Below are 57671 nucleotides of genomic sequence, written 5' to 3' on the forward strand. Positions count from 1 at the left end.
TCTGCTTTGCGGTCTGGTAATAAAGCAATCGGTTGATGACAATCTAAATCCACTAAAATCGTGCCGTAGCGTTGTCCCTTACGAAAGGCAAAATCATCGACCCCCAGAACTTTTGGCACTGCAAATTGAGGCAGAGGAAGCCTTTTGATCAGGTTCAAAAGTGTACTCCCACTCACGGTAGTTCCTAGATGATGCGCTAAACGAGATCCTGCTGCACCGCCTAAGGAGAGTCCGATCTCTTGTAGTCTCTCTACCAATCGCAGGGTCTTTCTAGCCCAAGGAGCTACCAATTGTGCTAACCGTTCTGTGAAAATACGACGATGGCAATTGGAATTGAGACAAAAGAATTTGCGAACGTGTAAATGCAAGGTCATGCTGTATTGAGCCAGGCTGAGATCTTGCAGGCTGCGTTCATAGCCGCTATGAACACGGTGGCTAGAAACGCCACAAAGCGGACATTGGGCAGTTCTTTGAGTTGATGAGACGGTTACGAATAGATGGTGATTAACAGTATCGAGGTTCCAGTTGTCCAAGTGAATTTGTTGGGTATCTGGCAGAAAATGTCGAAGGAATTCCACGTCCTTTGAAATCCTCAAGGGGAGATATCTTGATCATGCCCTAAGATCACCAAAAGCTGGGATGAGCCCTAGGAGCTTGACATTTAATAACATGTAGAGAACCTAAACTCGATGACACCAAAACCAGGACAAAACTTCTGGAAATAACGCTAAACTTACTCGAAATTGAAGAATTGGAATTTAATATTCATCTGTCTTACAAAGATGTTTATCAGCTTTTTCAGAATGAATATGAACGTTGTCGCAGCCTGGTTGAAATTAACGAACGCTATCTGGCTAAGCAACAGCACCGCTCCAAACCAAACACTAAGATCGTCAAGTTCACTTCGGCTGCATCGAAATCAACCAAAACAGCGAGTAAAGGCTTCGCAACCTCATAGCCCGGACTATGTAACCTAGACCGTGTCTTGCTTGACTTAAATTGAGAGCGTTTTCGATAAGTAGAAAGCCCCAATTATTTGTAGGATGTGTTAGCGATCGCGTAACGCATCAAAGCCTTGCGATGCGGTGCGTTACGGCTTACGTCTAACAGCACCCTACAGCACCATTTATTTATGTCCACCTACTCACCATCTTAGAAGGTGAACATCCTCATCTATTTTGAGATTCCCGTTATTACAACCTACTAATAATTTCATAAATTCTGGAACCCAGCATTTTGTAGATGTATCTTCAAGCTGTTTGTTTTGGTTCCCCAGAAGTTTATGAATCCAATGATGCTGAAAAAGCTGTGGCTTTGCGGCTTTTGTCTATCCTTGTTAGCCGCTAGCTGTACAAACACTGACTCCAGCAGTAGAGCGGTTAACCAGGACGGTAGAACAGGTATATCGGGAGAAGTTACCACACCCAGCGAGAACAGCGAGAACGAACTTTATAACCAGATTGAGCAAATATCCAATACTGCTCAAGGACGGGTTGGAGTTACAGCCACGGTGCTAGAAACTGGAGAGACGGTTACGCTCAACGGCGACCAGCAATTCCCGATGCAAAGCGTTTACAAGTTTCCCATTGGGATGGCTGTACTGGCTCAAGTCGATCAAGGCAAGCTAGACCTGGAGCAGAGAGTTCAGGTTCAACCTGACGATTTTATCTCAGACTTTCAGCACAGCCCCATTCGAGACGCAAATCCGCAAGGGGTAGAGCTGAGTGTGGCGGAATTGCTGAAGTACATGGTGTCTGAAAGTGATGGTACAGCTTGCGACGTGCTGTTACGTTTGGTTGGCGGGCCGGAAGTTGTAACTGAATATTTGCGCGATTTGGGCATCAATGACATTGTTGTAGCTGATACAGAAAAGGAGCTAGGGCAAGACAGCGCATTGCAGTATCGCAACTACGCAACACCTGATGCAGCAGTCGCTTTGTTGCACGCACTGCACGAAGGTCAAGGACTTTCAGACTCTAGTCAAGCATTGCTGTTGCAACTGATGACAGAGACCCCAACAGGCTTACAGCGGATTAAAGGACTGTTGCCTGAAGGAACGGTTGTAGCTCACAAGACAGGTTCATCCGGTACCGTAGACGGTATAACCGCAGCAACCAATGATGTCGGACTGGTGACGCTGCCCGATGGTAGACATTTGGCAGTAGCAGCTTTTGTCTCAGATTCTAGAGCTGATGATGCAACTCGCGAAGAAGTTATCGCCAAGGTGACCCGCGCAGCTTGGGATGAATGGAGTCAGTAAGTTTCCCTCGTTTCCTGGTGATTAGCGAGAGTGCGACTGACCCCAATCCCTAGTCCCTGATTCCCTTATCCAGCATTGGGGAGTGCTTCAAATTCACCATTGGGGGAGACTTCAAAGTCTTCAGCTAGCCAGCCTCCTTCTCCATCGTTGACCATCTCGATCGATAGCTCAACCGGGAAGAATTCGTTGGGGACGGAGGTTCGCATGGTGCCTTGCAGGTGATAAGTGATGCGATCGCCTTCTGGTGACTCGTCTACTCCTGCCAAGCTCAGCGTATTCACCCAAGGAGAAGACATATCAAAGGGCAGTAAGGCAGATTTGTTTGCTTGCCCCTGCTCACTCAACCAGCGATCTACAGAAGCCTCAAGGTTGCCACTAACACCGAGGTCGCGGGTAAATAAGCAGGCAACGATGTGAGCCAGCGTATTTTCAGGCGAATTTGGTTCGCTCAGATTCAACAGTCGCATCCAGTCACGCAGGTTGACCGAAGACTCGACCGGATCTGCCTCATACATGACAAAAGATAAGAGATCTGGTGCAGGGGCAGGGCTACTGCCAAAATCAGCCTGATTCACAAATGCTTCGAGCGGTGACGAAGCCAAAAGACCGCTAAGCGAAGGGTCAGAGGTGACAACCAGCACAGACGCATCTGCAAAACTTTTGAAAGCTAAATAAGCTAGACAGCCAGCAATTACAAATAAAACTTGACGCATAATTTCTTTTCCTCGACACCCCTATCGTGCTTAACACCCTTAGTTCTTAATTTAGAGCTTTCTCGGTTCAGTATTAAGTGCTTTTGTGACACAATTTAGAAAATTTTGAAAGTCTACAGCATTGCTTAAGAGACGATGATTTAATCGGTTAGGTGCCTGACTCCTAGCCGAGAGACAGGCAAGCAATAAAGCGTCAAAAATAGGAAACTATAGAAAACTAGTAGTTATTAGCGCTTTTTACGATTTTTAGGTTGGAATCCTAACGATGACTTTTGGGGCTGAGCGCTGCTTGCCTTGGAAGTAGGGTTCGTTTCTGAGTTGAGGACAACGTACCTGCGGTTTTGTTCGCGCAGCTTGGCATCCTCATCGTTATAAAAGAAAGACAGCAGCACAAACCGTCGACCGCTAGTTACGGGCGTTGCTTCATGCAGTAAGGAACAAGAAAAAATAATCGCTTCCCCTACGCCAGGTTGGTAAAGCTGATTTCCATATTCTGGAAAGCTCAAACAGCCTCCCTCATAGTCGCCTGTGTTGAGGTTAAGCGACATGGCAAATCGACGATGGGCAGTTCCTTTCGTAGTGTTGTCGCGGTGGCGATTAAAAAATCCTTGGTTGGTCGATTCGTAGCAGGCGACCAGATACCGTTCAAATCGACTGATGCTAAATTGGAAGGCTTTTTCAATTTCGGGTTTGATTCGCCGCAGAATCAGATGATTGACCTGTTCTAGTAGAGGTGGGTCTTCTACTAGAAAATCGCGTCGCTGTTTGAACTCATAATCCATTACCTCGACCGTTTTACCATCAACCTGACGCATGAAGCCAGAGTCTCTGCTGCCTTTGGTTTCATAAAGATGAATCAGATGCTGGCAAAAGTCACGGTCAAACACATTAGGAATGAGCAAAACCGGAGCCTGTCTGCTGGCAAACCGAGGTGCCTCCACAGGTAGTGCCTGAACAAAGTCAAGCACTTGTGCGACGTGATGAGTCGGGTCTTGAATGGGAAAAGCCTGGAGAACGCGAAGATTTTCGTCTAAGACAAAGGTAGTCGGAGCGTAGTGGAGGCTATTGCCCCCTTCCTCATTGCCCACTCCGCAGACTCCATATTGCAGGCTCACTTTCTGCTCAAAATCCCAAAGCAGCTTAAAGTAGGTAGGATTTTGGACCAGATGAGCCAGGGAAGCATCGTCCGGATCAATGAAAACTCCAAAAAATGGAGTCTCAGACTGTTCAAACTGCTGCTGTAATTTACAAAATTTTTCTAATACAGCTGCTGATACTTTTAGCTTTGAGCTACCTAGAAAGCAAAGAATGACACGATGTCCACCAACCGTATCAAAGATATAGTTTGGATTTGAGGTTGAAGGAAGGACAAACCAGGGAGCCGGATCACCCGTTGTAAGTAGTGACATATTTGAAACCAGCGGTGAATGAATGCTGCTTTGCATATCATTAAATGCAAATGCCTCATTTATATGGTTAACCACTCAAACAACAGCGTCAATGGAATTAGGCTGACTCAGTACGAATTGTTGCGATCGCATCCCTCAACCAATCTAAATAGGTCTGTTCTCGTCGGGTCACTAAATCTAATACCAACTGATGCATTTTGGGGTCGCGAGACGCAGCTGGATCATCCACGGATGGAATTTGAATAGCTTCACACTCAGCTAGCTTTTCGCGCCGTGCTTCATATTCTTGCTCCAATAGCTCCACAATCGCCTGATTGGGTAGCTGAGCCGCAAAGTAAAGTTGAGCAAGCAGCGGTTCTCGCAAAATCGGTAGAGGCTGATGGGTCTGAAGCCATTGGGTTAACTCCTCTTTCCCAAGCTGTGTAATGCGATAGACTTTGCGATTGGGGCGATCGTGCTGGATCTCAACTGTGCAGCTAATCCAGCCGTGCGCCTCTAGCTTATCTAGAGTGCGATAAATCTGCGCCTGGTCAGCCGGCCACAAATGGGCAATGCAATCATCAAAGCACTCAGTTTTGAGGTCATAGCCCGTCCGCTCTTGCTGTTGGAGCAAACCGAGAATGACATGGGCAAGAGACATAAGCAATTCACTAAACGAAAGGGGAAGATGAGTAGCACCCTCGAAGCCGATATGTTTTCATATTAGTATATGACTAGTCATATAGATAATCTGGGTGTTCTGCAAGAAGTTAGCCTCCACTACAGCATGACAGACAGCTTTGTTCTATGAAACCAAGTCAGCCATATCAACCATTCCTCCTGCGGACTTTGCATGGACTCACTGGGCTTTTTCTCATTTGTGCAGTTCTCACCGCTTTTTGGACTTACAACACCTATGACGGGCGTTGGGGAAAAATCCCACTTCCCGACTATCGGGAAATTGAAGGAATACATGGAACTTTTGGACTGTGGACTTTATTGATTTTTCCTGCCTTTGTGGTTTATGCATTTCATCGAGGACAAAGGCGACTGGTTCAACCTGATTCTTTTCCTCAACTGTCTAAAGTGGGTAAACCCATTTGGTGGTATACACTCAATCGGTTCACTAACACCTTTACACTAATTGCACTCACCTTTGCTCTGTTTAGCGGCAAGATGATGAGTGAGAAATGGTTGCCACGAGGAGAACTCAACCACGCCTGGTATTACGCACACTTAATTTCTTGGGTGATTGTGGTGGTGGCGATCGCCCTTCACCTTCTGATGAATGCAAAAGTGGGTGGGGTGCCTCTATTGCTGTCCATGCTGAACTGGCGATTTCGTGAGCAGGATAGTCCTAAACTGTGGTCTACCCATCTCTCTAGCTGGTGGTCAAACTTGCGACAAAGTTCAGGGACAGCCTGGTTTCAAGCAGTTCAAGCGATGCCCGTTCTAGAATTAGCAACTTTGGTTAGCATTACGGCTGCTTGGATAATTCCGCTTTTTAAGTAAGTCGCTATAAGGTGTACTCCCTGCCGAATGTTTTACGTCAAAGAGGGCAATATTCTTCAAGAATCACGTTGCAGATGTCTGTAGGCTAGAGTCCATCGTTGGTCTAACGGTTTGCAGCTTATGGAAGCATCTGTCACATTTGATCGAGCAGGATTGGTGGCTGGCATTCGACAAACCATTCCGATCGCCATTGGCATCTTTGCCTACGGTTTAGTGTTTGGCGCGTTATCCTGTCAGGCAGGCATGAGTCTAGGTGAAGCTTTATTCATGAGTAGCTTCGTTTTTGCTGGAGCATCTCAATTTATTGCCGTTGAGCTTTGGCAAACTCCATTGCCTGCTATCACTATCATTTTCACCACTTTGGTGATTAACCTGCGACACATCTTGATGGGCGCAGCGCTAAGTCCCTGGTTCTCACGCCTTGGCCCCTGGCAAGCCTATGGAGCACTGTTTTTCTTATCTGATGAGAGCTGGGCATTGACGATGGGTGAGTTTTCCAAGGGACATCTCAACGGTGCGTTTCTGATCGGCAGCGGAATTGTTGCTTTCATTGCCTGGACAGGTTCAACGCTGTTAGGGCAAACCGTCGGTGCAGCGTTGGATGATCCTGCCCAATGGGGATTAGATTTTGCGTTCACGGCTGTATTTATTGCACTGTTGGTGACACTGTGGCGGGGCAAGTCTGACTTTTTGCCCTGGGTGGTTGCTGCGATCGTCGCGATCGCCAGTTCTCATTGGCTTCCGGGCAACTGGTACATCCTCAGTGGCGGAATCATCGGCAGTTTCGTAGGAGCTTTACGCCATGCAGATTACTCCTGAAGCGTTTTGGGTGATTTTGGGAATGGCAGTCGTCACCTATGCCACCAGAGCAGGCGGACTGTGGATTGTGCAGCGTTTTACCCTATCCGAAAAAGTGAAAATCTGGTCAGAATACATTCCTGGAACGGTACTGGTTTCTATCGTTGCGCCCAATATTGTCGGAGGTGGACTGCCAGAAGTGGTGGCAGCGATCGCCACCATTCTCGTTGCCTGGAAAACCCGCGTTTCGCTCCTGGCAATGGCAACTGGAGTGATCTGTGTATGGGGAATGCGATCGCTACTGAGTTAGAGACTCGCAGAGGGAGGTGTTGAAGTAGAGCTTGTCCCCTCCCTCTTGAAAAATCTCCAATCTTTGATCTGACCAAACGCTAATCTCCTCCTCCAGCGGTGCCAGGTGCATCAGCAGGCGATCGAGGAATAGCTGACTTTGTGCGCGTAGCAGATAAACACTTGCGCGGGGCTAGACATGGTGATGGGTGAGGAATAACTACCTTTGTTTTACACTACTGCCTCCGTATTGTCCGTAAGTACAAGTTTTTTGGGCGAGCGCAACCTAAACACTCTCAAAGTAGCAATTGGGGTAGCAATTGGGGAATGAAGACGAATCAAAAGTCGCTCCCTCCCTTGATGAAGCAAAACGTAACACTTAACACAGATTCTGCGTACAAATTTTGTATACAATCTTAGTAGACAAAAAACGTATGCAAATTGAGGTAGTCTCAACTCCTAAAAATCTTGAGCTGAATTTAACTTTTTTCCCAAATTTAGCTTGAAGCCCTAATTCAACAACTGTTTAACTCTGGTCTGTAAATGCAGGAGTTAAAGGTTTACTGTATTCACGGAATTGTACAACTAATGGTTTTATCTCAGTGCATCCTTGAATCAAAGCCGATTTCAATGAAATGCCCTCACTGTGGGTCAGAGCAATCTCAAAAAGATGGACATCGACGGGGTAAACAAAACTATCGATGCAAAAATTGTAGTCGCCAATTTATCGAGACTTATGTGCATCGGGGCTACTCTGACGACACGAGGCAAATTTGTACTCGCATGTATCACTCTGGGTTAACTCTGCGTGAAATTGAGGGACTAACGGGAATTAGCCACAGCACAATCTATAACTGGGCAAAACAGGAAGGACTTTTACCCATCGTGCCCAAAGAAAATCTCACTTCTGACGATTCAGATTCAGGATAGTGAAGGTACTCTCAATTTCAGCTTGTCCACGAGAGACGCTTGTTGATCGAGAGAGGCTTGGGCATTCAGTGCCGCTTCAATGCCATCCAGATGTCGTTTAGCCGCAGCAACGGCAGCTTCCTCATCACCGGACTCGATTAGATCAAGAATTTCACCATGTTCATCCTTCATGCAGACTGGCATCTTTTTCACTTCATAGAAGTAAGCCAGTGCGGTCTGAGGAATTAACTCTTTGAGGAAACGACTAAGGAATTGATTACTACATAAGTAGCCAGTTGCGTGTGAAACTGCATCGACAAGCGGGTTAGCAAAGGATAATCTTCTGCGTCGCAGGCTTTTCGCTCGGCTGTAATGAGTTTTCGTAAAGATGCGATCTGCTCTGGCGTGATGGTTTTAACGACTTCACGAATAATGGCTGCTTCTACTAATCGCCACGCTTCATAAATTTGCTGTGCTTCTTTCAACGTGAGATGGGCTACGAATGCTCCCCGATTGGGTTCTAGTTTGACCAGGCGATCGCCCGCCAATCTTTGTAACACCTGTCGAATAATGGTGCGGCTCACGCCATAATGTTCTGCCAACATCGCTTCTCCTAATTTGGTTTTGGGAAGCAACTGTCGTTCACAAATAGTGTTATAAAGCTCAGTGTAAATAAACTCTTCGGTTGGCTTCTCAATTGCTTTTGACTGGGATGTTTGAGCCGCTTTGGAGGTACGAACCATAGTCAGAAATCTTTGGCTATGAAAGCATTTGTGAGAATACTGGGTGATTGCAGGACAATTTACCAGTAGAGTTTAATCGGTCAGGGAAGAGCAATATTTCTCATGCAATGTTTTCTGGATAATGCCCCGAGATTTATGTATACAGGTATTGTATACAAGCTTAGTGCGTTTGTGTAGCGATCGCCCTTTCCCTAGAGGGTGTTGCTGATTTGATGTATGAATTTCGTAGGGTCATGGCATTGCCATGACCCTACAGAGGGGCTTGAAATCCGTAAATCATACCCGCATTCATCAACGCTCCTAAAGTAATGGGATTAAATAATGTTGGCTCTTATCGAGGCAGTTCAACATGCAATCTTACAATTTTACAAATCCTTACATTTATTTTGCCAGTCAGCACAATTCATTTTGTGTAATGTTGGGATGAATATATTTCAGGTCAGGTGTAAGAATTTTTCCTCTACGTCTCAGATAATAATCTACTGCTCCACCCAGTTAAAATCGTCTCTTTGATCAACAAGTATGCGATCGCTCCCATACTGCTAACCCTAATACCCTAGAGGTATCTAAACAAAACTGTTTTCAGTAATACAAATTTGCTTGAGATGAAACGATTAACTGAACTAAATTGTTTTTTCTTGGTAGCTGCTAACTGTTGCTCTTGGTGAATTTTCTGGAGAAAAGATAGGAACTGTTTGTTTTCCTAGCACTTAAAGTTTTGCCCCGGCATTCTCACAATTAAAGCATGAACGGGTTAATCCTCCAGCAGGTTAATGCGGCAGCTTCTTGTGTCTATCTTATTGTTTTGTAGGAGAAGGCTATGACAATCGACGCGCAAAAGACCCTGGTTAATGGAGCCACCGCAGTACAGGCGACTGATATTCAACACGCTTTAGCTAATGCGGCTGCAGGAGTGTCACTTCGACAGGTGACCAAAAAATACGGTCCTGTAACGGCAGTTGAAAACGTCACGCTAGACATTCCAGCAGGCTCTTACTGTTGTTTGCTAGGTCCAAGCGGCTGTGGCAAAACAACGGTATTGCGGATGATTGCTGGGCATGAGGAGATCACCAGTGGAGATGTTTTAATTGGCGATCGCCGAGTCAACAACATTCCTGCCGCCAAGCGCAATACATCCATGATGTTTCAAAGCTATGCGCTGTTTCCCCATATGACGGTTTGGCAAAACATTGAGTTTGGCTTGGAAATGCAAAACATTTCAGCCCAGGAGCGCAAAGCTCGTGTCGGCGAAATGCTGGAGTTGGTGGGGCTAAGTCATTTGGGCGATCGCAAATCTAGCCAACTGAGCGGCGGGCAACAACAGCGAATTGCTTTGGCGCGATCGCTAGTCACTCGTCCACAAGTGTTGATGCTAGACGAACCCCTGAGCGCACTGGATGAAAACCTGCGAGTCCAAATGCGAACCGAACTGCGCCGGATTCAAAAGCAATTTGGCATGACCTTTGTGCAAGTCACACACCATACCGAAGAAGCTTTCTCCCTCTCAGATAGGGTTGTGGTCATGAGTCAGGGACGGTTAGATCAAGTGGCAACTCCAGCAGAAATGTTTAGATTGCCTGCCTCTCAGTTTGTCGCAAAATTTATGGGCGACAACAACATCTTTCAGGGCAAAGTCCTTCACTGTGCTCCCGATCCAGGTACCGGTATGGATGTGATTGAGCTAGGCGTAGAAGGCATTGGCTCACTTTATTCTCGTGGATATGCGGTTCCAGTGGGTTCAATGGCAGCTTGCTCGGTTCGTCCTGACCTGATGCAAATCGAACCTTACCCTAATGCAGCCAGTGAAAAACCAACTCCTCGTGCAAATCACATTACCGCTCGAATTGTCTCCATTGAGATGACAGGCTACGTTACACGGGTTGTTCTGATGGAAGAAAAGACAGGCAAAGAACTGCTCTACAAATCTCCTACCACAGCCTGGGAAACGGGTTTCTACGCTGAAGGACAACTGGTGACATTGCGTTGGTCAGAAGGAAATTGTGTATTTCTTCCCCACTAATTTGTAGCGTTGCTGAATGCGAGTATGATTCGCGGATTTCAATCCCCTTTGTAAGGGCATGGCAATGCCATGCCCCTACGGAATTCACATATCAAATCAGCAACGCCTAATTTGTCATGAACTGTCATTTGTTTGTCATATCGGTCAATTACTAATCACCCATTATCAATCACTCACTCCATGTCTAAGATTAATCGACGCACCTTCATTCAAGGAGGGTTAGCGACGGGAGCCGCATTAGCAGCTGCACGCTGTTCGTCTCCTCAAGCTCAAGCTCCCAGCGGCACACCTAACAACCCAGCGCAAGGCCCGACCATCAATACCAATCAGATCAAAGATGTCACCTTACGTTTGATTGGTACAGGAGCCGCACAAATCAATGATATCCGGGTCAAAGCCGAAGAAGACTTAGGATTTAAGATTCAAATGCGGGCGCTGAGTACGGCAGAAAATGTACAAATTGCCGTGACTCAACCAAAACAGTACGACATTTATGATGGTGAGTATTTTAGTTTGCCGCTGGTGGTGCCGTCTGGAAACCTTCAGCCGATTGAGGTGAGCCGCATTCAAGAATTTGATGCAATTACCCCAATTTTTACCACCGGAGAACTGTATTCTGGTGCGAGAGTAAACACCTCTCAAGGCACGGCTCCCCGTAAGGTGATGTATGTCACCGGACAAGATTCTACAGAATTTGCTTCAGAGCCTACCAACTGGGCAACGATGATTCCCTTTCAGTACAACGCTGACACGCTGGGCTATCGTCCTGATCTAGTGGGTCGAAAGATTGAGTCCTGGGCAGAGCTGTTTAACCCAGAATTTAGAGGGAAAACATCACTGTTGGATATTCCCTCCATTGGCATTATGGATGCGGCAATGGTGCTTGAGGCCCAAGGACTGATGACCTTTGAAGATAAAGGCGACATGACTCCAGAAGAATTGAATCAAGTCACCAAACTCTTGATTGAGCAAAAGCGAGCAGGGCAATTCCGTGCTTTCTGGAAGAGTTTTGATGAGTCGGTTAACTTCATGACCTCCGGTGAAGTCGTGCTGCAATCGATGTGGTCGCCTGCGGTCACGGCTGTGAAAGCGAGAGGATTTGAATGCATCTATGCTCCTTTGAAGGAGGGCTATCGCGGTTGGGGGGGTGGTTTAGGATTATCCAAAAATCTCTCTGGCATTGCCTTAGATGCAGCTTACGACTACCTCAACTGGATGCTAGATGGCTGGGTAGGCGGATTCTTGAGTCGACAGGGGTATTACAGTGCCGCGCCTGAGAAAGCTCGCAACTTTATGCAACCTGAAGAATGGGATTTTTGGTATGAAGGAAAACCAGCGGCGATCGACATGATTGATCCCTTCGGTAAAAAGATTGAATCAGCGGGTGCCGTGCGTGATGGCGGTTCCTTCACCGAACGAATGGGCAACGTCGTCTGCTGGAACTCATTTATGCAGCAACAGGAATATCTCGTCTACAAGTGGACAGAATTCATCGTCGCCTAATCCTCATCGCCTACTCCTCATCCCTCATCCCTCATCCCTTCATCCTTCCCATGACTCAATCAAAAGCCTTACGCCCCTACCTCCTGGCGGCACCCCAAACCCTGGTCTTTTTGTTTGGATTGGTGCTACCCATTGCCGTTATTTTGATCGTGAGTTTCTGGAACTTTAACGGCATTGCCACTACTCCCGGTTTCACACTGAGGCATTACATCGGAATTTTTACCTCTCCAGCGTATTTATCGACCTACGTTAACACTCTCAAGTTTGCGTTTCTGGTGTGGCTGGTCTGCGTTTTAATTAGTTATCCGGTTGCCTATTACCTGGCATTTCGGATCAAGAGTACAAAGTGGCAAACGATCTTGTTTCTGATTTGTACAGTTCCGTTTCTCACTTCCAACATCATTCGCATGATCTCCTGGATTCCTTTTCTAGGAAGAGAAGGCTTGATCAACAAAGCACTCATGGGTTTACAGATTGTCGATCGCCCTGTTGAGATGTTCCTTTTCTCTGAGTTTGCGGTGATTTTGGCGATGGTGCATCTCTATTGTTTGTTTATGATCGCTCCCATTTTCAACAGCATGATGAAGATCGATCGCGCTCTGATTTCAGCCGCAGAAGATTTAGGTGCCTCTGCTTTTAATATCCAAAAGCGAATTATTTTACCTTTATCAGCTCCCGGAATTGCGATCGGTACCATCTTTGTGGTGACGCTAGTGATGGGAGAGTTTGCCACGATGCGGCTCATGAGTGGCGGCAAATCTTCCTCAGTGGGTTACTTGATTAAAAACCAAATTGATAGCTTGCAGTATCCTGCTGCTGCCGCCAATGCGATCGTGCTATTAACGCTGACCCTGCTCATCGTGTTTGCAATTTTGCGAGTTGTAGATATTCGTAAGCAGCTTTAAGTAGCCACTTTATCCCTCATCCTTCACCCCTCATCCTTCCTATGGCACAAGCAACTCAATCCCTCTCTTCAAGCTCAGAAAAGAAGAAGCGATCGCTCTCTGATTACTTACTTCCAGGCTTCTTTGGACTGTTTGTTTTGTTTCTCTACGGACCCATGTTTGCAGTATTTCTGCTATCGTTTCAGGGTCCAGAGGGACAGCTTTTCTTCCCTATGCGTGGATTTAGCTTTCACTGGATTATGGCGGTGTTTGGTCCGCAGCGAGTGGGTGATTTTGTCACCGCTTTTCAGCGATCGCTTCTGCTGGGGTTATCCATCATGGTAATCACAGTTGTGTTTAGCGTCATGGCAGGACTAGCCTTTCGCTACCGATTTAGAGGATCAAATCTGATTTTTTATCTCACCATATCGAGTCTGATCGTTCCCAGCATTTTGGTTTCCCTCGGTTTAGGAATTGTATTCAACTTATTGAATCTGCCGATTCAATGGTATTCCTCGGCACTGGTCGGACATCTGACCTGGACATTGCCTTTCGCCTTCCTAATCATGTTGGGTATCTTTGGACGCTTTAACCCTGCCTATGAAGAAGCTGCACGAGACTTGGGAGCAAGCGATCGCACAACCTTTTGGCGAGTTGTTTTTCCGTTGATTGCCTCCAGTGTGATTGGCGTTGGATTACTTGGCTTTACCCTTTCCTACGACGAATTTACCCGCACCTCTCTCATCTCTGGAGAAACTAACACGCTGCCTCTAGAGATCTTTGGAATGACCACCAACGTTACATCCCCAGCCCTGTACGCGCTAGGTACTCTAACAACAATTTTCTCCTTTGTCTTGATTGGGGTCGCTCTGTTTGCCATGCAGAAGCTTGAACAGAAGCAAAAGCAAGCAAAGTAGCCTTTATGATAGAGATGACAAGGGAAGGCTAGCTCAAGCTATAGATGCACCTAGTAGTTTTTGTGTTGAGTCAGCTAGCACTTGATACAGATCAAGCAAAAGGATAGATAGGGTTTCGTCCGTTTGCTTGACGACAGCAGTATGGCTGACTACTTTGAGCAACGGGGATGTGGTAGAAGTCCATTCGAGCGGCTGTAGTGCCTCAATAGAAATTTCAATCACATCGGGTGGAGCAGAGACTGGAATGCCACACAGTTCTTGATCTATCCCTCGAACTAACATCAGAAATGGCAAAGGCTGGGCATCAGGAGTTTCGAGCTGAAGCTGCTGAGATAAATTCACTGCTCTAATCGTGTGGCGACCGCATTGAATCAACCCGATTTTTTCGAGTGATTTGCTTGTATCAAGGGGATAGTTGATTACCCGCAGCACTTGATCAATGGGCAGCGCTAGATCATAGTTGGCGATCGCAAAAACAATCAGCTTCTCTAATTTTGAATCGTCATGCATAGTTCTGCTCAGTAATGAACTCAGTCCGCGGCCACTTCTATCTCTTTTGGTTCAAACAGGTCTGCCACCATTCCTAGCAGCTTGTGCTCGATGTAGGGTTTTGTGATGTAAGCCGTTGCACCCAGTTCCATTGCCAACAGACGATGCTTTTCGCCACTGCGCGAGGTTAAAACAATCACGGGAATTTTTGCCATCGCCGGAAACTGCTGTCGCTGTTTAAGAAATTCAAAGCCATTCATTCGAGGCATTTCCAGATCGCAAAACATTAACCGAACATTATTGGGTTGTTGCAGTTGCTCGATCGCTTCTTGTCCATCTTTGGCTTGTAACACCTGATAGCCTGCTTTTTGTAGCGTTAAGGTTAGTGTTTGCCGCACTGTGATCGAGTCTTCTGCAATCAAAATTGTTTTATCATCCTCCCACTCCTTAGAGTTAGAGGTGGGAATGAGAGTAGCCGTTGTTTGCAGTGGAGGTTGCTCCATGATTGGAGAACTCATGGGAGCAACACTTGAAGAACGAGGGGCTAGCGGTTGATTGAGAACTTGCCGTAATAATGCCCCTCCATCCACGACCAAAGTGAGTCGTCCATCGGCTAAAACACTTGCCCCCTGGACATAATTGGGCGAGTCCAGTCTGGTTCCTAACGGACGAATCACCAGTTCTTGCTCTCCAATCAGCTGATCGACTTCCAAGCCGATCAGTTCTCTCTGATGGCGAACCAGGAGGACGTGTTTGTCTGAGGGTGAAGTGACAGATGCGGTTTGAGGTGATGAAGACGTAATGGATGAACGGTAGTTTAGCAGTTTTGCAATGGAATGAATCCGGATTAGTTGTGAAGTGCCTGCTTTCTGCCAGTGCAAGATTTTGCGACCTTGCCGCTCTTGAATCTGTTCAGATGTGGGAATTAGAATCTGCTCGATCGCGTCGGTGGTGAGTGCGTAAGTTCCAGTACCCGCCTGACAAATCAACAGTTTGGCGATCGCCAAACTCAGCGGAATCTGAAGTGTAAAAGTAGTTCCCTGATTGATCGCCGATTGTACGCTGACTGCCCCCTGCAATCCCAGAATTTGCTCTCGCACAACATCTAGACCCACTCCTCGTCCTGAAGTGGTGTTGACCTGGGTAACCGTGGAAAAGCCTGGTTCAAACAGGAAATCGATTAGCTGAGACTGAGTAAGAGTACTTGCCTGGTTGGATGAAACCAATTGACGCTCAACCAGTCGCTGCCGAATTCGCTCATAGTCCAATCCTTTGCCATCATCTCGCACTGCAATAATCAAATATTTGCCCTGGTGATAGGCGCTAATTCCAATTTGCCCGACATCTGGCTTGCCCTGTTGGCGGCGAATTACAACTGGCTCAATGGCATGATCAAACGCATTGCGAATTAGGTGCAGCAACGGCTCGTAGAGTTTCTCGGCGATCGCCTTGTCAACCAATACTTCCGTTCCGTGCAGTTCCAGGTGAGCTTGCTTGTCGCTTGAGGTTTTTAACTTTTGCAAAACACGTGGAATACGGTTGAATACCTCACTCAAGGGCAGCATTCTAGCTTGCATCAATGCATCACGAGTTCCGGCTAACAGTCGCTGCTGTTTCTCGAAAATTTGATTAGACTCTTGAGAGAACAGGTCAATCGCTTCAGCCGCTTCAGCAATTTGCATCGTGTCATCTAGCAAAGATTGAACCAGCAAATGAGAATCACTATAGCGAGACAGTTCTAAAGTATCGAAGCGATCGCCAAACGTTGAAGGCAAAGCCTGAAGGGGAGACATTGTGCGCTTGGCTGCTACCAGTTTTCGCTCAACAGATAACGATTGCGAAGGTTGTCGATCGACCTGATCTTGAAGCTGGCTCAGCACTTGCTGGTGCTGGTTTAGCCGCTTTAATAGTAGTTTTACTTCCGCTTGCAGGCGTTCATTTTGGAGCGACTGACGATTTTGTTGAGTCAGCAATTCCCCAATTGAATAATTTAACTGGTCGAGATGTTCTACATTGACCCGCACCTGATTAGATCGAAAATGTTTTTTGGAAGCGATTGAGTCGGCTACTTTAGACGTAGTTTGAGATCTAGTTTGAGATTGGGATTGCAGGGAAGGCGAATCTTCTTCTTGCAGGGGCCATAACTGAAATGGTTCCCTAGTGGTGGTTATCGAAGAGCCGGGAGCGAGTGATTGGGAGAGTGTAGAAGGTGAATCGGCGATTGCCCCCTCTGGCTGGACGATGAGTTCATCCAGGACAAAGGGTGCCCAGACGGTTTCCATCAATAAAGCGGCAGATTGTTCATGCTGCGTTTCTGCTGGGGCAACCTTTTGATCTTCCGCTTTTAGATTTACCTTTTTTGAGGGTATTTCTTTGGGGCTTACCTCTTTTGGATCTGCTTCCTCTAATGGTTGCTCAGCAGAACTTTGCATTAGAGTCGCAGTTGCAGGAACCTCTGCTGAGTCTCCGATTTGCTCAGAAAACTGGTTGTCGGGGTGCAGTCCAGCTTGAATCAGGAATGAATCTCGAATCCATTGAAATACCTTACACAATCCTCGATGTTTTTGATGGTGAGTTTTTAGGGAAGGAGTAGAGTGCTCAATATCATTGGTGGCTGTAGTTTCTGTTGTGTCGGCGATCGCTTCAACAGTGAATTGCTCGGAAGCATGAATAACCTCATGGGTTGTATCGCGATCGCCACTCGTGTCTTCCAATTGAGAATCTGACGAAGCAATTGAAACAACAGGCTCCTCTAACGTGTCCGTTGTATCCGTGATGGAATCAGGCGAAGTCTGGGTCGCTGTAGAATGGTTGGTTTCTATTTCATGGTAGTTAATAGGGGCAATATTAATGTCATTTGTAATGTCTCCTGTTGTAATGTCTTCTATAAAGTTATTTGTAATGTCATCTGTAATAGTTTCTGTAGCGGCTTCAATCGTTGCCTCAGTATCCGCTTCAAACTCGGTTTCAGTATCCGAAAGAATGAATGCCGAGTCTTCTAAAAAGCCGATTGGGTAGATTGAGGCTTCTAGGGGAAGCTCCAGTTCAACTGGGATAAATTCATCCTTGAAACCTGCTTCTAATTCAAAAGAGCGGATTGTAGGATCTTCCAAGTCTTCCAGATTTTCTAAAACTACATCTGTTAAGGCTGCATCAGATGTAGTTTCTAAATTGAGTTCATCGCTCTGCTCCTGCTGCTGAAGTTCCCGTGCGCAAGCGTTGTCAAATTCGGTTAACCAGTCCGGTTGCGACGTCTCCGTCACGTTAGCTGGAACGGGCTCTACAAGCTGTTGCAGGGCAAGGGAGGGGTGTCCTCCTTGAGTGCGATCGCCTGCTAGCACGGCCGCGCATCCTGCCTGAAAATCAGCTAAAGCTAATTGAGCGATGGTGATAGCCTGATCAGGATGTTGGTCTAGGGCTGCAAGTGTAATTGCGGCGATCGCTCCAAATCCGTGCAAGCCCAAGGATTCAGCCAAACCAAAAAACACTTCGGCATGAATTTGGAGAGTCGCCGCAACTTTATGAGGAGCCTGGGCAACTGTTTGATCCAGGTCATTTAACCGTTGGGTAACGCCCACTTCAAACATGGACTGTGTGATATCAAACCCTAGCTCCTCTGAGGTAGGCAGGTAATCCTCTTGGTTAAAACAGTCTCCTAACCGGGCCTCAAGCTGAGCAAAAATGGCAGCCGAGCGGTCAAGAATTTCGGCAGTATTGATCGAGCTACCTGTAATTTCAGCCCTTAGCGGTCGTGCCAGACAGTCGTATCCTTCAAACAACAAAGCCGCTACATCTGGATCGATGATGACTTCAGGTCTGCAAAGCACCTTAAAGATATCTTCTAAAGAGTGGGCAATGTTGGCGATCGTTTCTAGCCCCACACTTGCTGCTGCCCCTTTGAGCGTGTGGGTCGTTCGCATCAAAGCATTAATTTGATTGATGCTGCAACCGTCTTGCAAATCCAGCAAACCTTGTTCCAGAGCTTGCAACAGTTCTGGTGCCTCTTGCAAAAAGTAGGGATAGGTTTCCTCGCGAATGTCCGGATCTAAGGGCATGGTTGGTGGGTGTGAATGCTACGGAGTAAACATGAGGTAGGGGCAAACATTCGTTCGCCCCTAACAGAAAAATGAGTGGAACTTACTTGACTTTGAACTGATTGGCTTGAACTTGCAGGTCTTGAGACATCGCCAACAGTTCCTTAAATGATTGCGAGATTTCGACAGAATCTTTTGAGGTTTTCTGAGCAATCTCTGCGACCTCAGCAACGGTCAGCTTCATCGATTTAAACTGCTGCGTTTGTTCTTGTGTTGCGCCAGTGATGCTAGCCACAAGCTGACTGATTTGGTCGGTGGCTGCAACGATCGCATTCAGGTTTTGACGGGCCTCGCTGACCACGGTGGTTCCTGATGCAACTTGTTGAATGCCTGTCTCCATTGCGGTGGATACTTCGGCTGTATTTGCCTGAATTTCCTGCACCAGTTGCTCGATTTCGGTTGCCGCGTTGGCAGACTGACGGGCCAGCGATCGCACCTCATCAGCGACCACCACAAAGCCGCGTCCATATTCCCCCGCCCTCGTCGCTTCAATCGAAGCATTCAGTGCCAGCAGTTGAGTTTGAGTGGTGAAATTGCTAATCAGACTCACCACTTTAGAAATCTTCTGTGAAGATTCGCTCAGTCGCTTCAGTCGCTTATTCGTTTCTGCCACCGTCTCACGAATGTTTTGCATCTCATCTACGGTGCGATCCATTGCAGCATCACCCGCGAGAACAATTTGATTAGCCTGCTGTACAGCAACCTCTACCTGTTGGGCGCTTGCCTCCACTGCTTCTGTGGAACTGGCCACAAGCTGTACCCGCTCTAAAGTTTGACTCAGCGTTTGAAACTGGTGTTTTGCCTGGTTAGTCAGACTGGCGATCGAGGACTCACTGATCTGAGAAGTTTGGGCAACTTGTTGAGAGGCAATCTGCATTTGAGTCACAATCTGTCGCAGACTGCCCAGCGTGTTGTTGTAAGCATCGGCGATCGTGCCCACTTCATCCTCGGTCATGGGAGCGCGAACCGTCAGATCGCCATCCAACGCCGGACGAACTGCCGACAACAGTTGCATTACTTCTTGCTGAAGCTGCTCCTTTGCCATTTTTTCTCGCTGGGCGGCAGTGGCAAGCTGTTCTGTCTTTTGCTGCAATTGTTCCAGGTACTCCCCTTGCTGAATGGCGACGTTGAGCTGAGCCGCAATTCGTTTTGCAAAGTCGATTTCAGAGTCTTGCCATTCTCGTGGGCCGCTGCACTGGTGAATGCAGAATAGACCCCATAGTTCTTCTCCTTTGAGCAAAGGCACCACTAAATTTGCCCTGACCTGAAATTGAGAAAGGACTTCAATGTAACAGTCTGCTAGTCCTGCCTCGTAAATATCTGAAACTTTGCTTACCCAACCCTGCTTATACTTCCGTCCGAAGTTTTCGGTAAAACAATGATCGGTAACTTTAACAGAGAGTGCAGCGGTGTAAGCAGAACGAACGTCTTCTGCAACGGTTTTGCCATCCCGGCCGCCTGGGTCAAATTTGAAAATAGCGACTCGATCAGCGTTTAAGAAATTGCGGATTTCTCTAGCGGTTGTTTTAAAGGCTTGCTGAGTGTCGAGTGATTGCCGAATACGATCCACAATTTTGGTGACTAGCTGCTCTTGTTCGGCAACCTTTGCTAATTGCTCAGACTTTTGCTGTACTTGCTCCAGGTATTCCCCTTGCTGAATCGCCACGTTTAGCTGAGCTGCAATTCGCTTGGCAAATTCAATTTCAGAGTCTTGCCACTCTCGCGGACCGCTGCACTGGTGAATGGAGAACAATCCCCATAGTTCCTCTCCTTTGAGTAACGGCACGACTAGATTTGCTCTGACCTGAAATTGGGAAAGAACTTCAATGTAACAGTCTGCTAGACCTGCTTGATAGATATCTGGAATGGTGCTCACCCAGCCCTGTTTATACTTTCGGCCAAAGTTTTCGCTAAAACAATGATCGGTGACTTTAACAGAAAGTGCAGCCGTGTAGGCAGAATTAACATCTTCTGCAACAGTCCTGCCATCTCGACCATCTGGGTCAAACTTGAAGATGGCAACCCGATCAGCCTTTAAGAAATTGCGGATTTCTCGGGTGGTTGTTTTAAAGGCTTGCTGCATGTCAAGCGATCGCCGGATGCGGTTAACAACTTCTGTAATCAACCGCTCCTGCTCTGCAACCTTGCTTAATTGCTCTGATCGCTGCTGTAACTGCTCCAAATATTCTCCCTGTTGGAGTGCCAGCCCAATCTGTACACCTACTTGAGATAAGAGATTTACGTCCAGTTCATTCCAATGCCGAGAGTGGCTGTTTTGATAGGCTCCGATCAGCCCCCACAACTTTTTACCCTGGAAGATGGGAGCGATCGCATAAGCTTTTACCTCAAATTGCTCCAGCACCTCAATGTGGCATTCTGCATGTCCTGCTTGATAAATGTCATCTACCGCAAAGGTTTCATTGTTGCGATATCGTCCCCCCTGGGTTTCCTGAAGGTAACTATCCTCCCAAATGGTATTCATTTCTGGAGTCACCAATCTTACCCAGCCTTCAGCAACCGATTCCGCCACAAACTCACCGCCCCAATCTGGGTAAAAGCGATAAACAGCAATGCGATCGCTCTTTAACTGTTTGCGAAGCTCTCTCACCACAAAGTCTAAAAGACTGTCAGGCGAGTATTTTTCTTGAACTAGAGCCAGTCCAATTCTGGAAATGAGTTTGTTGTGGGCTACTCCTTGCTCTACCGATTCTGTAAGCTGTTGAGATTGGATTTGGAGCTGGTCTGTTTTTTCTTGCAGTCGCGCTAGATATTTCAATTGCGTCAACATCATGCTCAGCCGCTCACCTAAGACTAACAACAGTGCAGCTTCCTGCTCCTGCCATTGCCGAGGTGCAGTGTTTTGATAGATGGCGAGCAGTCCCCAAAGTTCGTTGCCTTCATAGATAGGAGCAATAAGATAGGCTTTAGCCTGATATTTTTCCAGCGTGTCTAGGTAGCAAGCGGAGAAACCAGCCTTGGAGATATCGTTGACTTGCTTCACATCCATCCGTTTTACATAGCTGCCGCCCTGAGTATCTTTGAGGATTTTGATATTGTCATTGGGCTGGGGGGGAGAACCCATCCGCTTTGTAGTGCAGCGATCGTGGTTGATGATATCGGCTGATCTGAGACTAGGATCTATTTCCTGTTCTTGAATCACCGAAATCCAGCCGGCCGCAACTGACTCAGCCACAAACTCACCGCTCCAGTCAGAATGAAATCGGTAAACGACTGCTCGATCGGCTCGGTAAAACAGTCTTAACTCCTGGCACAAGTTTGCAAGTGCTGTGTTGGTATCTGAGGAGGGCTGCGTTCTCTCTAGAATTTGGGCGAAAGCATCCTCTACCTTAACTTGTCGCCGTTGCTGTGCGTGTAGCGCTAAAGGCTGAAGGTGTAATTGAAGTTCAGTCCTGACTTGATGCAACACCAGCTTTTCGGTTTCACTCCAGGGGCGCAGAATCGCACATCGTTGGGCGACCAGCAGACCCCATACGCCGCCCCGTAGCAAAACAGGAAGGCTGAGGCTGCTCGCGACCTGAAACCGATCTAACAGTTGGCGCTGATGAGGCGTGAGATATTTTGCGCCGTTTTCGATCGCAATCATCTGCTGCTGCTGATAAAGGGTTGAGTGAGCTGCTCCAAAGGCGATCGCTGGCAACGCTTCATTAATAGTGGGAGTAAATCCTGAGACAATGGCTTCCGCCAAAACAGCACCATTGTTCTCATTGTGAAACTGGTAAACCAAAACCCGATCTAGCTGGAAGTATCGTTGAACTTCTGTCACCACGGTCATTAACAGAAGATCAATGGTTGCTGTTTGGCTCATCTGATTGGACAGGTTGAGCAGCCATTGAAGTACATCTTCTTCAGTCGTGTTAGTCATGGTGCCATTCACAACAGAGTTAGAAGTAGAACCAGATGCTGAGTTGGGGGGTAGCCCATTTGAAGGGTGAGCATCTAGAAATTGTTGAAATTGATCAAGTTTTTGCACGACTGGTTCTCCTTGCTGACTGGTGCGGATGATCTAAGATTGAGCTGCTAGCTTTTAACGAATAACTCATTGAGTTATTCAAAGTGATGCTGAGCGATCGCCAAAACATCTAAAACAGGAGTGCCACTATTTGGCAAAACCCCTAACACAAATGGCATTAACCCCGGCGAAAGCAAGCCTAATGTGGGTGCCTGGAGGTTTTCTAAGGAATGGAACTCAACCTCTTCAACCTGCATCACTAGCAGTCCTAATGCCTGTTCATCACTTTCAGTTACAACTACAAAGGGTGTTGCCGTCCCTTGTTTTCGCCAGGATAGGGAAGAAAGCCCCACCAAATGACTCACGTCAATTAGCCAAAGCATTTCTCCTCGCCAGTTACAAATGCCTAAGACACAATCAGGCATTTCAGGAATGGGCAAAATATCCTCTCCATTTACCCTGATTACTTCTGTTGTGTGTTTCAGCGGTAATAAGGCGCTATCTTGTAAACTCAAATGTACGCGGAGTAACCGCTCCCGGTTGTCCGGTGGCGGCAATTCGGGCGATAGAAAATCAAGACTCGCCGCTGCCAGCATTGAACTCACTGGCAGCTTTGGATCAAGTGAAGTTGCCATAAAATTTTGTTCTACGTCACACTGTCATTAACCGCTTTACGGTATGGATTAATTCATCTTGCTCAACAGGTTTAGGCATATAGGCATCTGCCCCAAGCAGCAAGCCCCAAAGTTTATCGACTTCAGTTCCTTTGGTTGAACAAATTACAACTGGAATTCCTTGCGTGTTGGCATTGGTTTTTAACTCACGACAGAATTCAAACCCGCTTTGTCCTGGCAAAATTACATCAATTAACACCAGATCAGGCTTATACAACTGAAGCTTAAGCCGAGCATCTTCACTAGACGCAACGCTGATTACCTCTAACCCTGCTTGTTTAAGAAATCGAGTGAGCACCTCGGTTTCTGTGCGACTATCTTCAACTAAAAGAACTGTACTCATGTGCCGTGTTTACAAAATAGAACTTATAAGTGGTATCTGCTTTTACCCTTGAATTGGCTTGCTTCTCCGGATACTTTCCTGCTTCCGGCTATTGGGCTGTAAAACTCTTCTTGCCATTGACCCAGCAGAGTCTTTTTAGGGAAGTTAGAGTTGCTTTACAGGGCTTCCCAATTTTTTTTGCCAATCAATCAGGTTTCTGTTTAACGTTTGAGGCTGAGGAGAAGGATGATCAGCCTGAACCGTTGGTAGATGCTCCAGCAAAGTTGTGAGTACTTTTTCAGATTCAATTGGTTTAGCAATAAAGCCAGTTGCATCCACCAGTTTGGCGCGTACTCGATCAACAATTCCATCTCGGCTAGTCACCATGATGATTGGGGTATTTTTAAGTGCCGAGACACGGCGAATCTGGGCACACACCTCATATCCATTGGTGACTGGCATAAGTAAGTCTAAAAAAATGAGATCAGGTTTCTGCTCAATCAGCGTTGGCAATGCCTGTAATGGGTCTTGAATATTGATGAATCGGTAGCCTGCTTTGAGCAAAATCTGTCCCATTGTGATTCGGTCAAAGCGGCTGTCATCAATGTAAACCACTAGAGGTTTTGCTGGCTCTTGCTGATTAGCTGTCGATGTAGAGGGAGCAGCACTAGAGTTAGGTAAGGCTGAAGTGTTAAAGTCCTCAACTTCAATTAGCCCCATGATGCCCCGGTTAACGTAGGGCATGATGGAACGGGTTAAAGATACCAAGGGCTGTTTTAGTCGAATTGCCAAATCTCGTAGAGTGCGATCGCCATCCACTAACGCAGTCACATTCTGATATGCCGCAGGTGAAGTATGTTGGCGTAACTCCTCTTTACTCCAAATAACAGGAGCTAGATTTGGAGAATATTGGTCGAAACCCGCCTGCTGCCACAGTTTCCAGTCGTGTGAAGCTTTGAGCCAAACCTGCTGAGCCGAAATGGGAATTTGCAGCAAATCTTGAAATTTAGGAGGAACCCGACGATAACTTAACTGGATCGGCAAGCGCTCAACCTGTTGCTGATCTTGCTGAAAAATATCAAACAAAATCTCAGTGACACAGCCCTCAATCGCACTCTCTAACTGCTTCTGTGGAATTTTTCCCTGCTTCAACAAATTTTGGATGGAGAAATAACTCCATTGCGGTTGGTCTAGCTTGCGCTCATAGGTAGCCTGCTTGAATTGGGGACAAGCTTGAGCCATTTGGCGATACCAGCATCGAACTGAATGCATCTCGCTAGCGGCTCCAACCAACTTTCCCGCATAAAAGAACAAACTCCACAGTGAGTTTGAGGCTTCTTTAATATCTAAATCTAGTCGTCCTGTAAACTGTTGCAGTTCACAGGATTGAATATGTTTAATCAATTCGCTGAGGTTTTCTATCTCACAAGTCTTTACAGGAGGTTCCAATGAGCTAATAGATGTTGGAGTAAGCATGGGAATGAGATATCCGATCCGATTGGTGTGCTGCGCGTCTTTAGGCAGATTTTGAAGAGGTTTAACTTTAAAACTGGTAGTCGAAGCAAATCCCTTCACTTCTATTGAGTTGAAGTGTCAGAGGCTGGTTTAAGAAATGATCCTGATCTCTCAATCTGAGAATGTAAGCTTTTGCTTTTAGCGCAATTCCTCAAGATCCCACTTGAGGGCTAAAAGCAGCATTTTGAGTTCAGGCAAGACTGTGTCTACCCTAGCCTGTGTCAAAAGAGAGTAAGGGAGGAGAGTCGTTTGGAGCGTCAAATTAGATGTTGTCAGGCTAACACTGGGTTCCCTTCTTACACGCAAATAAACTTCTACTGGTATTGGTAAAAACTATGCCAACTAGGACACCGCTTGAGACTAAAAAACGGTGCAGCTAAAACTGCGGTAGATAAATCTGTAGGTAGAACGAACTGAAATGAACCTGGTAGATGAAAATCAGTTCGGAAGGACAGCTCTGAACAATCTATAGAAACAGTCCATGCAACAACCTACTCTAATATGCAACACAACCTTGACTTTCTGCAACACAACTCTGACTTTCTGCAACACAGCTTTAATTTTCTGCACCCCTTAGAGCTTGTGCGTCGTTTGCTAGTACGTGTTTTTACTGTAGCTAGCACCTCAGAGCCTCGACGAGTTAGTGACCTTAGGTATTTTCACTGTAATGATCCATGATTGTCTTGCAGATGCAGTCCTGTCAAGCGCATAACTTGAAGTTCACAGAAGCTTATTGGTCAGTCTATATAGTCGTAAATCCAGCTTTTAGGACAGCTTTTAGGGCAGCTTGAAAAATCAGGCAAATCTCTCTAAATTAGCCACTAATCTGTGAAAATATCTTCCTGTAAGTTTCCTAGATCGTGATCCCACTCGATATTGGGCATTTGGTCAAACGCTTGACGAAGCGACGTTTCCCAAAGCTTGCGAATTTTGGCTAAGTACGGATCTCCAATTCGGAGCCGCAGCTGATGCTTAACATTAAAGCTGTTAGCAGCATAGCTAATGAGATTAATCGGTGGCCCAACCGAGATATTGGATTTCATGGTTGAGTCGATTGATAAAAGCGCACATTTTGTGGCGGCTTCTAGGGGCGTTTCAAAGGTTAAGGTGCGATCGAGAATCGGCTTTCCATACTTAGTTTCACCGATTTGCAGAAAAGGTGTTTCTCGAGCCGCCTGAACAAAATTGCCCTGGCTATAGATTAAATAGAGTGCTGGCTCTTCCCCTGGAAGTTGTCCGCCCAGGAGGCAGCTACAGTGATAGTCAATCTTGTCGCGCTCTAGCCACGAGCGGTCTTGCTCTTGCACTTGACGAATTTTAGCGCCTACGTAACGAGCCGTGTCAAATAGGGTAGGCAAACTGTGCAGGGTGTCCCCTTCCCCTAGTTTAAGGTCACGCCGCAGGGCATGGAGAACAGCCTGAGTCATCGACAGATTGCCAGACGTGCAGAGCAAAATCACCCGCTGGTCAGGTAAGGAAAAGTCAAATAGCTTTTGATAGGTAGAGATGTAGTCTACGCCCGCATTAGTGCGAGAGTCAGCAGCAATCACGAGTCCATGTTGAGTAATAATGCCCAGGCAATAGGTCATAGCCGTAGTTTGTTGTCCTCTGTAGTTGCTCGCTATGCTGATGCTCTATTCTGCTGGCTCTAGCGGGGGTAGAAACTTTTGAATCAAGCCAATAGTGACAGCAGGAATTTCGAGTTGGGGAGTTAGCCCAACATCAGTCAGCTGATGAAATTGAACCACAGTAGGATTCATTTCAGCTAGACGGCGACCAATTTCTGGACCCGTAAATTGAGATTTTTCACCCCAAAGGATTACGGTTGGCACGGTGAGCCGGGTCATGTATTCCGATAGGTCAAAGCACAGGTCGCCCCGCACAAAAGAAAGGGCGGCATATTCAGCATTGGGCTGGGTTGCTGACTCCAAGTATGCCTCGACAATTTCGTCAGAAATTCGCTCTGGGCGGGCAAATTGACGCTGTTCTAGAAAGCTGCGAATGCCAAAGCTGGTAGCGACTCCAGCAGTGTAAAACAGGCGATCGACTACAGGAATATTCACTAATTGAGTGAAGAAGCTGCGAGTGTAGTTTTCACCGAAGTCAGATAGCCCTGCGGCGGTAGTGAGGATGAGGGATTTGAACAATTCGGGACGGGCGATCGCCGCTCGGATCACAAAAGCAGCCGTCAAAGACGACGCAATCACCGTTGTCGGTCCACTGCACGTCTTTTCCATGAATTCAATCAGCGTGTTTACATAGTCCTCAACTTTATAGTCGCGGGCGGGATGGTCAGACTGCCCCCAGCCGATCAGGTCAGGTGCCAGGATGCGATATTGGGCGGCAAAGGCAGGATAAACCTTAGACCACTCATAGGAAGAAGAGCCGCCACCAAAGCCGTGAAAGAAGACGAGTGTAGGGACATCGGCATGGGGCACTTCTTGAGTCACCCAGGGCTGACCCTCAGCCGTGTAGTAGACCATCTTCCCCAATGAGGTCATGACAGAGTGTTGATAAAAGCCCGGTGGAATAAACATACGTACACCTCATTCACACGGATCAACCGATCAGGCTAGCGTGAGTTAGATAAAAGCACATCTACCATTTTGCAGCTTACCTTACCCCTTTCAAATTTGTGAGAATACAGGTTAAGAGGTGCTTCTTCTGGCTCTCTACTTCAGTCAATCTTAGAAATACTATGAGAGTCCTCGAAGCTCAACGTCTGCGAAAAACTTATCGATCTCAGGGCAAGGTGCTAGAAGCAGTTCAGGATGTTTCCCTGGAATTGTCGGTGGGTGAGGTTCTGGCATTTTTAGGGCCAAATGGAGCCGGAAAAACAACCACGATCAAGATGATTGCTGGGCTGATTTTGCCCGATCAGGGGTGGGTCAGCATTGCTGGACGCAATCCTCATCGCGACTCACGTGCCTTGCGATCGCTTGGTGCTGTTTTGGAGGGCAACCGCAACCTCTACTGGCGACTCACGCCCCAGGAAAATTTGGAATATTTTGGCGTGCTGCGCGGTCTAACTCGTCGTACTGCTCGGCAGCGTGGGCAAGAATTATTGGAACGATTTGGGCTAGCCGACAAAAGAAGTACGACCGTGCAAACGCTCTCACGCGGGATGCAGCAAAAACTGGCGATCGCCGTTTCCCTGATTCACGATCCGCAACTGTTGTTGTTGGATGAGCCCACTTTAGGACTGGATGTAGAAGCTACCCAAACCGTAAAACAGTTGATTCGTGAAATTGCTGCTGAGGGGCGAGCCATCTTACTCACCACGCATCAACTCGACATTGCAGAAGAACTTTCAGATCGGGTCGCAATTATCCAACAGGGCAAAATTGCAATTGAAGAACCTACTTCAGAACTGATTCGCCAGTTTTCAGGAACCGCTTATACCATTGAGTTAGAGCATCCTTTAGACTCAGAAAAAGTGAGTAAAGTGAAAGAGTTGGGTGGCACCTTTCAAGGACAGTTGATTTATGTGCGTGAGTCAGACGAGCTATATCAAATCCTTGATGTGCTGAAGCCTCTACCACTGGTCAGAGTCTACCGAGATCAAGCGAACTTGACGGATATTTTTCTAAAACTGGTGCGGGAGAAAACCCTTGGTTGAGCTATTTTTGGCAGAACTCAGGCGCAGTTGGATTCAACTGATTCGCTATTCTACAGAGGCAATTGGCGGCATCATTATCACAACCTCCATTTTTTATGGGCTCTTTCTCAGTGCCCAATATATTGCAGGACCAGGGCTTCAGTTTGGCGATCGCCTGGACGCCGTTGTAATTGGCTATGTCCTGTGGACACTAGTATTGTTTATCATGAGTGACATTGCTGGAGGTTTGCAAAATGAGGCGCAAACTGGAACTTTGGAGCAGCTTTTTCTCTCACCTTTTAATGCATCAAAGGTTTTTTTGGTGAGAGCGATCGCCAGTCTCACCATTCAAATCACACTTAATATCAGCATTTTACTCATCATCATTGCGATCACGGGCAGTCAGCTTTCCTTTCCGCCCAGTCTGCTATTACCCTTCATCACCGTGCTGCTAGGAGCCTACGGGCTAGCGTTTGCAATGGGGTCCCTAGCCCTATTGTTGAAGCGAGTCCAACAATTACTCGGTATTTTTCAATTTGCTTTGCTATTTTTACTATCCGTTCCTACTGAAACCTGGGTTGGGTCAGGCAGAATATTTGCGCTGCTGCTGCCGATGACACCCGGAGCAGGACTACTGCGAGATCTGATGGCGCGGGAATTGGGACTGAACTGGGGACAGTGGGCTATCGCCCTCGCTAATGGAGTCGTCTATTTTTCTCTGGGACTATTCCTCTTTCGTCAAGCCGAACGCGAGACCAAACGCAGAGGCAGACTGGGTGGATATTGAGACTTTGGCTGAGGCTTTTGTTCACAGTGCCAAAAAATTGCTTCGTCCGCAATCCAAATGGATGAAGTCTACTTGTATTGACCCCAACTCAGCGATCGCTCTCACTCACGCCAGGCTTCGCAGAACTTTTTCCATAACTTAAGCGGCTTATCCCAATTCAAAGACATAGTGAGTGTGAGGGTTTCCCTATCCATAGCCATACTCATGCTCACGATCAGGTACATGATTTAGTTGTTGCTTAGCGCGATCGCTTTAGGTAATGTGGCTGTTGGACTGGTGTTGGTGCTGGCGTTTAGTACAGGTTTAGCGATCGTGCTGACTGGATTGGAGTGATTGCTCGTTTACGCTAAGCGACTGTTAAAACAAGTTCTCGGTCAACTGCGATTGCTGAAAATATTACCCGTCGTAAGTGCGTTAAGCATTGTGCTAACTAGCGTTAGCATTTCCACACAAGCATTTATGCAAGTGATAGATTTTGAGTTTTGAGTTGTAAGTGAGTTCTCCAATTGTATCGAAGTAATCCTATGCTGAAGTTTTTGAGTTTGACAGGTGTTTTGACGGTTACTTTCTTATGGTTGGCGATCGCCTCTCTTACCTAGATTGCTGCTGGCGACACTCTTATTTTTCCATCGATCTCTCCGCTGTTGAGCGAATCTAACTTGGACGATACTTTCTTTTGCTACATATGAACCGAAGATGGCAGAATAATGAATTTAACCCGAATCTGTGCTACCCATCCCAACAGTCGCAGCATTAACTTAGAGAACAGCTTGGACGTGAACGGATGCTACGTTTTTGATGAGAATGTCCGTCCCTGTTTACCTATTCAATAAGTATTTAATAAGTAACCGTTTCTACGGCCTAACCGTGTTTGGGGTAACCTTTCATCTTAATGGAATCATAGACCTATCTTGGGCTTCAGGTAGAGGATATTTATCCCCGCCACGTTGAAACTGAATCTATACAAGATAGGAGAAAGCGTGTGCCATCTAGCAACAGTAAGCCTTTCAGAACGATGTTTCAAGATGTTGGGGGCGAACCCCGTCAGCACAGCTACTATCCAATTGAACTGGCAACACCCCAAGGAGTTGTTCATTGCCAATATTACCGAATAGAAGCAACTAAACAAGCTGCGATTTGGGTTGGTGGAATTGGTGGAAATTGGGATACCCCAGCACAAGGGCTTTATCCTCGGCTTTGTCAAGACTTAATGAGTGATGGCATTGCTGCACTACGCCTTCAGTTTCGCAACTCCACGCACCTGCAAGAGTCCGTTCTAGACGTGTTAGCGGGCATCAGTTATCTAGAGAATGAAGGAATTGAGGCGATCGCCTTAATTGGTCATTCTTTTGGCGGTGCGGTTGTGATTCAGGCAGCAGCTCAAGCAGAGGTGGTTCGCACGGTGGTGACTCTAGCAACACAATCCTACGGCACAGATTCTGTTTCAGCAATAGCAAGCCACTGCTCGCTATTGCTGCTGCATGGTACACACGATTCCGTTTTGTCGTCACTCTGCTCACGCTACGTCTACAACAGGGCACTTGAGCCTAAACGGCTGGTGCTTTACCCCAACGCAGGTCATGGATTAGATGAGGTTGCTGGAGAAGTGCACCAAACCATTCGGGCTTGGCTAAGCGAACAGATGGATCAAGATAGAATTTTTTGATCGTGGCTAAAGCGTTACGGTATAAGCATCGCGAATGCCTGGAACTTTGACGATTTCTGCCAAAATGCCTTCGGGCAGCGGGTCATCAATGCTTAGCACCATGACTGCATCACCTCTGACAATCTTGCGTCCAACCTGCATACTGGCAATGTTGACATTGAAGCTGCCTAGCAGAGAACCGATTTTACCGATGATTCCTGGCATGTCACGGTGCAGCGTAAACAGCATATAGCGGTTAGGCGGAACGTTGATCGGAAATTCGTCAATGCTGGTGATCCGAATTTCGCTATCGCCCAACAGCGCTCCCGTCACTGAATGTTCGCCGAGAGAGCCTTTAGCCATCAGGTGCAGCGATCCCGTATAGTCTTTGACCGCAGCATCCCGAGTTTCGATCACCCGAATTCCCCGTTCTTTTGCCTCAATGCTGGCGTTGACGTAGTTGACTCGCTCTTGCAGGGCGTGAGAGAGCAGTCCTTTCAGCGCAGCGACTACAACAGGTTGACTTTCACTGTTGGCTAACTCGCCTTGCAGCCTGACGTTGAATGACTCGACCCGTCCTCCTGTCAGTTGGCTAACCAGGTTGCCCAAGGTTTCCGCCAGTTGCAGGTAAGGACGCAGTTTTTCCAACAAGTCGGGTCGTAGACCAGGGATGTTAACCGCAGAACGAGCGGGCAATCCTAACAGCACATCACGGATTTGCTCGGCGACATCAATGGCGACGTTGACCTGAGCTTCTTCGGTGGATGCACCCAAGTGCGGAGTCAGGATGACCTCTTTACCCAGCGATCGCAAAGGAGAATCACCCAGCGGCTCTGTCTCGTACACATCCAGCGCAGCCCCAGCAATTTTGCCCTGCTCGATCGCCTCTGCTAATGCCTGCTCGTCAATAATGCCGCCTCTGGCACAGTTGATAATTCGAGCGGTAGGCTTCATTTTTGCCAGAGACTCACTGTTAATCAAGTGATAGGTTTCTGGCGTTTTGGGCAAGTGCAGCGTGATGTAGTCCGATTCCTGGAACAGCAAGTCTAGCTCAACTAACTGGCAGCCAATTTGGTCGGCGCGTTCGGTAGAGAGAAACGGATCGAAGGCCAGCAGGCGCATTCCCATCGAACGGGCGATCGCCGCCACATGAGAGCCAATTTTGCCTAGCCCTACGATCCCCAATGTTTTCTTATAAACTTCTACCCCTGTGAAGCTTTTGCGATCCCACTTGCCGCTTTTAACGGACTGGTTAGCATCGGGAATATGCCGCGACATCGACAGCATCATTGCCACCGCATGTTCGGCTGCGGCAACCGTGTTTCCTTCGGGCGAGTTGACGACAACAATACCGCGACGGGTCGCCGCAGGCACGTCAACATTGTCAACCCCAACGCCCGCACGTCCGATAATTTTGAGCTGCGTCCCAGCCTCAATCACCTCTTGCGTCACACGGGTGCCAGAGCGGATCATGAGTGCGTCATAGTCTGGAATGATCTGAACCAGCTCTTCTACTGGTAGACCTGTTTTGACATCGACCTGGGCAACTTGAGAGAGAATATCGATTCCAACTTGGTCAATTGGATCTGAGACGAGAACCTTTGGCATGATCGGCAGGCGAGTTCAACAAGAGTGTCTGAGCAATGAGCTGGAAAATTGGTATGGGGAAGTCAACACCGTTGCTTGCACCCTAGCCATCAATTCAGATTTTCCACAGAAGGTCATTCTACTGCAAAGGTGGGACGGCCCTCTCAAGCAACTAAAAAATTTTGGCTTTCCCAAAAATTTCAGGAAGGTAACTTGTTATAACGTTTCTCTCAAAAGAGGCTATAGGTGGAGGGGCATCCTGCTCTGTGGGATGCCCCTCCACCTATAGCCCTAATTTTAGGAATTGGTGTTAGTTGTGATGAAGATCTCACCAAGAAGGGCGTTGAAGTCACTTCTATTTCTCTAAATAGGCACGATAACGAATAATATCCTGATCAGAGAATTCGTCATGGCACGCTCCCTTAGCTACAAAGCTGTCTCCGTTATTCAGGCGATCGCTATCACCGCGGCGATTGCAGTGATTTCAGGGCAGATTCAGCTTGACTTTGCAGGCATTAACGAAGTTTTGTCCAATTCATCCTTCCGTATCCAAATTCCCCTTCTAAATAAAGGTTAGAACTTAGCCAAAATCAAACCCAATGTTGACTGGGTTTGGAAAGATGAGGCTTGAAGGTGCGATGGATTTCTGTAAGGAGTTGTCAACCCCAGGACTTTTCTAGAGGGAGGTGACAAATTTTACTCTCTAGAAAAGATAAAAAAGTTCAACTGAGGGAGATATTATTCAGCTTCCACCGGGCACTCTAGGCAAAAAAGTTACAGGGGCAGCTCAGTTAGCGTCAGAAGAAAGGATGAGCTTGAGGGACTGCATTCCTCCAATTCATTTCTTTCCTTCTTGTTTACATTGCTGCATGAGCCGTAGCTGAAATAGAGGGCACAGACTTGAACCTACCCACGCAGCCAGACGAAGAAGCAACCCGTCAACGAGCAAATTTTAAGCAATGGCTGAAGGGCGATCGCCGAGTTTGGCTAACTGCTACAAGTGTTGCAGGATGTGTCGTTTTACTGCGAATGTTTGGGCTATTGCAGTCAGCAGAACTTTCAGCCCTTGATCAGCTTTCGTGTTTGCGTCCCGCAGAAGCGATTGACAATCGAATCGTAATTGTCGGCATTGATGAGCAAGATTTGCGGCAAATTCAGGAATGGCCGCTGCCCGACCAAAGAATGGCAGAACTGCTGCAAAAGCTAGCCTCCTATCAGCCTCGTGCAATTGGGCTGGACATCTACCGAGACTTTTCGGTTGGGGCAGGTCAGGCTGAGCTAGAGCAGGTCTTTGAAACAACCCCTAACCTGGTCGGAATTGAAAAAATTGAGGACGAAAACAGTTTTGCAGTTGCTCCACCTGCCGCGCTAAGCAACAGAAATCAAATCGGTTTTAACAACGTTGTCGTAGATGACGATGGCAGAATCCGTCGCTCTTTGTTGTATTGGACGGTAGATGGACAAAGTCATACCAGTTTTGCGCTAAAGCTCGCCCTAATCTATTTGCAGTCAGAAAACGTTGAGCCAAAACCAGCCAATGTCAATCCTAAGTATCTCCAGTTAGGGCAGGCAGTCTTTCATCCGTTTCAGCCCAGTGATGGTGGCTATATACGAATGAGAAATAGCGGCGGGTATCAGGTGTTGGTCAACTTTTACAATGCTCCGTCTGGGTTCGAGATGATCTCCCTGAGCGACGTGATGACCGGAAATGTGCCGCCCGATTTGCTGCGCGATCGCATTGTTTTAATTGGCTCTACGGCAGTCAGCCTTAAAGATTTTTTCTATACCTCTAACAGTAGCGGCTTAGGGAAAGAAATTCGCCAGATGTCAGGGGTTGAGCTTCATGCCAATTTTATTCATCAAATTTTAGGGGCAGCGCTAGAGGGGCGATCGCTCCTTAGAGTTTGGCCTGATCCACTGGAACTTGGCTGGATCTTGATCTGGTCTTGGGTCGGGGCTAGCGTAGTCTGGGAGCTTCGATCTCCGCGCAAGTCTGCACTTAGCGTTCTAGTTGCCAGCGCCAGCCTAACCGGAATTTGCTACCTTGCCTTACTTCAAGGATGGTGGATTCCGCTGGTTCCTGCTGCAATGGCTTTGGTCGGTTCTGCGGTTGCCGTTACGGGTTACATTGCTCACCTCCAGGAAGAGTTGAAAAAGTCAAAAGAATTTCTGCAATCCGTCATTAACACCATTCCCGATCCGATATTTGTGAAGGACAATCACCATCGCTGGATCGTACTCAACGAGGCTTACTGTCGCTTAATTGGGCAACCGCTGCAAGCACTTTTAGAACGATCAGACAGCGACTTTTTCTCAGAGAAACAAGCGATCGCGTTTCGGCAGCAAGACGAACTGACTTTCGCAACGGGAACCGATCAAGAAAGTGAAGAAGAATTCACCGATGCTCACGGAATCACTCACCTGATTGCAACCAAGCGATCGCTCCACCGAGATGCAGCAGGCAACCAGTTTCTGGTCGGCATCATTCGCGACATCACTCAGCGCAAAAAAGTAGAAGAAGAATTGAGACGTACCGCTGCCGAATTGGTGCGCTCTAACGCTGAGCTAATGCAAGCTGAAACCCACCTGCGGCAAATGGCCTATCACGATCCGCTGACCGGGTTACCTAATCGAAAACTGCTGCAAGACCGTTTGCAAGAGGCTTTAGTTTGGGCTAGTGACCACGGACAGCTAGCCGCATTGCTGTTTCTTGATCTGGATGGGTTTAAAGCCATCAATGACACGCTTGGGCATCAGGTCGGTGACCTGCTGCTCAAGGCAGTCGCCCAACGGTTAACAGGATGCCTCAGAGGCAGCGACCTGGTAGCGCGTTTGGGTGGGGATGAATTTGTTGTGTTGCTTCCAGCAATTCCTGGTGTTCAAGATGTTGCCAGAGTGGCTGAAAAGATTTTGGAGACGCTCGCGAAAAAGTTTGTCCTGGAAGAACAGCCCATTCTGATCACGACCAGCCTTGGCATCAGCATCTATCCCCTCGATGGAACGGACATGGATGATTTGATGGTCAAAGCAGACCGAGCCATGTACAGTGCTAAAGAGCTAGGCAAAAATCGCTATGAGTTCTTTGCACCGGAACCCCCTTCTTGAATCAGTAGGTTGGGTGAAGCAAAGCGGAACCCAACCTACACCTAACAAGCGCAGCGCTACCAGAAAGTTTCGTTAGTTGAATTTGAATTTGAACTCGAATTTGAGGTCGAATCGCTTGTCCCAGAGACGGGCGCATCCTCTGAGTAGTAATTCGAGCCAGAATTTTCTGAGTAATAATTTGAGCTAGGCGAATCGGATTCCTCTGTATGGCGATCGGAGCTAATCGAAGAATCTTGTGGCAGTTGCTCTTGTTTCACAGAATTCGGGAGAGCCGTTGAATTTGCCCCTGACTCTGGCAAAGAGTCGGTCAAAGTCTTAATGCGATTAAGCTGACCCAAGGCCCAACGGGCTGTTTCCCTCACCTCGTCGTCGCCATCTTCAGCCGCATGGCGCAGCAGATGACTAACTTGCGCGACCTGATCGTAGATCCGGGTCAAATCTCGAATCGCGTTTTTGCGAACGTCAGGGCTATTGTCTTGCAGCGAGATCAGCAGGGCACGGTTAACGGGTTTGAGCGATCGCACGCCAATTTCTGAGATAGCCGCCAAGATCAAGTTTCGTTGGCTGGAATCCGCATCAATCATCATATCCACTAGCGGCTGAAGCGATTGCGAATCTCCCCGCTGTCCCAATTCCCAAATTGCTTTGCGTCGCTTACTGGGGTCAGGGCTGTGCAAATCTCTGACTAGCTCCTGAACGATGTCTATCTTGGAGAGTCGAGAAGTCCCCTCCATATCTGAAGCATCTTCCATGTGCCCAGAAACTACCTCAGAACGAACCAAATCACGCTTGCTGCTGCCATTTGGGAAATAGGGGCGGGTGGGGGTTTCCAGCGTTGGCGACTGGTCAGCTAATCCACCTTTTAATGAGGAACTAGGACGCTTTGCATCAAGCTTTTCCATCCGTAGGAAGTAAAACAGTCCACCTGCAACCCCCAGGACTACCAAAAAGCTCAAGATCCACCAGGTTAGACCACTGCTGGATGCATTGGTTGCCTCAGCAGATTCAGTTTCGGCGGTTGATTCTGTAGCTCCTGAAGCATCGGTTGAAGTATTTGTTGCTTCTATTGCCTCTGTTGCTTGGGCTGCTATCAGTTTTTCCCAAGTTTCAGTGTTAACTCGACCATCTGCCGTTAGACCTGCTGCTTGCTGAAATTTGGAGACTGCCTCAGCGGTGCTGTCTCCATACTTTCCATCAACTGCTGCGGTGTAGTGACCTAGCTCCTGCAAAATGGTTTGCAGTTGAGTCACAGCTTGCCCCTGGCTACCAGGCAAGAGATTCGGTAATTCTGGCGTAGTAGATGGAGAAGGCGAAGACTCGGACTGGGCTAGCTCCATCATGAAAGCGTTAGTGCCAGACCGTTGACCCGGAGCAAAAGCATCCGTGGAGTTTGTGATTTCTTGAAGCGTTACAGCTGCATCGACTCGCAATCCCAGAGGTAAGACGGGGATTACACCAAGGCCCGTAAGGCAGGTAACTAACAATAAACTTAAACGATAGGACATGGTAGTTCGAGTTTGGGATCGAAGATCTAGTCCGGGTATTCGAGCAGATGTCAACTCAAGCTAACTCAATCCTGATGGTTATTCCACGAAACGATTCCCGATTGTTTAAGAGTGAAAATCTAGCTGAGCTACAAGGTTGCAGCTTTTGCCAGGGTAAATGCTAAAGACATGAGTTTGGAATAAATGTTACTCATAAAACGAAACATCAGAGTTAGATTTTGGCGACCAACACAGAAAAAACACAGGAATATTAAGTCAGGACATAATATTCATATTCAGCTTGTCAAAATTGAACACCATAGATAAGCAGCTATAACTAACAAGGCTTGATGCTAGCCCAATTCTTAGCTTGTGCTCAATTATAGAAATCAATCATCTTAAACGCCGCAAATAGGGCGATCGCTCTATCAATTCTAGACATTGCTAGTTTTCAATACAAGATTGACAGCCGGACTGAGTTTCTTTTTGTCTGTCTATATGCCCTATCAAAGCTGTTCTGATTCTGATTCACGCATCCCTATGTTTACCGATGATACCTCAGTAATATCACTGTTCGGTAAAGGTAGCGAATCTGCAAAGGTCGATTTGCCCTCCTTGCTGCCTGCGGCTTGGGGTGTGAGCGATCGCTGCCGTTGCATCAAGCCCTGAAGCTTTTCAGCTAAATTTTCTCGCTGATTAATCAAATAGATGCTCACCAGGGTAAAGCTGACCCCAATCCACTGAATAGGGCTAAGCACCTCCGCCAGAAATAGATTGCCAAACAGCAGCGCAAAGACAGGCGTGAGAAAGGTCAATGAACTGAGGCTGGTCAAGTTGCCGCTAGAAGCAAAGTAGAAAAACAAGCCGTAGGCGATCGCACTGCCAAAAATTGTTGAATAGCTCAAAGCCATCCAGTCAGGAAGTTGAAGCTGTACCCACTGCTGCGCCTCTCCCGTTGCGGAGAGCACAAACAAGGGCATTCCCCCCAAGATCATGTGCCAGCCCGTTGCCACAACCGGATCGACATAGCGGCAAACAAACCGCACCATTACCGTACCTGCCGCCATCGATAGTGCTGCCAGCAGCATCAGCCATTCGCCACTCTGAAAAAGCCGCTGCACTGCCTCTACCCCGATTTGCCCGCTGACAGATACCTCACCGTGTAAAAAAGCCAAAATCCAGGCATCCGGTAAGCCCAGCAGACTAATTCCAAATACACCAAACGCCAACCCCAGCCAACCCCACAGTCCCACCTGTTCCGCAAACAGAAACCGTGCCATCACCGCGACTGCAAGTGGCTGTGAGTCAATCATGACTGAACCCAAACCAGCCCCGGTTCTAGCTAACCCTTCTGCCAGAAAACCCTGAAATAAGGTCGCATCTACAAGCCCAAATAAGCCGATCCAGAGCCAGGCAAGCCAACCTTTGGGTTGGGACCTGCCCATGAGTGCAGCAACAATCAGAATTAACACGCCTGCGGGCACTAGCCGAATGCCTGCCAAAAACAGCGGAGTTGTGTGAGGCATCACCCCTTTCATCGCCACCATTGCAGTGCCCCAAAGGAAGAAGGGGGCAATCAGCAGAAGTGATGCAAAGGGTAGTCGGGACTCAGTTAGTTTTAGATGCATGATTCTGGCTCAGGCTTTTACATATATTAACTGAATATGTACTTATATATACTTATATTAAGAATTGCTGTGGCGGTGATGCTGGATCGCTCCACCAAATTTCTCTAGATAAGGCACACTATAATTTAGCCTTGCTTAATAAACTTAACTGTCTAATCGCTTCACTACATTATGATCTGGCCCTTTAAGCCGAGTTCTCGGAAACAAATTGCCCGCATTGAAATTACCGGAGCGATCGCTGGATCAACCCGCAAACGAGTTTTAGAAGCTCTCAAAACAGTTGAAGAAAGAAAATTTCCGGTGCTGCTGCTGAGAATTGACAGCCCCGGTGGAACAGTTGGCGATTCTCAGGAAATTTACAGCGCTCTCAGAAAGCTGCGAGAAAAGGTCAAGATCGTTGCTAGCTTTGGCAACATATCAGCTTCGGGAGGGGTTTACATCGGCATGGGAGCTGACCACATTGTTGCCAATCCTGGGACGATTACCGGCAGCATTGGTGTGATCCTGCGGGGTAACAACTTGGAACGCCTGCTTGATAAAATTGGCGTTTCCTTTAAGGTGATCAAGTCTGGACCCTACAAAGACATCCTCGCTTTTGATCGAGAGTTGACTGAGCCGGAGCAGCACATTTTGCAGGAATTGATCGATGTCAGCTACCAGCAATTTGTACAAACAGTTGCCGAAGCTAGAAATCTTGCTGTAGATACGGTTAAGAGCTTTGCAGATGGACGTATCTTTACCGGACAGCAGGCACTAGCGTTAGGCGTAGTCGATCGCTTGGGGACCGAAGAAGATGCTCGCCGCTGGGCCGCAGAGTTGGCTGGACTTGACCCCGACAAAACACAGTGCTATACCCTGGAGGAGCGAAAAAGCCTGCTAAATCGGGTCCTGTCGGGTAGTGTTCAGTTGCATACGGGACTGTCAACCGGAGTTGACTGGGTAGAGTTTGAATTAGCTACAAGCGGTTTACCCCTGTGGCTATACCGTCCCTAGGGGCATTGATTCTAGGTCGTTTGGCAAATAGGCGCTGGAAGTGACCTAAACTGAATTAAACTCAATTTCTTCCCTCAGAGTTAATCCTGCATTGATTCAGGCTATAGGCTAGACTTCTCAAACGTCCGCTTGGGGGCGCAAACTAAATATAGCTTCTAGTCATTTAATGGGAGGGCTTTAACGTGGGCTGGAAAGTTCGGGCAATTCGAGGGGCAACGACAGTCTCAGAAAATTCGGTTGAGGCAATTCGCGATGCGGTGAGGGAACTGCTAGATGAATTGGAAAGCCTAAACCCAATTGACCCGGACGATATTGTCAGCGCTACGTTTTCGGTGACTCGTGATTTGGATGCGATTTTTCCAGCGGCGATCGCCCGTGAACGGGTTCACTGGCAAAATGTACCGCTGCTGGATGTCCAGCAAATGCATGTCGAGGGCAGTCTAGAGCGCTGTATTCGTCTGCTGATCCACGTCAACATGCTAGACCCGTTAGCTGAGATTCATCATCCCTATTTGCGCCAGGCAAAAAGCCTTAGACCTGATTGGAGCATCGATTCTCAGAAAACGGTTCGGCTAGGTCGAGGCGCTTATTGAGTCAATCGCGGCGGTTACCTGTTGAGCCACGAATGGAAGGATGGCTTCATTTTTGCTATGCGCTTCGCCTTCAGTGAAAACGACCAGCAAAAAGGGCGATCGCTCCGGCAATTCTACATAGGCGGCATCGTGGCGAACTTTGCTGGTCAGCCCTGCCTTAGACCATACCCTGGCAGTCTGAGGCAGTCCTGCACCCAAAAAGCCCGTCACCTGATTTTCAGGATCGGCAGCCAGGGCTTCCGGGTCAAGACGACGCTGCATCAGCGCCATCATCGTTTGCGATCGCCCCGATGACACTGCCACACCGCCTATAATGCTGTGCAGCAATCGCGCTACGGCGTTTGTTGTCAGCATATTGCGGTTTTCCATTAGCTCTCCCAGAAATGCTCGTTCACGCCCGTAAGCGCCGTCACACCAGGTTTTTTGATTAATATTGACTGTTTCCAATTCAGTCCAGTTGAGTGACTGAAAATAACGGTTGATCAGGTTGCGCTGATTTTTCCAGGTTTCAAACGGAGCGGCAGGGAGTTCTGGTCCGCTGGTTGTGCCTGTCAATATATCTACTACCAGGCTAGTTGCGTCGTTGCTTGAATCTACGATCATGTCGCGAATCGCCCGGTCTAATTCGCCAGATGGGGCTATCATGCCGCGCTCCAGCCATTCATAGACGGCGACCAGGTAAAACAGCTTTACGACGCTGGCTGGATAAATTCGCTCGACCCCACGATAGGCAAAGCCGCGTACCGAGTGCTGCCAAAATTCGGCGGGGCTAAGTGCTCCTCCGGTATTTACAGGAACCGGATCATCGTAGACGATCCAGGTCAGGGCAATTTGGTTTTGGGCTAAGCCCGGAAATTCTGCCCAGGTCGCAGCGAGAATGCGATCGCCCCACTGTTCTAACGATTCATCTCGACGAAAAAATGTCATACCCAGTTGAGAAATAGTTTTGAATTTTGAGTTTTAGATATGGTTTCTTTCTCAGAATTGCAGTCGGCTCTGATTGCGGGACGACCAGTTGAATATCAGTGTCAAACAAACCTCAACTTGTATAATTCGCCTGAACTCAAAGACCTGGCAACTCAAGCCGTAGCGGGTCGTCAGTTGCGTATTGTATCACTCTCAGATCAAGCTGCTTTAGAGCTTCAAGACAGTCCAGGAGCAGCTCAAAACAGTACAGGTGCGCTTAAAGTTTGCCTCTGTGAAGATGACTATCCAGGCTGGCTGCCCTTAGAAGACCTGGATTTGCTAAGCGTGGTAGAAGAAAATTATCGAGCGATCGCCCTCTCCCCATCCGAAATTCAAGCCCGTTTACCCAGGGTGATTACTTTTGCCCGTAAAGCGATGACCCAACCTAACCATTATCTCTGGGGCGGCACGGTTGGGCCAAACTATGACTGTTCTGGATTAGTTCAAACGGCTTTTGCTGCGGTTGGCATCTGGCTACCCAGAGATGCCTATCAGCAGGAGGCATTTGTTCAACCGATTGCGGTAGAAGAGTTGCAGCCAGGAGATTTAGTTTTCTTTGGCAGTCGCGATCGCTGTACTCACGTTGGACTTTATCTGGGCGAAGAAGGCTACATTCACAGTTCTGGCAAGGCGATCGGGCGCAATGGTATTGGTATCGATCCGCTGTCTGCTGAGGGGGGAGCGATCGCCGAAGCTTACTATCATCAGCTACGAGGTGCAGGTCGCGTGATCGCCAGCTATAAAAGTCCTGACACCTAAAACTCTAATTGCACAAGTCTTTAAAGGCATCCCCCATTCCTCCCTAAATAGGTGGTACCAAATTTGTCTGTAGGATAGCGGCATCTATAGGGGCGAAGCATTCGGTGACAATCTCTGCCACTGAAGCACAATTCTTCTGCCGAATGCTTCGCTCGTACACCCAATAGTTCTTCTTTACGAAACGGATTCTGCATAAAGTACTCCGCACCCCCTAATCCCTAACCTCCCTCTTTCTCCTTCCCCTCATGCAAAAACTAAAACCTTACCTCCGCTGGTTCATCCTGGGTGGGACGCTATTTTTCATTGCTAAAACCTTGAGGGATCATTGGCAGGAAGTTGCATCCATTCGGGTAGGAGCAGAAGCTTGGGGATATTTGGCGATCGCCCTCACTATCACGCTACTAGCACATGTTTGGACGGGTTGGGTATGGGGATGGATTTTAGCAGGGTTAAATCATCCAGTGTCTGGCTTTTGGAGCAGCCGAGTTTACCTGCAAACGAACGTTGCCAAATATTTACCGGGGAACGTCTGGCACTTTTATGGACGCGCCTGGGCTGCTAAAGCCGCAGGCATTCCTTTAGAGATTGCTAGCTTGAGCGTTTTGCTAGAACCGCTGCTGATGGCGGCAGCGGCACTGATTGTTGCGCTGGTCAGTAGTTCGGCAGCCTATAAAGGTTTGCAATTGCTTGGTTTAGGCGTGGTGCTGGTTGCGGTGCATCCCCGTAGCTTGAATCCGGCAACTCGGTTAGTCGGTCGGTTGAAAAAGCCCAAAACAGGGGTTGATGCTGATAGCACTGAAAATCCTGCTCCGGTTATTCCTCCGATTCAGCATTATCCTTTCTTGCCACTCCTGGGAGAGTTAATATTTCTGGGGCTTCGAGGCGCAGGCTTTTGTTTCACGGTGATGGCGCTGACTGCGATCACTTGGAAGCAAGTTCCGTTGTTGCTAGGTGCTTTTAGCGTTGCATGGCTGCTAGGATTGATAATTCCTGGCGCACCCGGTGGCATTGGCGTTTTTGAGGCAACGGCGATCGCCCTTCTGGATAACCACTTTCCACCTGCAATGGTCGTCAGTGCAGTCGCAGTCTACCGCTTAGTGAGCCTTTTAGCAGAACTAGCAGGTGCGGGAATAGCCTGGCTCTACAGCCGTAGAATATAGCTTAGCCATACGGCGACACTTCTAGAGAGCGATTGCAAGCGATCAAGTGTGAGTATTCAGTTTGAGTGTGAGTGAGTGTCCATGAAAACAGTGCTGCATCCCGACTACCATAGCGACCGATCTGCGTCAGCGCTACAGCTTGACCTGTCTATCATCGTGCCGATTTACAACGAGGTAGAGTGTGTTCCCCATCTGCTGGATCAGGTCTCGCAAATTCTCAAAGACCATCATTTTTCCTATGAGATTATCTGTGTAGACGATGGCTCTACCGACGGCACGACGGAGTTGCTTTACCAGCAGGCAAAGTTGCGAAAAGATTTACGCGTGGTGGTTTTGCGGCGAAATTATGGACAAACCGCAGCTATGGCGGCTGGCTTTAATTACGCTAGGGGTGCCGTGTTAATTACGCTGGATGGAGATTTGCAGAATGATCCAGCAGACATTCCGCAACTGGTGGCGAAATTAGAGGAAGGCTATGACTTGGTTAGCGGTTGGCGCAAAAACAGGCAGGATGCAGCCTTAACTCGCTTGCTGCCCTCCAAAATAGCAAATTGGTTGATTGGGCAAGTGACTGGCGTAAAGCTGCATGACTATGGCTGCTCGCTCAAAGCCTACCGCTCAGAATTGGTCGCTGATTTGAACCTGTATGGGGAACTGCATCGCTTTTTGCCCGCGCTGGCTTTTATCGAAGGAGCCAGGATCACAGAAATGCCTGTGCGCCATCATGCTCGTCGCTTTGGACAGAGTAAATATGGCTTGGGGAGAACGTTTCGCGTGTTGATGGATCTGTTTACGATCTTCTTCATGAAAAAATTCCTCACCCGCCCAATGCATGTGTTTGGCTGGTTTGGTTTAGTTTCGATGGCGTTGGGAATTCTGTTGGGCGTGTACCTCAGTTTTCTCAAGCTGGGGCTAGATCAAAGCATTGGCGATCGCCCCCTCCTAATTTTGGCGGTTGTGCTGTTCCTCACTGGAGTTCAGCTATTTAGCTTTGGGCTGTTGGCGGAGTTGTCTATGCGAACCTACCATGAGTCTCAGGGTCGCCCGATTTATCGAGTCAGAGAAGTCATTGAACCCGTTGGCAACTCCAAAAGTACTGTGTAGAAAAAAGTACTGTACAGAAAAGTGATCAAAAAGCGATCGGATTTTTAGTAAGTCTTAAAAATCCAGAGTAATTTGCAAAGAATTGGACTTTTGCGGCCGAAATTTGCATATATGCCTCAAGACTGGTGGCATATGCCGTCATGATTTCCTAAATTGGCGGATAGAGTCTGTTCCATTCTCTGGCGTTTGCCCCAGGCTATACCAGTGCTTATTGTTCGCTACTGAGTGTCTGAATAGTATCAAATTTGTACATAAAGGCTCAAAAACTGGCTTTTTACGTCCAAATTACCAGGTGGTTCACCGATGGGTTTACCTGAGTATTTTTTGATCTTGACTACTCTGTTTCAAAGGCACTTGTGTAAGTCGAAGACGGCAACCCACCTGAGATTGGACTGCATTGACATTTAATTTCTAAGAACCATTGAGGAGTGAGTGTAAACATCATGCTATTTAGACATGTTTCTGTCTCGCTGAGTCTTGCTGCTTTAGCCCTTGTATCCAATGCACTGGTTGCGCAGGCTAATACTGTAGATTCTGCATCGGTTGATGTTGTGAGTGAGCAGCCTGCAAGCGAAGTAGAGGCAGTAGAAACTCAACCTGGGTTGGCGATCGCCCCCGTTCAACCTGAGCAGACTGTGACTGCTGACAGCGAAAGTCTGACTGCACCAGATGTAACTGCACTAGATGTAACTGCACTAGATGTAACGACTGAAGCGCAAGTTCAACTGGCAGACATTCAAGAACTGCCAGTAATCACGGCGACTCCTGAAACGGAGCAAGCTAATTCCACTGCAGCTCCGGCTGAATCTGTAACTGTAGCCGAAGAGTATGTAGAAGACAGTACAGCTTCAACTTCTGCGGCAGCTTTAACCGAACAGCCTGAGATGGTTGACGGTCAGACCGTTGAAGAACAAGAAACTAGCGTTGAACCTGCTGCTGAGCAGGTTGCTCAGACGGTTACACCCGGTCGCTCAACTCGGTCTGGTCCTAGCTACCTTGGTGTTGGTGGTAACATCGGGCTCGGTGATGGAGACACAGCTCTCGGTGAAGGTAGTTTTGCCGTCTTCAGCAAAATTGGTTTAACCAGCTTTTTGTCTGTACGTCCGGCTGTCCTGTTCTCTGATGATCCAACCATTTTGGTTCCCGTCACGTTTGACTTTATCCCTGGCGTAACCGACGTAACAGAGGATGTATCAGGAGAACTAGGTCTTCGAGTTTCTCCTTATGTTGGAGGTGGCGTTGCAATCTCTACTGGAGATGATGGTAGCGTTGACTTCCTGCTTTCAGGCGGGGTAGATGTGCCTATCACATCCCGGATTACTGCAACGGCTGCTGTGAATGCAACTGTGTTTGACAATCCGGCTGTAGGCTTGATGCTAGGTGTTGGCTACAACTTTGGCGCGTTCTAAAGATCGGTAGGCACTTAATTCAGTAACAGAAACGGAGGGAGGGCTTAGCCCTCCCTCCGTTTCTGTTAAAAAGGTAGCTAAATTGAAGTTGCATCAGGTATTCAAAACTAAGTTGTCACGATGAACTACTGTTTCTGCGCCTGAATAGCCCAAAATTTCTGGAATTTTATCGGAGTGAACTCCTCTAATTTTTTGTAGCTCACTGCTGCTGTAATTAACGATGCCTCTAGCGACCTCCTGTCCGCTGCGATCGCACAATTGCACAGCATCCTGGCTTTGAAACTCTCCCTCGACTTCAGCAATCCCGGCTGCCAAGAGTGATTTGCCTGCCTGAGAAATGGCAGTGACCGCACCCGGATCAAGATACAGCTTTCCGGCAGGCACCAGTCCGTGAGCAATCCAGCGCTTTCGAGCGTTGAATGGCTGTGGCTGTGGCTGAAACTGGGTTCCCAAGGCTTCTCCTTGAAGGATTTTCTCGATGTTATGGGGCGATCGCCCTTCTGTAATCACCGTGCGAACTCCAGCATTTGCGGCAATTCGGGCGGCTGCAATTTTTGTCACCATGCCGCCTGTGCCCCACGCAGAGCCGCGATCGCCCACTTCCACATTGAGTGCTTCCAGTTGGTCAAATTTGTCTATCAGACTAATTGGTTTAGCGTCAGGATTGGAGCGAGGATCAGCAGAATAGAGGCGATCGACATCCGTGAGCAGAAACAGCCAATCTGCCTCCACTAAACTCGCCACCATCGCTGAAAGCGTATCGTTGTCGCCAAACTTTAGCTCATCGACGGCTAGCGTATCGTTCTCATTGACAATTGGTACCACTCCCAACTTCAGCAATTGGCGGAACGTGCGATAGGCGTTGACATAGCGGCTGCGCTGCACCAGGTCGCTGCGAGTTAACAACACCTGGGCGATCGGCTGCTGGAGCGAGGTAAATAAATCGTCATAGACCCGCATCAGTCTTCCCTGTCCGACAGCGGCGACGGCTTGCTTCATTGCTATGGTGCGGGGGCGTTCGCTCATGCCGAGTCGAGCACAGCCAATGCCAACGGCACCCGATGATACCAAAATCACCTGATGCCCCTGGCGACGCAGTTGGCTGAGCATTTCTACTAAAGCCGCAATCGTGGAGAGTGCGAGATAGCCGCTATCCGCTTGAGTCAAGCTAGAAGTACCGATTTTGATGACTAAAGTCTGGGCTGCCTTCATGAGAGTGGAGTAAAACTTTTGTAACGAACACTCAACGATCTGCTATTCATTTTTCACTAACCTCTGACACTTTGGGAATTTAGCCCTCTGCTCCGGTCCTAGTCCCTTAGTACAGCGTTAAGTCTCCCAATGTGCAAAGCGCCAGCCCTACAAAAGCCGGACTGGCGCTCTACAGAGTATTCATAGGGATTTATGGGCTAGGGTCTTTATATTTGCTGACCCCATTTAATCTATTAGTAGAATGCCAGAAAAATTGGATTGTCCTGGCTGCTTTAAGGTTTTCTTTATATTTACATTCTTTAGAATTCATCAGGTTTTGTAAAGTTATGTTGCTGGGTCAGGGAAGCTCCTAAGATTTGCGAAAGCCAAACCTCCACAGTTCGCACTGGGTGTCGCCGGGCAACTTTAGCGGGATTGACCATCGGCTCGACCAAAACTGTAAACATGCCTAGCCGATTTCCTGCTAGAACATCGGTGAAGAGGCGATCGCCCACCATTGCCACATGCTCGACTGGAATATCCATTGCCTCGACGGCTTGCCTCAGCTTGCGACGAGAAGGCTTACGTGCGCCCAAAATGTAGGGCAGGTTAAGCGACTGAGCAATGCGGCTAATCCGGTTTTGACTCAGGTTATTGCTGACCAGCCACAGCGCTACCGATGGGCGAATTTCCTCGACCCACTGCCGTAGTTCTTCTGAAACTTCGGCAGCACTCATGGGTACCAGGGTTTCGTCTACGTCTAACACCAACCCCTTCAGGTTGTAATGCTGTAACAGCTTAGGAGACAAACTCAAAATTGAGTCTCCCAAAATTAGATCAGGTTGTAACAGTTTGCCCCAGGACATAAAAGGATTGAAGTTCAGATAACGTTTGCCCTCTTGGTTGAAGATGCCCTAAGCGATACCAGGGCTACTCCGTCTCAATCTTAGATGGGTTTGGATACACTTGGTTGTTGATCCCTACAGTTGACCCCCACAGATTCCTGCGGTAGCTAGTTTTCACTGCCTTGTTGCTGAGCTGCTATATCGTCTTGAATGGCAGCTTGGGCAGCTTCATGTTCTGCCAGAGTACGGCTAAAGACGTGAGTCCCATCATAGCGGGCGACAAAAAAGAGATATTCCGTATCGGCTGGGTTTAGAGAAGCTTCCAGACTAGACACACCTGGACTGGCGATCGGCGTAGGGGGCAACCCTGTGTTGACATAGGTGTTGTAAGGAGATGGCGTGTTGACCTCGTCCAAGGTTAAAGGTTGCTCTGGTGTTTGGCGAATGCCAAGGGCATATTCAACCGTGGGGTCAGCTCCTAGGGGAATGTTCTCCCGCAAGCGACGGGCAAACACGCTAGCAATCTGAGGACGCTCTTCGCTGATTACTGCTTCTCGTTCGACGATGCTAGCGAGTGTCACCCACTCCAGTAAGGAAAATTGCGTTTGTCCCTGCTGATAAACCGGTAGGGCAACCTGCTCAAAACGATCTAGCATCTGGTTAATTACAGATTCAGGTGTTACCTCATCCTCAACCTGGTAGGTGTCGGGATAAAGGAACCCTTCTAGAAGGGGAAGCCGCTGGGGTAGCCAGGGATATTGGTCACGCGGAACTTGCCGAGTCGCAGCTAGAAACTCCTGAGCAGTGAAAAAGCCTTGCTCTTCAAAGTATTCCGCCATTTCCTTAGTCGACCATCCTTCAGGAATGGTAAAGCTGAGATGGACGACTTCTCCCCGCCAGATTTTGTTGGCGATCGCCTCCATCGGTTCACTGGGTGATAGTGCGTAAGTGCCAGCCAAAAAGCCACCCTCACGATTTTGCAACGTTTGCCAGCGAGTCCACAAATTCCAGGCTGTTGTAGAACGAATCAAGCCTGCAGCTTCAAGGTCTTGCCCAATCTGTTGAGCTGACGTGCCTTCTGGAATCTGAAACTGAACTGTTTTGGCTTCAGTTGTGGCAGGCTGCTCGGCTGTAGCAGGCTGTTCAGTTGTAGCAGGCTGTTCAGCTGTAGCAGGCTGTTCGGTTGCAGCATCTGCGGGCGCGTTTGCCCAACTCCACCAAACCCAACCTTGCCATCCACACAGACCGAGCGTCGCAGGAAAAACAATCAGGTAAAAGAACCACTTGGAGATGCGCTGGGTGACTGTCATGAGATCTTGTGGTTTGAGAATGGGTAGATCAATCGTTCATCGTAAAGCCTAGTGAAGAATGACGTGAGTGAGGGAGGGTGAAGTTGCCATGAGCCATCACCCCAAAAGAGCGCTTACCCCAATTTGGGAAATAGGATATAGAAAATAGCGGGAGTGGCGATCGCCACTCATTTCTGCGCTTAAAGGAAAAACTTACTCCAAATCGTCAAATAGCTGATCTTCTAACTGCGATCGCATCAGTTGAAATTCTTCTGGTGAAAGCAGTTCGGGATTGCCTTCCGAATTCATCCGAGCGAAAAATAAAAGCGGATCGAGCGGCGTGCAAACAGCGTATTCTTGCTCTTCGTAGTAAAAGTTTGTCAAAAGCTGAAACTGCTCAGAGTCCAGATTGGCTTCATCTTCACCAATATCTAAGGTAATGATGTCATCTTCGGTTGCTGCTGGCAGATCTCCGCTGGCGGTCAAAGTCAGCGCCGTGCGGTTGAGAGTGAGGTCTTGCTCCGCCAAAACTGCCCGTGCAGTTGGGAAGATGTCATCAATTTCCTCGTCTTCGATGTCGATCAGAGTTTCTTCATCCTCATCTTCTTCATCTGCTTCCCAAGCAAAAATCTCAATGGGGTTGTCAACGGGCATAAGCAGTACGTACTCTTTACCCTCAACTTCCAAAGAGCGTTCGACATAGCAAACCAGCGATCGCCCCTGTTCATCGGTCAAGCTGACGGTTGGTGCGTCGATGTCTGCCTCGTCTGCATCCATTCCCGGATTCTCTCTGCTCATATCTGAATCGGTCATGCTATTCCTCTGATCACAACTTGCGTCTTGCTGTATGCTGCTCCCTGAATTTCAGGATGAGAGCGATCGGCAAGGAGTATTACTACAGCCCCGCCACAAAAAACTTTACAGCATGACTAGATCCGTTTTACTCCCTGAACAATTCTAATTGGGCTGATTTGACTCGCCCTCTCCCAGAAGTTATCTCCACTCATGCGTTTCAGCAAGAAGGTTAAAACAAGTTTGTCGTGATTTTGGGTAATTTGCTGGGTGACTAGGCTCTAGCGTAGGAAGGCTAGTTTGGCAGCTCCAGTTTCCCTTTAGAGGGCGTTTTGGAGGGCGTTTTTAACTGTTGCCATACGACACCCCGACGCTCATACTCTAGTTCTTGCTCTACCTCATAAGCGATTTGAGGGCTAAGATATCGTTCCAATAACCACAGCGACAGATCTATGCCAGAAGTGACGCCTCCTGCTGTGACGATGTCGCCATCATCTACAACACGAGCATTGACGATTTCTGCACCCATGGCTTTCAACTCTTCTATCGCCACATGGTGAGTAATGGCTGGACGTCCTCTTAGCAGTCCTGCGCTGGCAACTAACATCCCACCTGTACACACTGAAGCAATTGTTGTGCCGCTCTGGTGCAACTGAGAAATTGCTGCGGGTATCTTGCCGCTCTGGGCTTCTGCCCATGCTCCTTGCTTGGCCCGGTCTCCCCAACCTCCACCTGGCACAATCAAAATGTCTAGTTGATCCCTGAGCTTTGCCCCCGGTTGAACTCGTAAGCCGTGGGCTGCAACAATTTCCGTGGAGCCGTCTAGAGTAACCAGTTTTGCCTGCACGTCAGCCCCCATTGCTGCCGCAGTCTGCAAAACTTCAAAGGGAGCGATCGCATCAAGCTCATCAAATCCATCAAAGACAATGATTTGTACTTGAACCATAACTAACCTGATTGAATTTTGTTTGTACCCTAATATACCGAAACGGCCCTATTGAGAATTGCGTCTCGCATCAAGCCATTGCTGCAAAATAATGGCGGCGGCTTTACGGTCGATTAAAGCTTTGTTGCGCGAAGGGGAGCGATTTTCTGCCAGCAAAGCCTGTTCTGCCTCGAAGGAAGTCAGCCGCTCGTCTACGTATTCCACTGGAAGCTGAAGCGCTGTACTCAGCCGACTAGCAAATTTCTGCACCTGTTTTGCCTGAAACCCTATAGAGCCATCCATCGTGTAGGGCAAGCCAACAACGAGAATTTGCACCTCACGTTCCTCAACGATGCAGCGAAACTCTTCTACGTCTTGCAGGAAAGAACGGCGCTCGATGGTAGTTAGTCCGGTTGCGATTAATCCTGTGCGATCGCAGCCTGCGACTCCAATTCGCTTTTTACCGACATCTAATCCCAGCGCTGAGATCATCCTAGATTGGGACTATCGGGTAAGTCGGGCAGAGTATTGTCTGCGGAGTTGGGAGGCTGGGAATCAGCCGGTGGGACTGATGGAGCTTGCCCAGATCCAGGCTGCGGCAACGGCGGAATTGACTTAATTAAAGAAATACGACTGGGAACAGGCTTGCGGGCGGGCTGGAAGCCTTGCAGTACTTCAGAAAGGTGCAGCCCTTCGAGCGAAACGGGCTTTGCCTCACGCAGCTTGTGCCAGACGGAACGCGACATCATCAAGGTATGCTCGGTGCGGCTGGCCCCAACTTGCGCCAGATATTCTTCTCGCTCGGGCTGATAGTCCGCTGAAGCTAGCCGCAGCGTCTGAGCTGGAAATTCCTGAGCAATTCGCGCCATCTGCGATAGTAGCTCTGGGTAAAGCCAAGTGTAAGCAGGGTGAACCGTAAGCTGCGCCACATGAGGACGGCTTCCATCGCGGCAAAGCTTGATTTGAAAGTAGCCAATAGCAGCTTTGCGCTGCGGCTCAAACACATAGCTGCTGATCACTTCGGTGTGGCTGACCCAGTTGGTCATGCCGCTGTAGAAGGAACCCAGCAGGCTCGTCTTGAAGTCTAAGATTTGCCGATCGAATACCTGACGAACCAGAGGCGGCATGGAGGCCGTATCGAGCTGGTGCAACAGGGAAGCATCGGCATTGCTGACAGGCAGCAAGTTGGGCAGGTCAGGTTCACGCTCTGCCAAAGCTTCGAGTAGCTCTGGGGCGATCGCCCAATAGGTCATCTCTGCCAAAGACTGAAATCCGTTTTGGCGATAGAGCGCCAGGGCAGACTTATCGTTCACGTCTACCTCAATCAGCCAGGTGCGCGCTTCCCAAATTGCCTGAAAGCAGTAGCGCAATAGCTGCGAGCCAATGTCTGAGGAAAGCGGCTGCTCACCCTTAGAAGGGGCGATCGCCTCAACTGCGACCTGATCAACTTTCCAGGTGCTGCGCGTGCGGTTAAACGGCGAAACCTGAATGATCCCCTGGATTCGGTTCCCTTGCTCAGCAACGTAGGCTGAGAAGAGATGCTGAAGTGGGTTGGGAAATAGGCTGAGAAACTTGAGTAGTCCATACCAGCGACGAAGGTGCTGGAGGCGTTGCCCCAACTTGAGGGAGACGCTTTGCTGCTCGACCTCAGCCCCTTCCAACGAGAAATGCGCGATCGCCTCCAAATCCCGGAACTGGAACGGGCGAACGGTAATGTTTGTGGTTTGAGGAAGCGCTGAAGTCATGGGATATAAGGTCCAACTTGCGTCTACGCCGTCTATCGCTAATAAAACGATCGGTGAGCGATCGTCTTTAGCCAAGGTTAACTATTCAGTCGTCATTACTATCTTGACAGCAATTCCAAAATCTATCAGCCCCGGAATTGATCTTGCTCAAGTCGTCGGCTTTGAATGTTGGGCAGACTTTGGGTTAACGGCTGTTTCAGTTGGGCGAATTAACACCACTGGCGTTTGTTGGTCGTCGTTGCCAGCCGGGTTACTGACCAAAGCTTGCTCTAGTAAACCTTTTGGAATACCAGAAGTGGATGCCACTATATTAACTGCTTTGAGATCATTCACATCGACGATCGCAGCAGACAGACCCGTCTCTGCTTTGATCTGATCCACCACTTGCTGCGGGTTTTCCGGGCCCAACACAATGAACTGATCGTAGGGAGGCAAAGTGCCCGTTACGTCGTCGATTAGTCGTGCCTGTTCGCCTGCAAGCTGGTAGAACATCCCCGGTTGGTTAAGGAATTTTTTGGCGATCGCCCCCGCTACAAACGCAAACACCACCCGCACTGGTCCAACAATATCCACCAGCGTCTGCATTCCGCAGGCAGAAGACAGCGTGGAAGTCGTCATGAAGTAGAAACACAGCCGCTTAGCCACCCATCCCGGACGCACTTCACTAGGATGGTGAAACCGTCCCTGCATCACGGCTACAGGCGTTTCGCCAATCGTGACAATATCTCCAGGTTGAGCATGGGGCATCACATACCGCTTCACAATTTCAACTGGATTGTCCAGCTGAGTCAGCAGGTGAGTTTTAACCGGCAGAACATCGGCATGAAGCGTAGGCCGCCAGCGCTGTGAATCTTCCGTTGCCGGAAACTTTAGCGGCACGATTACATGGCAAACTTTGGGAATTCTGCCGCGTGGACCGTAGGTCAAATAGCGAATTCGTACCCAGGCTGCCTGAAGCTGGTTTAGCTCTTTGCCACGAACGTCGAGCGACACTTCTAGACGAGTGGTCTTGTGGCGCTTGATGATGTAGCCAAACCAGTAACCATCCGGTCGGGCTGGCGTATCGGGATGGCGCGGTGTGGCTTTAATCGTGTGGGTAATCTCGTCCAGACTTCCCTTGGAGAGCAGCGTCACATCAGCTTCAACTTCCAGCACCATGATTTCGACTCTGGGGCTACGACTGGGCAGCTCGGGTTCGCCTACCAGCAGGTAGCGATGGGGTTCGTATACCTCCAGATTCCAGTCGCCCGGGGTCATCACCAGATCGTTTCCGGGGTGACGGCGATACCGAATTTCTAGCGCCAGGGCACCCAGTACCAGCAGCAGCGCAACAATTCCTAACCCAATCAAGATAGTTTCTAAAAACACCGTAATCCCTAGCTAAATGCAATAAGAAGAAACTGTACTTGCAAAGATGTACCCAATTGCACATCATGTTTCTCTAGCAAGTCTATAGAATCCGGGATACTTATACCAACTAAGGCAGAGTATCTTAAAGCGGAGCCTGCTCCAAAATATTCAACCTAATATAGGAAGTGAAATTTACAAATCTGCTGATTTTGCGGTACTATTCTGTCACCAGATTTTTCTTAAACATTTGTAAACTAATGGGAAGCTCTCGTTAAGCGTCCTACTCTGGGGAGTTTGTAATGAAGCAACTGGTTACTGCTGAACGCTTCTGTCTGATTGGTCACCTCGGAGCAATGGCTTTCGGGTTGGCAGGGCTGCTGCTGGTGATGCCGCATCCTGAATTTCTCTCACTGCTGCCTGCGGGGCAAACTCTCTTTCAGTGGAGTATGGCTGGCGGTGGTGTGATTTATATTTTGCTGGGGACGATCGCTGTTGCGGTTTATGCCTATCGCATGTTGGGTCTACGCAACTGGCTAGTCTTTATGCTGCCAGCGATTCTAATTTCTTTAAGCAGTGAGCTACTGGGAACTGGCACTGGCTTTCCTTTTGGTGACTACAGCTACTTGAGCGGCTTGGGATACAAAATTGCAGGTCTGGTGCCATTTACTATCCCTCTGTCCTGGTTCTACCTGGGTTTAGCCTCTTACCTCTTAGCTCGTGCAGGGTTGGGCATTGGTCAGGTGAATGCGGCAGGCGAACTACCCAAGTTTGGCTGGTTGAGACAAATTGTGGCGATCGCCCTGGGCGCTTTGCTCCTCACCTCTTGGGACTTTGTGCTTGATCCAGCTATGAGTCAAACGGCAATGCCCTTCTGGTACTGGCATCAGCCCGGAGCTTTCTTTGGAATGCCCTACCAAAACTTTGCTGGATGGATGGGTACAGGTGCGGTGTTTATGACGGTAGCGGCTCTATTCTGGCGCACGCGACAGCCCGTCTTGCAGCGTTCTCAACTGAATCTGCCGATCGCCATCTACTTGGGCAATTTTGTTTTCGCCACGGTGATGAGTTTGGCTGCTGGAATCTGGATTCCGGTTGTTCTGGGAGTTGTTTTAGGGGTGGTTCCTGCTGTGATCTGCTGGCGCACATCACAAACTGCCGACCTTGAAGCAATTTCTGTTACCGGATTTGTTAGTGAGACGGAATCGCTAAAGCCCAAGCAGCCTCCCGCTGCTGTTGGAGTTAGTGCCAAGTGATAATTGTTGGAAATGTATGGGCTACTGCTGCTGACCTTTGGGTTGGGGCCGTAGCCTTTTTTTTCGTTTTGGTGCAGTTTCCGGCGATTGCCATTCTACTTTCTCGCTTACTTCAAGGGCCAGGGCGGCAGCCGCCTCTTTCCCCTTGCCAACCTACGCCCGATTTGCTGGGTCAGGTGAGCGTTGTGGTTCCAACTTTGAATGAAGCTGAGCGAATTGGTCCCTGTCTTGACGGGCTTAGCCACCAAGGATACGAAGTGCGGGAAATAATTATTGTTGATAGCTGCTCCCAGGACGGTACGGTCGATCTGGTGAAGGCAGCACAGCAGCACGATCCCCGTTTTCGGCTAATGACCGATGATCCTCTGCCGTCTGGCTGGGTGGGTCGTCCTTGGGCGCTGCACAACGGATTCTTGTCTAGCTCCGAGGGCAGCGAGTGGATTTTGGGAATTGATGCAGACACGCGCCCGCAAAAAGGTTTGGTTGCCAGTCTAGTTTCAACGGCAACCGAGCAAGGCTATGACCTGGTTTCGCTATCGCCTCAGTTTATTCTCAAAAGTTCGGGTGAATTTTGGCTTCAGCCTGCTTTGCTGATGACGCTGGTTTACCGCTTCGGACCGGCGGGAGCAGCGACAGACAGTTCAGAGCGAGTCATGGCAAATGGGCAATGTTTTCTCTGTCGGCGATCGCTCCTTGCTGATCTGGGCGGTTACACCAGCGCCCGCAGTTCATTTTGCGATGATGTCACCCTGGCGCGATATGCTGCCAGGCGGGGCGCAAAGGTTGGCTTTCTCGACGGCGCAAAGCTGTTGCAGGTGCGGATGTATGAAGGGGTGGCGGAAACCTGGCGTGAATGGGGGCGATCGCTCGATCTCAAAGATGCCTCCTCCGTTGCCCAAAAATGGGGTGACTTAGCATTTCTACTGGCTGTCCAAGGTTTGCCCCTGATTAACCTGCTGGGACTTGCCGCACTCGTAGCGGCAGGCTTTCATTCCTTGCCCGTGTTGGTGGCGTTGACGCTAAACGCGGCTCTGGTAATCATGCGAGTTGCTTTGCTTTGGGCGATCGCGCCTTCCTATGCCCGCACCTCAGACAAAGGAAAGTGGGCTTTCTGGTTGTCTCCTTTAGCTGATCCGGCGGCAGTTCTGCGGATTTTGCTTTCTTCCCTCCGCACTCCAACTCAGTGGCGCGGTCGGAGCTATTCTTAGCTATAAAACTCATGCTAGAACTTCCCACCCTCTATCTTGGATTGTTGGGCAGTGCGATCGCAGGTCTGGCAACAGGCCTAGGAGCACTGCCCATTCTGTTTTTCACCCGAATCACCCAAAATGCTCAGGGTGTCCTGTTGGGGTTTGGTGCGGGCGTGATGTTAGCAGCGACAGCCTTTTCGCTAGTAGTTCCAGGGTTAGAAGCTGCCACTGTTCAGATTAACAGCTCCGTTTATGCCGCAACGATTGTGGCTTTTGGCATTGTCTTAGGTGGCGTGTTTCTGTGGTTGAGCAACCGCTACTTCCCGCATGAACACTTCTTTAAGGGACAAGAGGGTAGCAAACAAGCAAACCTGAAGCGAGCCTGGTTGTTTGTGATTGCGATCGCCATTCACAACTTCCCAGAAGGGTTGGCAGTTGGGGTTGGCTTTGGTGGAGATGACATTTCCAATGCGATCGCCCTGACTGTGGGCATCGGTCTACAAAACATTCCAGAAGGTTTAGTCGTAGCAATCTCGCTTCTGGGCGAAGCCTATTCCAAACGAGACGCAATTTTGATTAGTTTAATAACGGGCTTAGTTGAACCTGTGGGTGGCGTTATTGGCGCTGGTGCAGTTTCAATTGCTCAACCTTTCCTGCCTGTAGCGATGGGTTTTGCGGCTGGAGCAATGCTGTTTGTGATCAGCGATGAAATTATTCCTGAATCCCATCGCCTCGGCTGTGAAAAGTCTGCGACTGCCGGAGTGATGGTCGGATTCGTGATCATGATGTTTCTAGATGTGACGCTAGGATGAGCTTCCTTCGATCGGGAAAAAAAGGAGTGGGCGATCGCTGAAGGTATTGCTATCAAGACTAGGCTTCTTGAGAGCCAGCAGCGGTCGCCTCCCTCCCTAGCATTCATTCACCTGTGATTAAAAACTACCAGGCAGACTTGTCATCGAGATGTTGCAGAGATGAAGTTGAGATGACAAACTTCAAGATTCCTTTATATCTCTCGGACTGCTCAAAGTCTCATCGGTAGCCCTAACGCTTTACTCCAAATCTTCACTCACTTGCGGTAAGGTCGCCATGTCAATGTCACAAAGGCTATCTAAGATTTAGATACTAGTAGCAGAGATATCTAAATCAGCCCACGGCATGACCTGCCCTACATCTCGGTTCAGCAAGCGCAACAAACTGAACGAGACATTCAACATCCAATTATTCACGCTAGCATCTCACACTCCGGAGGACTATGAAAATAAGCCGTCGCAACG

Annotated in this window: 50 protein-coding genes (1 of these 50 running past the window's edge); 24 read left to right on the plus strand and 26 right to left on the minus strand. The window is 48.4% G+C overall.

Annotated features, from left to right (window positions below; translation table 11 throughout):
• A partial coding sequence (locus H6G00_RS06890) for a transposase family protein (RefSeq protein ID WP_190796177.1) occupies nt 1–578 on the minus strand: 578 nt, incomplete at its 3' end.
• A 704-nt stretch (nt 579–1282) separates the two neighbouring features.
• Here H6G00_RS06890 and bla point away from each other — a divergent pair.
• Complete coding sequence (bla, locus tag H6G00_RS06895; RefSeq protein ID WP_190796178.1) at nt 1283–2260, plus strand: class A beta-lactamase, subclass A2; 978 nt, start codon at nt 1283–1285, stop codon at nt 2258–2260.
• A gap of 65 nt (nt 2261–2325) precedes the next feature.
• Here the strand turns inward: bla and H6G00_RS06900 are convergent, their stop codons facing one another.
• The 3 genes from H6G00_RS06900 to H6G00_RS06910 form a co-directional block, all read right to left on the minus strand.
• Complete coding sequence (locus H6G00_RS06900; RefSeq protein WP_190643170.1) at nt 2326–2973, minus strand: hypothetical protein; 648 nt, start codon at nt 2971–2973, stop codon at nt 2326–2328.
• A gap of 227 nt (nt 2974–3200) precedes the next feature.
• Nucleotides 3201–4382, minus strand: a complete 1182-nt coding sequence (locus H6G00_RS06905; RefSeq protein ID WP_190796179.1) for a 2OG-Fe(II) oxygenase — start codon at nt 4380–4382, stop codon at nt 3201–3203.
• A gap of 97 nt (nt 4383–4479) precedes the next feature.
• Entirely contained in the window at nt 4480–5022 is a 543-nt protein-coding gene (locus H6G00_RS06910) for a PadR family transcriptional regulator (protein ID WP_190796180.1), read from the minus strand.
• A 146-nt stretch (nt 5023–5168) separates the two neighbouring features.
• On the opposite strand from H6G00_RS06910, the gene H6G00_RS06915 reads away from it, so the two are divergent.
• The 4 genes from H6G00_RS06915 to H6G00_RS06930 all read left to right on the plus strand — a co-directional run bounded on the left by H6G00_RS06915 (nt 5169) and on the right by H6G00_RS06930 (nt 7889).
• On the plus strand, nt 5169–5873 hold the full coding sequence (locus H6G00_RS06915; RefSeq protein WP_190796181.1) for a cytochrome b/b6 domain-containing protein: 705 nt from the start codon (nt 5169–5171) through the stop codon (nt 5871–5873).
• A gap of 120 nt (nt 5874–5993) precedes the next feature.
• The gene (locus tag H6G00_RS06920; RefSeq protein WP_190796182.1) at nt 5994–6692 is read left to right on the plus strand and encodes an AzlC family ABC transporter permease; all 699 of its coding nucleotides are present in this window, start codon (nt 5994–5996) and stop codon (nt 6690–6692) included.
• Nucleotides 6676–6981, plus strand: a complete 306-nt coding sequence (locus H6G00_RS06925) for an AzlD domain-containing protein (RefSeq protein WP_190796183.1) — start codon at nt 6676–6678, stop codon at nt 6979–6981. The genes H6G00_RS06920 and H6G00_RS06925 overlap by 17 nt, the downstream gene beginning before the upstream one ends.
• A 566-nt stretch (nt 6982–7547) precedes the next feature.
• Nucleotides 7548–7889, plus strand: a complete 342-nt coding sequence (locus H6G00_RS06930; protein WP_190796184.1) for an IS1 family transposase — start codon at nt 7548–7550, stop codon at nt 7887–7889.
• Here the strand turns inward: H6G00_RS06930 and H6G00_RS36560 are convergent.
• Both H6G00_RS36560 and H6G00_RS06940 read right to left on the minus strand, forming a co-directional pair.
• The gene (locus tag H6G00_RS36560; RefSeq protein ID WP_199318365.1) at nt 7881–8222 is read right to left on the minus strand and encodes an FCD domain-containing protein; all 342 of its coding nucleotides are present in this window, start codon (nt 8220–8222) and stop codon (nt 7881–7883) included. The genes H6G00_RS06930 and H6G00_RS36560 overlap by 9 nt on opposite strands.
• Nucleotides 8114–8611, minus strand: coding sequence for a GntR family transcriptional regulator (locus H6G00_RS06940; protein ID WP_190796186.1), 498 nt, complete (start codon nt 8609–8611; stop codon nt 8114–8116). Before H6G00_RS06940 ends, H6G00_RS36560 begins: the two co-directional genes overlap by 109 nt.
• Before the next feature lie 820 nt (nt 8612–9431).
• Here H6G00_RS06940 and H6G00_RS06945 point away from each other — a divergent pair.
• From H6G00_RS06945 to H6G00_RS06960, 4 genes are all read left to right on the plus strand, one after another.
• The gene (locus H6G00_RS06945; RefSeq protein ID WP_190796187.1) at nt 9432–10631 is read left to right on the plus strand and encodes an ABC transporter ATP-binding protein; all 1200 of its coding nucleotides are present in this window, start codon (nt 9432–9434) and stop codon (nt 10629–10631) included.
• A gap of 180 nt (nt 10632–10811) precedes the next feature.
• Nucleotides 10812–12134 (plus strand): extracellular solute-binding protein, encoded by a 1323-nt coding sequence (locus H6G00_RS06950; RefSeq protein WP_190796188.1) that lies wholly within the window; start codon nt 10812–10814, stop codon nt 12132–12134.
• Nucleotides 12135–12184: 50 nt separating this feature from the next.
• Complete coding sequence (locus H6G00_RS06955; protein WP_190796189.1) at nt 12185–13039, plus strand: ABC transporter permease; 855 nt, start codon at nt 12185–12187, stop codon at nt 13037–13039.
• A gap of 41 nt (nt 13040–13080) precedes the next feature.
• On the plus strand, nt 13081–13935 hold the full coding sequence (locus H6G00_RS06960; RefSeq protein ID WP_190644747.1) for an ABC transporter permease: 855 nt from the start codon (nt 13081–13083) through the stop codon (nt 13933–13935).
• Between the two features lie 33 nt (nt 13936–13968).
• Here H6G00_RS06960 and H6G00_RS06965 read toward each other — a convergent pair whose 3' ends face one another.
• The 8 genes from H6G00_RS06965 to H6G00_RS07000 all read right to left on the minus strand — a co-directional run bounded on the left by H6G00_RS06965 (nt 13969) and on the right by H6G00_RS07000 (nt 27536).
• Entirely contained in the window at nt 13969–14445 is a 477-nt protein-coding gene (locus H6G00_RS06965; protein WP_190796190.1) for a chemotaxis protein CheW, read from the minus strand.
• Nucleotides 14446–14465: 20 nt separating this feature from the next.
• The gene (locus H6G00_RS06970) at nt 14466–18479 is read right to left on the minus strand and encodes a hybrid sensor histidine kinase/response regulator (RefSeq protein WP_190796191.1); all 4014 of its coding nucleotides are present in this window, start codon (nt 18477–18479) and stop codon (nt 14466–14468) included.
• Between the two features lie 82 nt (nt 18480–18561).
• Nucleotides 18562–22509 (minus strand): GAF domain-containing protein, encoded by a 3948-nt coding sequence (locus tag H6G00_RS06975; protein ID WP_190796192.1) that lies wholly within the window; start codon nt 22507–22509, stop codon nt 18562–18564.
• Between the two features lie 74 nt (nt 22510–22583).
• On the minus strand, nt 22584–23123 hold the full coding sequence (locus H6G00_RS06980; RefSeq protein WP_190796193.1) for a chemotaxis protein CheW: 540 nt from the start codon (nt 23121–23123) through the stop codon (nt 22584–22586).
• Nucleotides 23124–23139: 16 nt separating this feature from the next.
• Nucleotides 23140–23505, minus strand: coding sequence for a response regulator (locus H6G00_RS06985; protein WP_190644752.1), 366 nt, complete (start codon nt 23503–23505; stop codon nt 23140–23142).
• Nucleotides 23506–23649: 144 nt separating this feature from the next.
• Nucleotides 23650–24960 carry a response regulator gene (locus tag H6G00_RS06990; protein ID WP_190796194.1) on the minus strand — a complete coding sequence of 437 codons (1311 nt, stop codon included), beginning with the start codon at nt 24958–24960 and terminating at the stop codon, nt 23650–23652.
• Nucleotides 24961–25820: 860 nt separating this feature from the next.
• Nucleotides 25821–26588, minus strand: coding sequence for a proteasome-type protease (locus tag H6G00_RS06995; protein ID WP_190796195.1), 768 nt, complete (start codon nt 26586–26588; stop codon nt 25821–25823).
• Nucleotides 26589–26633: 45 nt separating this feature from the next.
• Entirely contained in the window at nt 26634–27536 is a 903-nt protein-coding gene (locus H6G00_RS07000) for an alpha/beta hydrolase (protein WP_190796196.1), read from the minus strand.
• Nucleotides 27537–27697: 161 nt separating this feature from the next.
• Between H6G00_RS07000 and H6G00_RS07005 the strand changes: the two genes are divergently transcribed.
• The 3 genes from H6G00_RS07005 to H6G00_RS07015 all read left to right on the plus strand — a co-directional run bounded on the left by H6G00_RS07005 (nt 27698) and on the right by H6G00_RS07015 (nt 31050).
• Nucleotides 27698–28618 carry an ABC transporter ATP-binding protein gene (locus H6G00_RS07005; RefSeq protein ID WP_190644756.1) on the plus strand — a complete coding sequence of 307 codons (921 nt, stop codon included), beginning with the start codon at nt 27698–27700 and terminating at the stop codon, nt 28616–28618.
• Nucleotides 28611–29384 (plus strand): ABC transporter permease, encoded by a 774-nt coding sequence (locus H6G00_RS07010; RefSeq protein WP_190679240.1) that lies wholly within the window; start codon nt 28611–28613, stop codon nt 29382–29384. The genes H6G00_RS07005 and H6G00_RS07010 overlap by 8 nt, the downstream gene beginning before the upstream one ends.
• 1015 nt (nt 29385–30399) lie before the next feature.
• Nucleotides 30400–31050, plus strand: coding sequence for a dienelactone hydrolase family protein (locus H6G00_RS07015; RefSeq protein ID WP_190796197.1), 651 nt, complete (start codon nt 30400–30402; stop codon nt 31048–31050).
• 6 nt (nt 31051–31056) lie between these two features.
• On the opposite strand, the gene serA is transcribed toward H6G00_RS07015, so the two are convergent.
• Nucleotides 31057–32637 (minus strand): phosphoglycerate dehydrogenase, encoded by a 1581-nt coding sequence (gene serA / locus H6G00_RS07020; protein WP_190679237.1) that lies wholly within the window; start codon nt 32635–32637, stop codon nt 31057–31059.
• Nucleotides 32638–33025: 388 nt separating this feature from the next.
• Between serA and H6G00_RS07025 the strand changes: the two genes are divergently transcribed.
• The gene (locus H6G00_RS07025; RefSeq protein ID WP_190644760.1) at nt 33026–33193 is read left to right on the plus strand and encodes a hypothetical protein; all 168 of its coding nucleotides are present in this window, start codon (nt 33026–33028) and stop codon (nt 33191–33193) included.
• A gap of 323 nt (nt 33194–33516) precedes the next feature.
• Nucleotides 33517–35721: a CHASE2 domain-containing protein gene (locus H6G00_RS07030; RefSeq protein ID WP_242042167.1), complete on the plus strand. Its 2205-nt coding sequence runs from the start codon at nt 33517–33519 to the stop codon at nt 35719–35721.
• A gap of 56 nt (nt 35722–35777) precedes the next feature.
• Here the strand turns inward: H6G00_RS07030 and H6G00_RS07035 are convergent, their stop codons facing one another.
• Entirely contained in the window at nt 35778–37226 is a 1449-nt protein-coding gene (locus H6G00_RS07035) for a peptidoglycan-binding protein (protein WP_199318360.1), read from the minus strand.
• Between the two features lie 485 nt (nt 37227–37711).
• Nucleotides 37712–38833: a DMT family transporter gene (locus tag H6G00_RS07040; protein WP_190796198.1), complete on the minus strand. Its 1122-nt coding sequence runs from the start codon at nt 38831–38833 to the stop codon at nt 37712–37714.
• Between the two features lie 171 nt (nt 38834–39004).
• On the opposite strand from H6G00_RS07040, the gene sppA reads away from it, so the two are divergent.
• Nucleotides 39005–39826 (plus strand): signal peptide peptidase SppA, encoded by an 822-nt coding sequence (gene sppA / locus H6G00_RS07045; protein ID WP_190644762.1) that lies wholly within the window; start codon nt 39005–39007, stop codon nt 39824–39826.
• Between the two features lie 182 nt (nt 39827–40008).
• A complete protein-coding gene (gene aroH, locus H6G00_RS07050) occupies nt 40009–40419 on the plus strand; it encodes a chorismate mutase (RefSeq protein ID WP_190644763.1) in 411 nt (136 codons plus the stop codon).
• Here the strand turns inward: aroH and H6G00_RS07055 are convergent.
• On the minus strand, nt 40399–41346 hold the full coding sequence (locus tag H6G00_RS07055; protein WP_190796199.1) for a serine hydrolase: 948 nt from the start codon (nt 41344–41346) through the stop codon (nt 40399–40401). The genes aroH and H6G00_RS07055 overlap by 21 nt on opposite strands.
• A gap of 39 nt (nt 41347–41385) precedes the next feature.
• Between H6G00_RS07055 and H6G00_RS07060 the strand changes: the two genes are divergently transcribed.
• The 4 genes from H6G00_RS07060 to H6G00_RS07075 all read left to right on the plus strand — a co-directional run bounded on the left by H6G00_RS07060 (nt 41386) and on the right by H6G00_RS07075 (nt 45817).
• Nucleotides 41386–42144, plus strand: a complete 759-nt coding sequence (locus tag H6G00_RS07060) for a C40 family peptidase (RefSeq protein WP_190796200.1) — start codon at nt 41386–41388, stop codon at nt 42142–42144.
• A gap of 245 nt (nt 42145–42389) precedes the next feature.
• Nucleotides 42390–43304: a YbhN family protein gene (locus tag H6G00_RS07065; RefSeq protein WP_190796201.1), complete on the plus strand. Its 915-nt coding sequence runs from the start codon at nt 42390–42392 to the stop codon at nt 43302–43304.
• Nucleotides 43305–43385: 81 nt separating this feature from the next.
• Nucleotides 43386–44408, plus strand: coding sequence for a glycosyltransferase family 2 protein (locus H6G00_RS07070; RefSeq protein ID WP_190644767.1), 1023 nt, complete (start codon nt 43386–43388; stop codon nt 44406–44408).
• Between the two features lie 443 nt (nt 44409–44851).
• On the plus strand, nt 44852–45817 hold the full coding sequence (locus H6G00_RS07075; protein WP_190796202.1) for a hypothetical protein: 966 nt from the start codon (nt 44852–44854) through the stop codon (nt 45815–45817).
• A gap of 93 nt (nt 45818–45910) precedes the next feature.
• On the opposite strand, the gene proB is transcribed toward H6G00_RS07075, so the two are convergent.
• The 8 genes from proB to H6G00_RS07115 form a co-directional block, all read right to left on the minus strand.
• A complete protein-coding gene (proB, locus tag H6G00_RS07080; protein WP_190796203.1) occupies nt 45911–47029 on the minus strand; it encodes a glutamate 5-kinase in 1119 nt (372 codons plus the stop codon).
• Between the two features lie 299 nt (nt 47030–47328).
• On the minus strand, nt 47329–47874 hold the full coding sequence (locus H6G00_RS07085; protein WP_190644770.1) for a YqeG family HAD IIIA-type phosphatase: 546 nt from the start codon (nt 47872–47874) through the stop codon (nt 47329–47331).
• Nucleotides 47875–48020: 146 nt separating this feature from the next.
• Nucleotides 48021–49163, minus strand: coding sequence for an endolytic transglycosylase MltG (gene mltG / locus H6G00_RS07090; protein ID WP_190796204.1), 1143 nt, complete (start codon nt 49161–49163; stop codon nt 48021–48023).
• Between the two features lie 192 nt (nt 49164–49355).
• Nucleotides 49356–49919, minus strand: a complete 564-nt coding sequence (locus H6G00_RS07095; protein WP_199318366.1) for a DUF3727 domain-containing protein — start codon at nt 49917–49919, stop codon at nt 49356–49358.
• 310 nt (nt 49920–50229) lie between these two features.
• Nucleotides 50230–50880 carry a DJ-1/PfpI family protein gene (locus tag H6G00_RS07100; protein WP_190796206.1) on the minus strand — a complete coding sequence of 217 codons (651 nt, stop codon included), beginning with the start codon at nt 50878–50880 and terminating at the stop codon, nt 50230–50232.
• A 48-nt stretch (nt 50881–50928) separates the two neighbouring features.
• Entirely contained in the window at nt 50929–51351 is a 423-nt protein-coding gene (gene ruvX, locus H6G00_RS07105) for a Holliday junction resolvase RuvX (RefSeq protein ID WP_190796207.1), read from the minus strand.
• A complete protein-coding gene (locus tag H6G00_RS07110) occupies nt 51348–52604 on the minus strand; it encodes a GNAT family N-acetyltransferase (protein ID WP_347278158.1) in 1257 nt (418 codons plus the stop codon). The genes ruvX and H6G00_RS07110 overlap by 4 nt, the downstream gene beginning before the upstream one ends.
• Before the next feature lie 147 nt (nt 52605–52751).
• Nucleotides 52752–53972 (minus strand): F420-0:Gamma-glutamyl ligase, encoded by a 1221-nt coding sequence (locus H6G00_RS07115; RefSeq protein WP_190796208.1) that lies wholly within the window; start codon nt 53970–53972, stop codon nt 52752–52754.
• A 281-nt stretch (nt 53973–54253) separates the two neighbouring features.
• Between H6G00_RS07115 and cruF the strand changes: the two genes are divergently transcribed.
• The 4 genes from cruF to H6G00_RS07135 all read left to right on the plus strand — a co-directional run.
• Nucleotides 54254–55207 (plus strand): gamma-carotene 1'-hydroxylase CruF, encoded by a 954-nt coding sequence (gene cruF, locus H6G00_RS07120; protein WP_190796209.1) that lies wholly within the window; start codon nt 54254–54256, stop codon nt 55205–55207.
• A complete protein-coding gene (gene cruG, locus H6G00_RS07125) occupies nt 55204–56415 on the plus strand; it encodes a 2'-O-glycosyltransferase CruG (protein WP_190796210.1) in 1212 nt (403 codons plus the stop codon). The genes cruF and cruG overlap by 4 nt, the downstream gene beginning before the upstream one ends.
• Before the next feature lie 11 nt (nt 56416–56426).
• A complete protein-coding gene (locus H6G00_RS07130; protein ID WP_190796211.1) occupies nt 56427–57209 on the plus strand; it encodes a ZIP family metal transporter in 783 nt (260 codons plus the stop codon).
• 440 nt (nt 57210–57649) lie between these two features.
• Nucleotides 57650–57671, plus strand: partial view of an HhoA/HhoB/HtrA family serine endopeptidase gene (locus H6G00_RS07135; protein WP_190796212.1) — the 5' portion only. Its footprint extends 1274 nt past the window's final position; only the first 22 of its 1296 coding nucleotides appear in the window; its start codon is at nt 57650–57652; its stop codon lies beyond the right edge, outside the window.

This window comes from Leptolyngbya sp. FACHB-541, from assembly GCF_014695875.1.
GTDB lineage: Bacteria > Cyanobacteriota > Cyanobacteriia > Elainellales > Elainellaceae > JAAUTN01.

Coding starts and splice junctions, on each gene's coding strand:
- bla (WP_190796178.1), top strand. CDS start 1,283: ATGAATCCAATGATGCTGAAAAAGCTGTGGCTTTGCGGCTTTTGTCTA.
- H6G00_RS06900 (WP_190643170.1), bottom strand. CDS start 2,973: ATGCGTCAAGTTTTATTTGTAATTGCTGGCTGTCTAGCTTATTTAGCT.
- H6G00_RS06905 (WP_190796179.1), bottom strand. CDS start 4,382: ATGTCACTACTTACAACGGGTGATCCGGCTCCCTGGTTTGTCCTTCCT.
- H6G00_RS06910 (WP_190796180.1), bottom strand. CDS start 5,022: ATGTCTCTTGCCCATGTCATTCTCGGTTTGCTCCAACAGCAAGAGCGG.
- H6G00_RS06915 (WP_190796181.1), top strand. CDS start 5,169: ATGAAACCAAGTCAGCCATATCAACCATTCCTCCTGCGGACTTTGCAT.
- H6G00_RS06920 (WP_190796182.1), top strand. CDS start 5,994: ATGGAAGCATCTGTCACATTTGATCGAGCAGGATTGGTGGCTGGCATT.
- H6G00_RS06925 (WP_190796183.1), top strand. CDS start 6,676: ATGCAGATTACTCCTGAAGCGTTTTGGGTGATTTTGGGAATGGCAGTC.
- H6G00_RS06930 (WP_190796184.1), top strand. CDS start 7,548: ATGGTTTTATCTCAGTGCATCCTTGAATCAAAGCCGATTTCAATGAAA.
- H6G00_RS06940 (WP_190796186.1), bottom strand. CDS start 8,611: ATGGTTCGTACCTCCAAAGCGGCTCAAACATCCCAGTCAAAAGCAATT.
- H6G00_RS06945 (WP_190796187.1), top strand. CDS start 9,432: ATGACAATCGACGCGCAAAAGACCCTGGTTAATGGAGCCACCGCAGTA.
- H6G00_RS06950 (WP_190796188.1), top strand. CDS start 10,812: ATGTCTAAGATTAATCGACGCACCTTCATTCAAGGAGGGTTAGCGACG.
- H6G00_RS06955 (WP_190796189.1), top strand. CDS start 12,185: ATGACTCAATCAAAAGCCTTACGCCCCTACCTCCTGGCGGCACCCCAA.
- H6G00_RS06960 (WP_190644747.1), top strand. CDS start 13,081: ATGGCACAAGCAACTCAATCCCTCTCTTCAAGCTCAGAAAAGAAGAAG.
- H6G00_RS06965 (WP_190796190.1), bottom strand. CDS start 14,445: ATGCATGACGATTCAAAATTAGAGAAGCTGATTGTTTTTGCGATCGCC.
- H6G00_RS06970 (WP_190796191.1), bottom strand. CDS start 18,479: ATGCCCTTAGATCCGGACATTCGCGAGGAAACCTATCCCTACTTTTTG.
- H6G00_RS06980 (WP_190796193.1), bottom strand. CDS start 23,123: ATGGCAACTTCACTTGATCCAAAGCTGCCAGTGAGTTCAATGCTGGCA.
- H6G00_RS06985 (WP_190644752.1), bottom strand. CDS start 23,505: ATGAGTACAGTTCTTTTAGTTGAAGATAGTCGCACAGAAACCGAGGTG.
- H6G00_RS06990 (WP_190796194.1), bottom strand. CDS start 24,960: ATGCTTACTCCAACATCTATTAGCTCATTGGAACCTCCTGTAAAGACT.
- H6G00_RS06995 (WP_190796195.1), bottom strand. CDS start 26,588: ATGACCTATTGCCTGGGCATTATTACTCAACATGGACTCGTGATTGCT.
- H6G00_RS07000 (WP_190796196.1), bottom strand. CDS start 27,536: ATGTTTATTCCACCGGGCTTTTATCAACACTCTGTCATGACCTCATTG.
- H6G00_RS07005 (WP_190644756.1), top strand. CDS start 27,698: ATGAGAGTCCTCGAAGCTCAACGTCTGCGAAAAACTTATCGATCTCAG.
- H6G00_RS07015 (WP_190796197.1), top strand. CDS start 30,400: ATGTTTCAAGATGTTGGGGGCGAACCCCGTCAGCACAGCTACTATCCA.
- serA (WP_190679237.1), bottom strand. CDS start 32,637: ATGCCAAAGGTTCTCGTCTCAGATCCAATTGACCAAGTTGGAATCGAT.
- H6G00_RS07025 (WP_190644760.1), top strand. CDS start 33,026: ATGGCACGCTCCCTTAGCTACAAAGCTGTCTCCGTTATTCAGGCGATC.
- H6G00_RS07035 (WP_199318360.1), bottom strand. CDS start 37,226: ATGTCCTATCGTTTAAGTTTATTGTTAGTTACCTGCCTTACGGGCCTT.
- H6G00_RS07040 (WP_190796198.1), bottom strand. CDS start 38,833: ATGCATCTAAAACTAACTGAGTCCCGACTACCCTTTGCATCACTTCTG.
- sppA (WP_190644762.1), top strand. CDS start 39,005: ATGATCTGGCCCTTTAAGCCGAGTTCTCGGAAACAAATTGCCCGCATT.
- H6G00_RS07055 (WP_190796199.1), bottom strand. CDS start 41,346: ATGACATTTTTTCGTCGAGATGAATCGTTAGAACAGTGGGGCGATCGC.
- H6G00_RS07060 (WP_190796200.1), top strand. CDS start 41,386: ATGGTTTCTTTCTCAGAATTGCAGTCGGCTCTGATTGCGGGACGACCA.
- H6G00_RS07065 (WP_190796201.1), top strand. CDS start 42,390: ATGCAAAAACTAAAACCTTACCTCCGCTGGTTCATCCTGGGTGGGACG.
- H6G00_RS07070 (WP_190644767.1), top strand. CDS start 43,386: ATGAAAACAGTGCTGCATCCCGACTACCATAGCGACCGATCTGCGTCA.
- H6G00_RS07075 (WP_190796202.1), top strand. CDS start 44,852: ATGCTATTTAGACATGTTTCTGTCTCGCTGAGTCTTGCTGCTTTAGCC.
- proB (WP_190796203.1), bottom strand. CDS start 47,029: ATGAAGGCAGCCCAGACTTTAGTCATCAAAATCGGTACTTCTAGCTTG.
- H6G00_RS07085 (WP_190644770.1), bottom strand. CDS start 47,874: ATGTCCTGGGGCAAACTGTTACAACCTGATCTAATTTTGGGAGACTCA.
- mltG (WP_190796204.1), bottom strand. CDS start 49,163: ATGACAGTCACCCAGCGCATCTCCAAGTGGTTCTTTTACCTGATTGTT.
- H6G00_RS07095 (WP_199318366.1), bottom strand. CDS start 49,919: ATGGATGCAGACGAGGCAGACATCGACGCACCAACCGTCAGCTTGACC.
- H6G00_RS07100 (WP_190796206.1), bottom strand. CDS start 50,880: ATGGTTCAAGTACAAATCATTGTCTTTGATGGATTTGATGAGCTTGAT.
- ruvX (WP_190796207.1), bottom strand. CDS start 51,351: ATGATCTCAGCGCTGGGATTAGATGTCGGTAAAAAGCGAATTGGAGTC.
- H6G00_RS07110 (WP_347278158.1), bottom strand. CDS start 52,604: ATGACTTCAGCGCTTCCTCAAACCACAAACATTACCGTTCGCCCGTTC.
- cruF (WP_190796209.1), top strand. CDS start 54,254: ATGAAGCAACTGGTTACTGCTGAACGCTTCTGTCTGATTGGTCACCTC.
- H6G00_RS07130 (WP_190796211.1), top strand. CDS start 56,427: ATGCTAGAACTTCCCACCCTCTATCTTGGATTGTTGGGCAGTGCGATC.